This is a genomic window from Desulfatiferula olefinivorans, from assembly GCF_054657895.1.
The window spans coordinates 1-43,570 of record NZ_BAAHXV010000036.1; the positions used below are offsets into that span (position 1 = coordinate 1).

General features: G+C 59.4%; 35 protein-coding genes. 9 read left to right on the plus strand and 26 right to left on the minus strand.

Annotated elements, in window-relative coordinates; genetic code table 11:
- Window positions 1–174: 174 nt before the first annotated feature.
- Entirely contained in the window at window positions 175–1,962 is a 1,788-nt protein-coding gene (gene aspS, locus ACYQ11_RS18340) for an aspartate--tRNA ligase (protein ID WP_459925271.1), read from the minus strand.
- A 13-nt stretch (window positions 1,963–1,975) separates the two neighbouring features.
- Entirely contained in the window at window positions 1,976–3,229 is a 1,254-nt protein-coding gene (hisS, locus tag ACYQ11_RS18345) for a histidine--tRNA ligase (protein ID WP_459925272.1), read from the minus strand.
- A gap of 493 nt (window positions 3,230–3,722) precedes the next feature.
- Between hisS and ACYQ11_RS18350 the strand changes: the two genes are divergently transcribed.
- Entirely contained in the window at window positions 3,723–4,397 is a 675-nt protein-coding gene (locus tag ACYQ11_RS18350; protein WP_459925273.1) for a small multi-drug export protein, read from the plus strand.
- Window positions 4,398–4,506: 109 nt separating this feature from the next.
- Window positions 4,507–5,376 (plus strand): Rossmann-like and DUF2520 domain-containing protein, encoded by an 870-nt coding sequence (locus ACYQ11_RS18355; RefSeq protein WP_459925274.1) that lies wholly within the window; start codon window positions 4,507–4,509, stop codon window positions 5,374–5,376.
- Between the two features lie 7 nt (window positions 5,377–5,383).
- On the opposite strand, the gene ACYQ11_RS18360 is transcribed toward ACYQ11_RS18355, so the two are convergent.
- Both ACYQ11_RS18360 and ACYQ11_RS18365 read right to left on the minus strand, forming a co-directional pair.
- Window positions 5,384–8,371: an insulinase family protein gene (locus ACYQ11_RS18360; RefSeq protein WP_459925275.1), complete on the minus strand. Its 2,988-nt coding sequence runs from the start codon at window positions 8,369–8,371 to the stop codon at window positions 5,384–5,386.
- A gap of 148 nt (window positions 8,372–8,519) precedes the next feature.
- On the minus strand, window positions 8,520–8,930 hold the full coding sequence (locus ACYQ11_RS18365; protein ID WP_459925276.1) for a hypothetical protein: 411 nt from the start codon (window positions 8,928–8,930) through the stop codon (window positions 8,520–8,522).
- 539 nt (window positions 8,931–9,469) lie between these two features.
- Here ACYQ11_RS18365 and rsmA point away from each other — a divergent pair.
- The 7 genes from rsmA (at window position 9,470) to ACYQ11_RS18400 (ending at window position 17,171) form a co-directional block, all read left to right on the plus strand.
- On the plus strand, window positions 9,470–10,312 hold the full coding sequence (rsmA, locus tag ACYQ11_RS18370) for a 16S rRNA (adenine(1518)-N(6)/adenine(1519)-N(6))-dimethyltransferase RsmA (RefSeq protein WP_459925277.1): 843 nt from the start codon (window positions 9,470–9,472) through the stop codon (window positions 10,310–10,312).
- 78 nt (window positions 10,313–10,390) lie between these two features.
- The gene (locus tag ACYQ11_RS18375) at window positions 10,391–11,725 is read left to right on the plus strand and encodes an HD-GYP domain-containing protein (protein WP_459925278.1); all 1,335 of its coding nucleotides are present in this window, start codon (window positions 10,391–10,393) and stop codon (window positions 11,723–11,725) included.
- A 202-nt stretch (window positions 11,726–11,927) separates the two neighbouring features.
- Window positions 11,928–12,584 (plus strand): menaquinone reductase multiheme cytochrome c subunit QrcA, encoded by a 657-nt coding sequence (gene qrcA / locus ACYQ11_RS18380; protein ID WP_459925279.1) that lies wholly within the window; start codon window positions 11,928–11,930, stop codon window positions 12,582–12,584.
- 19 nt (window positions 12,585–12,603) lie between these two features.
- On the plus strand, window positions 12,604–14,793 hold the full coding sequence (qrcB, locus tag ACYQ11_RS18385; RefSeq protein ID WP_459925280.1) for a menaquinone reductase molybdopterin-binding-like subunit QrcB: 2,190 nt from the start codon (window positions 12,604–12,606) through the stop codon (window positions 14,791–14,793).
- Between the two features lie 75 nt (window positions 14,794–14,868).
- Complete coding sequence (gene qrcC, locus ACYQ11_RS18390) at window positions 14,869–15,681, plus strand: menaquinone reductase iron-sulfur cluster-binding subunit QrcC (RefSeq protein ID WP_459925281.1); 813 nt, start codon at window positions 14,869–14,871, stop codon at window positions 15,679–15,681.
- 39 nt (window positions 15,682–15,720) lie between these two features.
- Window positions 15,721–16,962: a menaquinone reductase integral membrane subunit QrcD gene (gene qrcD / locus ACYQ11_RS18395; RefSeq protein WP_459925282.1), complete on the plus strand. Its 1,242-nt coding sequence runs from the start codon at window positions 15,721–15,723 to the stop codon at window positions 16,960–16,962.
- Window positions 16,963–16,991: 29 nt separating this feature from the next.
- Window positions 16,992–17,171 carry a hypothetical protein gene (locus ACYQ11_RS18400; RefSeq protein ID WP_459925283.1) on the plus strand — a complete coding sequence of 60 codons (180 nt, stop codon included), beginning with the start codon at window positions 16,992–16,994 and terminating at the stop codon, window positions 17,169–17,171.
- Here the strand turns inward: ACYQ11_RS18400 and ACYQ11_RS18405 are convergent.
- The 22 genes from ACYQ11_RS18405 to ACYQ11_RS18510 all read right to left on the minus strand — a co-directional run.
- Complete coding sequence (locus ACYQ11_RS18405; protein ID WP_459925284.1) at window positions 17,165–17,791, minus strand: response regulator transcription factor; 627 nt, start codon at window positions 17,789–17,791, stop codon at window positions 17,165–17,167. The two genes, ACYQ11_RS18400 and ACYQ11_RS18405, sit on opposite strands and share 7 nt — an antisense overlap.
- 22 nt (window positions 17,792–17,813) lie before the next feature.
- Window positions 17,814–19,268, minus strand: coding sequence for a cysteine desulfurase family protein (locus tag ACYQ11_RS18410; RefSeq protein WP_459925285.1), 1,455 nt, complete (start codon window positions 19,266–19,268; stop codon window positions 17,814–17,816).
- 15 nt (window positions 19,269–19,283) lie between these two features.
- Window positions 19,284–20,165, minus strand: a complete 882-nt coding sequence (locus ACYQ11_RS18415) for a DUF169 domain-containing protein (RefSeq protein WP_459925286.1) — start codon at window positions 20,163–20,165, stop codon at window positions 19,284–19,286.
- Window positions 20,166–20,665: 500 nt separating this feature from the next.
- Entirely contained in the window at window positions 20,666–21,331 is a 666-nt protein-coding gene (locus ACYQ11_RS18420) for a V-type ATP synthase subunit D (RefSeq protein ID WP_459925287.1), read from the minus strand.
- Entirely contained in the window at window positions 21,331–22,743 is a 1,413-nt protein-coding gene (locus ACYQ11_RS18425; protein ID WP_459925288.1) for a V-type ATP synthase subunit B, read from the minus strand. Before ACYQ11_RS18425 ends, ACYQ11_RS18420 begins: the two co-directional genes overlap by 1 nt.
- Entirely contained in the window at window positions 22,740–24,515 is a 1,776-nt protein-coding gene (locus ACYQ11_RS18430; RefSeq protein ID WP_459925289.1) for a V-type ATP synthase subunit A, read from the minus strand. Before ACYQ11_RS18430 ends, ACYQ11_RS18425 begins: the two co-directional genes overlap by 4 nt.
- A 57-nt stretch (window positions 24,516–24,572) precedes the next feature.
- Window positions 24,573–24,893: a V-type ATP synthase subunit F gene (locus ACYQ11_RS18435; protein ID WP_459925290.1), complete on the minus strand. Its 321-nt coding sequence runs from the start codon at window positions 24,891–24,893 to the stop codon at window positions 24,573–24,575.
- Window positions 24,890–25,891 carry a V0D/AC39 family V-type ATPase subunit gene (locus ACYQ11_RS18440; RefSeq protein WP_459925291.1) on the minus strand — a complete coding sequence of 334 codons (1,002 nt, stop codon included), beginning with the start codon at window positions 25,889–25,891 and terminating at the stop codon, window positions 24,890–24,892. Before ACYQ11_RS18440 ends, ACYQ11_RS18435 begins: the two co-directional genes overlap by 4 nt.
- On the minus strand, window positions 25,888–26,514 hold the full coding sequence (locus ACYQ11_RS18445; protein WP_459925292.1) for a V-type ATP synthase subunit E: 627 nt from the start codon (window positions 26,512–26,514) through the stop codon (window positions 25,888–25,890). The genes ACYQ11_RS18440 and ACYQ11_RS18445 overlap by 4 nt, the downstream gene beginning before the upstream one ends.
- A 17-nt stretch (window positions 26,515–26,531) precedes the next feature.
- The gene (locus ACYQ11_RS18450) at window positions 26,532–27,020 is read right to left on the minus strand and encodes a V-type ATP synthase subunit K (protein ID WP_459925293.1); all 489 of its coding nucleotides are present in this window, start codon (window positions 27,018–27,020) and stop codon (window positions 26,532–26,534) included.
- 13 nt (window positions 27,021–27,033) lie between these two features.
- The gene (locus ACYQ11_RS18455; RefSeq protein WP_459925294.1) at window positions 27,034–29,025 is read right to left on the minus strand and encodes a V-type ATP synthase subunit I; all 1,992 of its coding nucleotides are present in this window, start codon (window positions 29,023–29,025) and stop codon (window positions 27,034–27,036) included.
- A gap of 22 nt (window positions 29,026–29,047) precedes the next feature.
- Window positions 29,048–29,359, minus strand: a complete 312-nt coding sequence (locus ACYQ11_RS18460) for a hypothetical protein (protein WP_459925295.1) — start codon at window positions 29,357–29,359, stop codon at window positions 29,048–29,050.
- Window positions 29,360–29,498: 139 nt separating this feature from the next.
- Window positions 29,499–30,584 (minus strand): hypothetical protein, encoded by a 1,086-nt coding sequence (locus ACYQ11_RS18465; RefSeq protein ID WP_459925296.1) that lies wholly within the window; start codon window positions 30,582–30,584, stop codon window positions 29,499–29,501.
- Window positions 30,571–31,590 (minus strand): DUF2169 family type VI secretion system accessory protein, encoded by a 1,020-nt coding sequence (locus ACYQ11_RS18470; RefSeq protein ID WP_459925297.1) that lies wholly within the window; start codon window positions 31,588–31,590, stop codon window positions 30,571–30,573. Before ACYQ11_RS18470 ends, ACYQ11_RS18465 begins: the two co-directional genes overlap by 14 nt.
- A gap of 103 nt (window positions 31,591–31,693) precedes the next feature.
- On the minus strand, window positions 31,694–32,677 hold the full coding sequence (locus tag ACYQ11_RS18475) for a pentapeptide repeat-containing protein (protein WP_459925298.1): 984 nt from the start codon (window positions 32,675–32,677) through the stop codon (window positions 31,694–31,696).
- 76 nt (window positions 32,678–32,753) lie between these two features.
- The gene (locus ACYQ11_RS18480; RefSeq protein WP_459925299.1) at window positions 32,754–35,717 is read right to left on the minus strand and encodes a metallophosphoesterase; all 2,964 of its coding nucleotides are present in this window, start codon (window positions 35,715–35,717) and stop codon (window positions 32,754–32,756) included.
- Between the two features lie 6 nt (window positions 35,718–35,723).
- Entirely contained in the window at window positions 35,724–36,362 is a 639-nt protein-coding gene (locus tag ACYQ11_RS18485; RefSeq protein ID WP_459925300.1) for a DUF4150 domain-containing protein, read from the minus strand.
- 36 nt (window positions 36,363–36,398) lie between these two features.
- The gene (locus ACYQ11_RS18490; protein ID WP_459925301.1) at window positions 36,399–36,908 is read right to left on the minus strand and encodes a DUF6484 domain-containing protein; all 510 of its coding nucleotides are present in this window, start codon (window positions 36,906–36,908) and stop codon (window positions 36,399–36,401) included.
- Complete coding sequence (locus ACYQ11_RS18495) at window positions 36,905–38,305, minus strand: HEAT repeat domain-containing protein (RefSeq protein ID WP_459925302.1); 1,401 nt, start codon at window positions 38,303–38,305, stop codon at window positions 36,905–36,907. Before ACYQ11_RS18495 ends, ACYQ11_RS18490 begins: the two co-directional genes overlap by 4 nt.
- Window positions 38,306–38,335: 30 nt before the next feature.
- Window positions 38,336–40,432 carry a type VI secretion system Vgr family protein gene (locus ACYQ11_RS18500; RefSeq protein WP_459925303.1) on the minus strand — a complete coding sequence of 699 codons (2,097 nt, stop codon included), beginning with the start codon at window positions 40,430–40,432 and terminating at the stop codon, window positions 38,336–38,338.
- Between the two features lie 139 nt (window positions 40,433–40,571).
- On the minus strand, window positions 40,572–43,319 hold the full coding sequence (tssH, locus tag ACYQ11_RS18505; RefSeq protein ID WP_459925304.1) for a type VI secretion system ATPase TssH: 2,748 nt from the start codon (window positions 43,317–43,319) through the stop codon (window positions 40,572–40,574).
- Between the two features lie 58 nt (window positions 43,320–43,377).
- On the minus strand, window positions 43,378–43,570 hold a 193-nt coding region (locus ACYQ11_RS18510; RefSeq protein ID WP_459925305.1), incomplete at its 5' end, for a hypothetical protein.

The following is a 43,570-nucleotide window of genomic DNA, read 5'->3' on the forward strand; positions in this document are numbered from 1 at the left end:
GACCATCAATACATGTGAGTTCAAAACACAGGGCAATCGCATGTCTGAAAACGGATGTTTGAGCATGACAACGAATAGAGGGCTTTCCGATCCGTTTGTCAACCGTTTCAAAAGACGAGCCCCCGGCAGCGGGCTGCCGGGGGCTCGTCTTTTCGATCAATGCCGGTCGTTTTCTTATTCCTCGACGGGTTTCAGGCGGAGGCTCAACTCGTCCAGCTGGGCGCGGCTGACCGGGGAGGGGGCGTCGGTCAGGAGACAGGAGGCCTTCTGGGTTTTGGGGAAGGCGATCACGTCCCGGATCGACGACTGACCGCAGAGAATCATCATCAGGCGGTCGAAGCCGAAGGCCATGCCGCCGTGGGGCGGTGCGCCGGATTCCAGGGCGGACAGGAGGAATCCGAATTTTTCTTCGTACTCCTCTTTCTCGAGGCCCAGTTTTTTGAGGATCTTGATCTGGAGATCCTTGTCGTGGATACGGATGCTGCCGCCGCCGATTTCCGTGCCGTTGAGCACCAGGTCATAGGCCCGGGATTTGACGGACAGGGGATCGGTGTCGATCTTGTCGTAGTCTTCCTCGGCCGGGGCCGTGAAGGGATGGTGGGGCGATTGCAGCCGTTTGTCCGTGTCGTCGTATTCGAACAGGGGAAAATGGGTGACCCAGAGAAAACGGAAGTCGTCCTTGTCGATCAGGCCGAGTTTTTCGGCCAGGTGATTCCGAAGGTTGCCCAAGGATTCGTTGACCACCTTGGGCTGGTCCGCAACAAAAAAGACCAGGTCGCCGGGTTTCATGTCGATCTTTTCGGCCAGGGCCTGTTTTTCCTCATCGGTGAAGAACTTGGCGATGGGGGACTGCCACTCGTCTTCCCGGACCTTGATCCAGGCCAGGCCCCGGGCCCGGTAGATGGCCACGTATTTGGTCAGGTCGTCGATGTCCTTGCGTGAAAAATCAATGCAGCCCTTGGCGTTCAGGGCCTTGACCATGCCGCCCCCCTTGACCACGTCGGCGAAGACCTTGAAGCCGGAGTCCCTGACGATGGACGAGACGTCCTTGAGTTCCATGTCGAAGCGCAAATCCGGTTTGTCCAGGCCGTAGCGGTCCATGGCGTCTTCGAACAGCAGGCGGTCGAAGGGGAGCTTGAGCTCGATGCCGAGGATCTCCTTGAACACGGCGGCCACCAGGCCTTCACCGGCGGCCATCACGTCTTCCTCGCCCACGAAGGACATCTCAAGATCCACCTGGGTGAATTCGGGCTGGCGGTCGGCCCTAAGGTCTTCGTCCCGGAAACAGCGCACGATCTGGTAGTAACGGTCGAACCCGCTCATCATCAGAAGCTGTTTGAACAGCTGGGGGGACTGGGGCAGGGCGTAGAACTGACCGGGGTTCACGCGGCTGGGCACCAGATAGTCCCGTGCCCCTTCGGGGGTGCTCTTGGTCAGGAAGGGGGTTTCGATGTCCAGGAACCCGATGCTGTTCAGGTAGTTGCGGATGGTCAGGCCGGCTTTGTGCCGGGCGATCAGGTTGCGCTGGAGATGGGGGCGCCGAAGATCGATGTGCCGGTTCTTGAGGCGGATGCTTTCGGTCACGTCCACGGTTTCCTCGATGAGGAAGGGCGGGGTGACGGCCTCGTTGAGGATTTTCAGCTCCGAAACCATGACCTCGATCTTGCCGGTTTTCATGCGATCGTTGACCATGTCCGCCGGGCGGAGCACCACCTTGCCGCGGACGCCCAGGACAAACTCGCTTCGTATCCCGTGGGCCTTGGCGTGGACGGCCTGGTTTTCCTCCGGGTTGAACACGATCTGGGCCAGGCCGGTCCGGTCCCTGAAGTCAATGAAGATCACGCCGCCGTGATCACGCCGTTTCTGCACCCAACCCATCAGGACCACCTCGCGGCCCACCAGGTCGTCTCCCAGCTCACCGCAGTGATGGGTCCGTCTCATGTTTCCAAGTATGTCAGTCAATGGTCCGACTCCTTTATCCAAGAATGTTTATCAGTTGGGGAACAAGGCCGTCCAGGGGGAGGGCCGTCTGTTCCTTGGTCGACATGTTTCGCAAGAGGGCCACGCCGTTTTCCCGTTCGTTGTCGCCCAGGATCAGGACATGGGGGGCGCGGAATTTGTCCGCCCGTTTCATGTGGCTTTTCAGGCTGCGGTCCTCGAAATCCATTTCCGTCGGGATGCCTGAAAGGGAAAGGTCACAGGCAAAAGCCCAGGCCAGTTCCCGGCAGGCATCCCCCAGGGCCGCCACATAGAGCGCGGGGGGCTGGGGAGACAGGGTTTTGGTCTGGGCCATGATTTCCGCCAGGCGGTCAAAGCCGATGGCGAACCCGATGGCGGGCTGGGGCGGGCCGTCCAGGGCGGCCACCAGGCCGTCGTAGCGCCCGCCGCCGGCCACGGCGTTCTGGGCACCCAGAGACGTGGTCAGGATTTCAAAGGCGGTGCGCGTGTAGTAGTCCAGGCCCCGGACCAGGTTCTTGTCGACGGCAAAGGGAATGTTCTGCCGGGTGAGCAGGGTCTTTACCGTCTCGAAATGGGTCTTGCACTCGTCGCAGAGAAAATCCAGGATCGAGGGCGCGTCCTTGAGGGCCTCCCGGCAGGAGGGCACCTTGCAGTCCAGAGTTCTCAAGGGGTTTTTGGTGCTGCGCCGCACGCAGTTTTCACAGAGACGGTCTTTTTGCTCTTCGAGAAGGGTGAAAAGGGCCTTCTGGAAATCGGGACGGCAGACCGGACAGCCCAGGGAGTTGATGTGGGCCGAGATGTCACTGACCTCAAGCCGGTTGAACAGGGATACCAGCATGACGATGATCTGGGCGTCCATCAGCGGCGAGGCCGTGCCGAACACCTCGGCGTCGATCTGGTAGAACTGCCGGTAGCGGCCTTTCTGGGGGCGTTCCCGGCGGAACATGGGGCCGATGGTGTACAGTTTCCGAAGGGGTTCCTCGGCAGACATCCGGTGCTGGATGTAGGACCGGACCACCGAAGCCGTGGCTTCGGGACGCAGGGTCACGTTGCCCCGTTTCCCGTCTTCGAAGGTGTACATTTCCTTTTCAACGATGTCCGTGGTGTCGCCGATGCTCCGGGCGAACAACTCTGATTTTTCAACGATGGGCAGCCGGATCTCCCGGTAGCCGAAACTTTCGAAAAGCGCCCGGGCCGTCTGTTCGATGTGCTGCCAGAGGGCGATCTCCTCGGGAAGGATGTCTTTGAATCCTTTAATGAGCTGTATCATGATTCCCGTCCTGACCCGGGTTGCCGCGGGCCGGTAAACGTGTAGTAAAAACCTTGAATTTCAGGCAAAAACCTTAACGATGGAACAACCACCTTTTGTACATGAACACCGGTCGTCAAGTCAACAGCAATATTGGAGAAGGACAGGGCAATCGCACGTCGCCTCCGTTCACGGGGATGGTCACGCTCACGAAAGGGAACGGGCCTGTCGGCGCGCGTCACAGGCGACGGCCCGTTCCGTCCGCGGCCGGGAACGTTGAAAGACCGGTTTGCCTGTGATAGGACATGAACAACAGGGGGTTAACGCATCGGCGGGGCTTATCGTTTGTCTATTTATTTCAGACAGTTATTTTTTTATGACTCCGGCGGTGTCTCTGCGTGACCGGGGCGATGGCCCATCGGGTTAAAAAACAATTGTCGATTCATCAAAAACATGGCATGGTGGGCCGACCCCTCGGATACGGGCGGGTCGTTTCGGGGCAGGTGTAAACCGTATGGATCACGATAACGGAGTGAACGGACAGGCGATGGGTGCGCAGAAATTGCATGAAACAGCGGAAGGCCGGGTGCTGATTGCCGGATTTTCCATGGCGTTTTTTCTTATTATTCTTGTCCTGGTCTTTCTGTTTATCCATCCGGACCTGGCCAAAACCCTTTCCTTGGTCTTTTTCGCCCACGCCTTCGGCGGCAGGGCCGCCGGCGTGGGACTCTGCATCATGGCGGGGATGGGGTCGGTCTGGAACGTGATGTACAACCTTTATCTGGAAATTCTGATCGTCTGCTTCACCTATTCCCTGTTTGTTTTTTCCCTGACCCAGCACATCAAATTCAAGTGGGCCATCACGTTCACGCGGAACCTGATGCTCAAGGCGGCCAAGCACAAGGACAAGATCGAACGGTACGGCTGGGCCGGTCTGTTCCTGTTCGTGATGATTCCCCTGCCGGTGACCGGTCCGGTGGTCGGTTCGATCATCGGCTACCTTCTGAAGATGAACATCTGGCGCAATCTGAGTGCCGTCTTTCTGGGAACCTTCGCCGCCATCGTCGCCTGGGTGATCAGCTTCGAATTTCTTGAAAAGCACCTGCACGCCATTCAGTACTTCATCGCCGCCATCATCATCGTGGTGGTGTTTCTGCACATCAAGACCATCCGGAAAATGTTTTCTTAGAAAAACGGCGCCAAATCCCGTCTGAAGGTTGCACAGGGCCTTTTTTTGGGCTAACCTGTCCGGTATCGTTTTTCATTCATACCGCTTAACAGCATCCAGGAGGCACAGCATGGCACCCGGTTTTTCGATTGTGGGTTGCGGCAAGGTCGGTATTACCCTGGCCCGGCATCTGGCCCAGGCGGGGTATATTCCAAAAGGATTTACCAGTCGCACCCCCGCATCGGCGCAAACAGCGATGGAAACCGCCGGGGCGGGGATCTGTACGACGGACAGGGCGGCGGTGACCGAAGGTGCCGATCTGGTCTTCATCACCACCCCGGACGGCCTGATCGGTCAGGTCTGCGCCGAGATGGCCGATCAGGGGGCGTTTGGCCCATCCCATACGGTGCTTCACTGCAGCGGTTCCCTGCCGTCAACGGTCTTGGAGCCTGCCCGGAAGGCCGGGGCGCACATCGGTTCGGTGCATCCCCTTCAGAGTTTTGCCGCCGATTTCGGAGACCACAATCCCTTTGCCGGCATTGTCATGGCGGTGGAGGGGGATGAGGCGGCCGTCGAGGCGGGGCTTGATTTGGCCGCCCGTCTGGGTTCCCGGGGCTTTTGCATCCAGACCGAGGCGAAAACCCTGTACCACGCCTCGGCGGTGGTGGCCTCAAACTGCCTGGTGACCCTGGTCGATTTCGCCTATCAGCTGCTGGCCGCGTCGGGGATCGGTCACAAGGACGCCTACACGGTGCTGGGCCCCCTGATCGAGGGGACCCTTTCGAACATCAAGCGGGTGGGACCGGTCAAAGCCCTGACCGGCCCCGTGGTTCGGGGGGATGCGGAAACGGTGTCGGCCCATCTTGGGGCCATCGCCGAGAGCCTGCCTCACCTGAGCGAGCTTTATACGATTCTCGGTCGCCACACCGTGGACATCGCCCGAAGACGCGGTACCCTGACCGACGAAGCCGAGGCGGCTCTCCGGCGTCTTCTGGGCTGAGTCACGGTCAGATCCGATAGAGGGCCAGCGGGGCGTCAGCCAGGCTGCCGTTGGCCTCCGCCAGTTTTTCCTCCCCGGAAATCACCGCCACCGACAGCGGGGTCTTGCTTTCGATGAAATATTTATCGCTGACCTCTCGGATGTCCCTGCGGGTCACCGACAAAAGCCGGGATTTGTATTCCAGACGCATGGCGTCGTCAAGGCCCACGATGTCGCGGTAAAAGGCCTTGCGGGCGGCCGGGCCCGGCGTGTCGGGCTTGTCGATAACCGAGCAGACCTGCAAAATGGCCTCGGCCACATCCTCGTCGCGAAGGGATCCCGAATTCAAAAACGCGCCGGCTTCTTCGAACACCTTGAGGGTGTTGACGATATGGGGATCCCGGTAGGATCCCATGCTGAACAGGCCGTCTTCGGGGTTGTACATGGCAAATCCGCCGTAGGCCCCGCCCTTTTCCCGGATTTCGCGATGCAGGTAAAGCGACCTTAAAATCTTGCTGATCACGGCCAGGGCCGGGGCGTCCGGATGATCCATGGTCGCCGCTTCCCGGGCAGCGGCCACGAAGGAAACCGCCGTGTTGGTACTCCAGCCTTCCCGGACCATGGGACTGCCGGCTTCGGGTGTGACCGTCAGCCGGGGCAGGTCCGCGTGGGCGGGCAGACAGAGGGGGGCGGAAAGGGGGGCGAGGCCCGGCTGGGCTCCGCGAATGGCCTCGTCGTCGCCGATCAGGGCAAATCTGAAATTGCTTCCCGCGAACAGAATACGGGCCAGATCCCTGAGCCGTCCGGACAGGGCGATGAGGGACGCCTCTTCGCTGCCGGGGTCGGTGATGGACCGGCAGAGGTCCTTGATGTGTTTCAACTGACCGATGCCGTGCCAGATCTCGTTGAGACGGGCGGTCCCTGAGAAGCGGCGTGAGGCCAAAGACATGGCCAGGGCATGACCGCTCTGGACCACGGCGGATTCAAGCCCGGCACGGTATTCGAGCATCAGGCTCTTCAGCCGCTCGAGATCGGAAAAGTCGTAATCGAAAAAACATTCCTGGATGATGTCGAAGAACGGATCAAGGTTGCGATTCAGGCATTTACCGCTGAACGAGATAAACGGAAGGCAGCCGGAAAGGGCCCCGTATCCGTTGCGGGCATGGGGCGAGAGGCCGATGCCGCCGGTGACGGCCGAGATCCGGCGCGCCAGACCGGCATAGTCCCGTTTGCGGGTCCCCATCCGGGTGAGGGCGCTGGTGAAAAAGGGCACCAGGGGCAGCAGATCATCTGAAACGCCCGTCATTCCGGCGGCGGCGGCCAGGTAGAAAATCCCCGAGGTGGGCCGGCGGTAACAGGTCCCCGGAAGAGCCTCGTATCCGGGGCTGGGACGGATGCAAACCACATCCCTCGGGATATCGTCGATCGACAGGGTGGGCAGGCTGGACAGGTCCTCCGCACTGTTCTGGAGGTCCTCGAGCATGCGGTTGTCGGCCTTGATCCGCAAAAGGTCCTCATTGGAAAGACCGGCCCGGACGGCGTCAAGTTCCTGCCGGACCCGTGCGGTTTCCCTTTCCTCCTGACCCTGGTCCGGCGACAGGGTCAGGAGGACCCGATGGGGATTGTCCAGCAGCCAGGTCCGGATCAGGGTTTCGAAAAACGGCCCCTCGTCCAGGGCCTGACGGAGGGTGTCCAGGTCGTTGTCGAGCAACAGGGCGCTGACCGCGTCGCCGCCGTGGAACCAGACGCCGGACAGGCCGAGAAGCAGCTTGATGCCGTATGGGTATGGCGTGTTGGTCCGCTCTTTTTTCCTGAATTCGATCTGGTGAACGGCCGTGTCGATCAGCTCCCGTTCCACGCCCTTATCGGCAAGGTTCCGGAGGGTGTCGAACACGACGGCTTCGATGGCCGGGGCATCCTCGGGGTCCACGTCCTTGAGGCCGCAGGCGAACAGGGTGTCGCGGTTGTCCGAATCGAAGCCCGAGGCATCGCAGAGGGCCGAGCCCAGTTTGGAATCGATCAGGGCCTTTCGAAGGGGCGAGGCCGAATTGCCCAGAAGGATATGCCCCAGAAGGGCCAGCACCAGCACGTCGAAGGACCGGTTGATGTCCGCCGTCAGCCAGGCCACGCAGACCTGGCTTTTCTTGGCCGGGCTTTCGGTTTTGTCGAGGGGATAGTGATACAGCGCCTGACGGGGAGCCTGCCATCGCGGCTCGTTTTTTACGGTGGTGCCGGGGTCGATCCGGTCGAAGCGGCAAAGGATTTTATCTTCGATTACCGACAGATGGTCGATAAGGGGAAGATTGCCGTAGGTGTAGAAAAAGGCATTGCTCGGATGGTAATGGATTTGGTGAAAATGCCGGAGCTGATCGTAGGTGAGCTTCGGAATGTCCGCAGGATCGCCGCCGGAGTTCCATCCGTAGGTGGTGGTGGGATAGAGAGTGTTGAGCAGGGACCTCCCCATGACCTGGCTGGGTGAGGACATGGCCCCTTTCATTTCGTTGTAAACCACACCTTTATATATAAGAGACCCGTCGGGTTCGATGTCCAGACGGTGGCCTTCCTGTTTGAAGCTCAGTTCACTGAGCAGGGGGTAAAACGCCGCGTCCAGATAGACATCCATCAGGTTGTAGTAGTCCTTTCGGTTCTGGGTCGAAAAGGGATACATGGTCCAGTCCGAGGAGGTAAACGCATTCATGAAGGTGTTGAGGCTGCGTTTGATCATTGAAAAAAAAGGGTCCCTGACCGGATATTTTTTTGATCCGCACAGGGCCGTATGTTCAAGGATATGGGCCACGCCGGTGGAATCGGAGGGAACGGTTTTGAAGGCCACGCTGAAGGTGTTTTCCGGATCACTGTTGCTGATGTGGATGTGACGGGAACCGGTTCTCGCGTGCTCGAGTTCGTAAAAAACGGATTCGATTTCCTCGAGTGCTTCCCTGCGGATGCACCGGTATCCGCAAATCTCGGTGCCTACGGTGATGTCCGGGTTGAACGGGTCGTTGCAGTTCGTCATAAGCGGTCTTTTTCACCCTGCCTGTTGAAAAGTGTGTTCCAGGCACCGGATTCGGCGGTCAAGCCGGAGGCCGGCGCGATGGGGAAACAAAAAGCCTTTTGCAGTGCGATCATGCAAAAGGCTTTTCTCAAACGATGGGTCAATGCGTCTATGCCTGCTGTTCCGGCTCTTGCTCCGCCGCGGCGGTAATGGTGTAGATACCGCGGGTCTTCCGTTCGATCTTTCCGATCTTGTTCAGGCGGAAAATGATGTTTCGGAGTTTCTTGTCCTCGAATCCGGTTTTGGCTTGAATGCGGGCGAAATCAGCACCCTGACGTGAATTTCGGATGACTTTCAGCACCGCACCGGACGCGGTCAGATCGTTTTTGTCGGTCACATCGCCTTCTTTACCGGCGGCAACCTTGACGACTTTCCCGGACGATTGCTTGATCATTTTTTCCAGCCGGTCAAGCTTTGCCGATAGTTTGTCGATATCCTGTCTGGTAGCAATGTCATAGGACTTGACGATTGTTTTGAGCATGGAATCGATGCTGACCTGCTTTACTTTTTTTTTGGCCATACGTGCCTCCTGAACGTGGTTTTAACCATGAAACGTTTCAAAATCATTTCAAATGAAAAATCGATTCGTCCATAAAAATAGATCGTTATAAGAATCGAAACAATGACGTTTGAACTGAACGATACAAACCAGTAAACGGTTGAGGTTCAACCTATGTCGCCATAAATTTCAAGAAAAAATGAAATTGAAAGAACTCTAGACTAAGCCTTTGCCTTAAGTAACTCATTTCTATGTGGAAAGTCAAGAGTGCAGGAAGAAAAAAAATGCACGGGTTTACTCTTTGCATGAAATCCCTGCGGGGATGGTAGCAAATAAGGCCGAAAACAGGGCGATTCGCGTCCCCGGCGTCCCTTTCATTTTTATATATTTTCATGGATATTTATGATAATCGTCATGGTCGTTCACAGGGTTTTCTACCGGCTGACCCGGCTCGGCCGCCGGAGGAACACGCGACGAGCAAAAAAACAAAAGCCGTGATGCCCCATGGCTCAGTGAGACGATGGGCCGTTACCGCCATCGGTAAAAAAGGACAGTATTTTATGACATCACCCCGGATTCTTCTGACTGCGTGGAACCTGCATGCCAAGAAACAGTTCGGTCAGAATTTCCTTGCAGACCCGTCGGTTCCCGACATGATCGTCGGTAAGTCGGACCTGAAGGGCGAGGATATCGTTCTCGAAATCGGCGCGGGATTAGGGGCGCTGACCCTGCCCATTGCCCGGACGGCAGCGCGGGTTTACGCCGTGGAGAGGGACAATCAACTGGTTCCCCTGCTGCGAAACGAACTCCTTTCCGCCGGCCTCGACCACAAGGTGACCCTGATCCACGACGATATTCTCAATGTGGACCTTGGGGCCATTTCCCAAACCCACGGCAGGCCCGTCAGGGTCATGGGAAACCTGCCCTACAACATCAGTTCCCAGATTCTGATCTGGCTGGTCCGCGGGCGGAAGCACGTGGACCGGGCCGTGTTCATGTTTCAGAAGGAGCTGGCCGATCGGATCGCCGCGAAGGTGGGGTCGAAAGACTACGGGCGGCTTTCGGCCGTCATCCAGTATTGCGCGGCCGTCCGGCCCCTGGTCCGGGTCGATGCCTCCCGGTTTTTCCCCCGTCCCAAGGTGGATTCCGAGGTGATCGAGATTCGCTTCTTCGACCGCCCCGAATGGCCCGCGCAAGACGAAACCTTTCTTTTTTCGGTGATCAAGGCGGCCTTTGGCCAGCGACGAAAAACCCTCAAAAACGCCCTGTGCAACAATCTGTCGGAGATCCCCGCAGATAGGATCACGGCCGCGCTTGATACGGCCGGCATCGATCCCCAAAGACGGGCCGAAACCCTGGCCGTTGAGGAATTCGTCCGGCTCGCCAATATCCTGACACGATGACCGATCCGATTTTTGCCGTTGTTCACCGGTTTTGTTTCATGATAGATTAGTGACCATGTGACTCAGAGGATCCGGACTATGAAAAGTGAAACGGTCAGCATCGATCATTTGATCGACATTGTGAGGAAGGGCGGTTGCGTCAAGACCGGTGTGGATGTCTACAACCGGTCGGGCGTGTTGCTGCTCGAGCAGGACGTGCTGGTCAGCACGGTGTCGGTTCTTGAGAATATCAAGCGCAGCGGGGTCTCTACCCTGCCGATTTTTCCGAAGAACCAGGGCGGATTCTGGGATGAAAACGGTCAGCCCCTGTTCGAGCCGGAGACTCCTGTTGCCGGGGCCATGCCGTCCATGGCCCCGGAGATCGAGGACAGGCTCAGGGAAATCGGCGAGCTCCGTCGGGAAGCGTCTGAGAATTATCAGAAAGCCAAAGGAAATATCCGCAAGGTGCTTGACGATATCCAGACCACCGGCGGCCAGTTCGATTACGACCTGGTCGAGGACACGGTGTCCGATCTGCTGAAATTCATGACGGAAAATGAAAACGGATTTTCCTATCTGACCAAGGAGATCTTTTCCTACGACGACTACCTGCACAACCATTCGGTGAATGTCTGCACCATCGGCACCGCCATCATCAGCCTGTTCAACAAACGGTTCAGCCAGTCCGTCAACGAGTTTCTCGCCAGCGGCGCCCATCCCGACGCCTCGTTCTGCTACTATCAGCCCGAGGAGCTGGTGGATATTTCCGCCGGATTTTTTCTTCACGATATCGGCAAGGTGCTGATTCCCGACGGCATTCTCAACAAAAAGGGACGGCTGACCCAGGGCGAGTTCGACATCGTCCGCCGCCATTCCTACGAAAAGGGGCTTGAGATTCTCGACCGGAACAGGATCGACAACCGCTTTGTCCGCAACATCGTCACGTATCACCACTCGGTTCTGTTTCACGGCGAAACCAACTGCTATCCGGAGGAAAAGAGCCCCGAAGCCCTTCCGGCCTACGTCAAGGTCTGCAAGCTGGCGGATATCTACGATGCCATGACCTCCAAACGCAGTTACAAAGAGGCCTTCAATCCCATCAACGTGGTCACGGAAATCTTCAGGAAATACGCAAGGAAGGACAACCTGCTCCAGTTTATCCTCTATTCCTTCGTCAAAAGCATCGGCATTTACCCCACGGGCAGTGTGGTGATGCTGGAAACCGGTCAGTACGCTTACATCCTGGATTCCGACGGTCCTCTGGTTCTGCCGTTCACCGACGACACGGGGCAGACCCTCACCGACCGTCAGGTGCCCCTGGATCTCACCCGGCCCGGGGCTCCCCGGGTCAACAGCGAAAAGCAGCTTCTCTCCCCCGTTGACTCCTTCGCCATGCTGCCGCCATTTCTCAAGGAACTTCTGGCTTCGGCCTGATCGTCCGGGCTCGTATTCCCGTTTCAATGTTCCCCGCGGAGCCTGACCCGGGCCCCCGGGGATTTTTTTATCTTTTCCTTGACAGAGGGTAGGGGGGCGATTATAGATTTTGCTCTGTACGTTGTCTTCAAATCCTGAAATATGACATACGCGGCCCGACAGGCGGCGATCTGTATCAACTTCAAGCATGGTGGGGTGTCTCATGACGACTTCGGACCACAAGGCAAAAGCCGATGCTGAAAACGACGTTCCCGAAACCCGGGGCGGATCGTCGTTTGCCATCGTCGTGCTGTTTTTTCTGACCGGTTTTGGATTGAGTCTGGCGGTGGGCTGGATCGGATTTCCAAAAATCCTTTATTCGGAAAAAACCCAGCCCTTTGACTTCAATCATGCCAACCACATGGACATGGTCGACAACGGCTGCGAAAGCTGTCACGTGTTTCGTGACGACGGCACCTATGCCGGAGTGCCCACCCTGGCCCAGTGCGTGGACTGCCATGAGAGCGTTCAGGGCGACAGCCCCGACGAAGAGATTTTCGTCAACGACTACGTGGCCGAGGGAAAGGAGGTGCCCTGGCTGGTCTATTCCCGTCAGCCCGATTGCGTGTTTTTTTCCCACGGCGCCCACGTGACCATGGCAGGCATGGAATGTGCCGAGTGCCATGGCGATATCGGCGAATCGACCAGTCTCAAGGTGTATCGGGAAAACAGACTCACCGGATACAGTCAGGACATCTGGGGTGAAAATATCGCGGGAATCAAGAAAAATTCCTGGGACCGGATGAAAATGGACGATTGCGGCGATTGTCATCTTGAACGCATGGGCAGCAAGGGGCCCTGTTTTCAATGTCACAAATAACGAGGATCGAGGCGAACCGATGAAAATTGACAGAAGACATTTTATGGCGTTGGGTATGGGCGTCACCGCCGGTCTGACCTTCACCCCGCTGCCCTGGAAACTGACCGACGATCTGTCGATCTGGACCCAGAACTGGCCCTGGACACCGGTGCCCGAAGACGGGGAGGCGTTTTATGATTATTCCGTCTGTACCCTCTGTCCCGGGGGCTGCGGGATTTCGGTGCGAAAAATCAACGATCGCGTCGTCAAGATCGAGGGCCTTCCCGATCATCCGGTAAATCAGGGCGGGCTTTGTCCTCTGGGCCTTTCCGGTGCCCAGTTGCTGTACGGCCCCGACCGGATCACCGAACCCCTCAAACGGACGGGTAAACGGGGCGAGGGCGCATGGCAGCCCCTGTCCTGGGACGAGGCTCTCGCCGAGGTGGTCGGCCGCCTGAAAAAACTTGACGACGAGGGACGGCCCGAGGCCCTGGCCTGCATCTGCGACACCGATCGCGGTACCGTCCCCCGTCTGTTCAAACGCCTGCTGGCCCGGTTCGGATCGCCGAATTTCATGGCCGGCCCCTCCATGCACGACGGGTTCGAGGCGGTGCTGCAGGTCATGCACGGCCTGACGGGGCCGGCGGACATGGGGTTCGATGTGGAAAACGCCGATTTCATCATGAGTTTCGGCAGCGGAATCATCGAAGGGTGGGGATCGCCGGTCCGGATGATCCGGGCCCACAGCCGGCGGCGGGAGGACAAGGCGACATGGGTTCATGTCGACCAGCGTCTTTCGAATACGGCCGCCGCTGCCGACGAACGGGTGGCCGTCAGACCGGGCACCGAGTCGGATCTGGCCCTGGGCATGATCGCGGTGATTCTCGAAGAAAAACGCTACGACAGCCGATTCGACGGGGATCAATCCTCGGGTTTTGCAGCCTTCCGGACCATGGTTCTCGCTGAGTACGGCCCAGCCCGGGCGGCGGAAAAAACCGGCATCGACAAAGCGCGGATCATCGATCTGGCCCGCCGTTTCACCGAGCCCGGCTCCGCCTCCCTGGCCCTTTGCGGAAGGGGCAAGGGACTTTCCGCCGGCAGCACGCGGGAATTTCTGGCCGTTCACAGCCTCAATGTCCTGGCGGGCCGGATCAACGCGCCCGGCGGGGTTCTGATCGTGCCGTCTGCCGACGATATCGCCTGGGCAGGCGAGGATGAGGATCAGGCGGCCCTTGCCGGGAAAGAACGTCTGGACGGCGCGGGGACATCCGCCTACCCCGGCTCCCGCTACCTGGTCGACCGTTTTTTCGACGTCCTCGCCGATGCGGCATCCTCACCGGTCGAGGTCCTTCTGGTCAGCGAGGCCAACCCCTGCTATACCCTGTCGGATTCCAACCGGGTGCGCGAGGCGATGGCCCGGATTCCCTTTGTCGTCAGTTTTTCCAGCCGCATGGACGACACCGCCGTTATGGCCGATCTGATTCTGCCCAATCATTTTTACCTGGAACGCTACCAGGATGTGCCGGTCCGGGCCGGGTTGTCCCGCCCCACCCTGGGACTGTGCCGTCCCGTGATCGAACCCCGTTACGATACCCGGCATACCGGCGACGTGATTCTTTCGATCGCCGCCGACTTGGGGCCCCGGGTGGCCGAGGCCTTTCCATGGGACAGCTACCGGGACTGCCTGGAACAAGGCCTCGGCAGCCGGTGGGCCGATCTCGATGCCGCGGGTTTTCTTGCCGATGAAGCCTGGACGCCCGACGCCTGGACGGGCACGGTGACCTTTCCGGAACCCTTTCCCGAGGCCGTGGGCCTGTCGGGTGATCCCGGCCGGTACCCCCTGATCCTGACGCCCAAAGAGTCCCTGCGTCTTTCCGCCGGGAATGCGGGGGATGCGCCCTTCACCATGAAAACGGTTCCCGACACCGACCTTTCGGGGACGCTGCCCGTCGTCGAGATCAGCCCCCGGACCGGTGCGGAACAGGGCTTGCGTGACGGACGGACGGCGGTGCTTGAAACGCCCCGAGGCCGGATGACGGTCCTGGTCCGGTTTTTCCCCGGGATCATGCCGGGACTGATCGCCATGCCCAGGGGGCTGGGCCACCAGGGGTTCAGCCCGTACGTCAAGGACAAGGGCGGAAGCTACAACGCCCTGGTGGGTGTTGTGGAAGACCCCCTTTCCGGCCGGGACGCCGCCTGGGGTATACGCGCCCGGCTTTCCCGGGCCTGACGATCGAGCAGGCGATATTCGGGCCGGGGCCTTTCCCGGCCGATATGATATGGACATACTTCAAACGAGGTTTCGATGAAACACGACAACACCCATGATCCGGCCAGAAAATACGGGATGGTCATCGATCTGGACAAATGCACCGGATGCGGCGCCTGCATGGTGGCCTGTATGGCGGAAAACAACGTGCCGTTCAAGGAAGACGAAACCAACAAGCTGGACAGCATCACCTGGCTGAGGGTCTACCGACTGACCAACAACAAGTCCTTTCCCGACACGGACATCTGCTACCTGCCCCGGCCCTGCATGCACTGCGGCGGCAAGGGAGACCACGGCCATCCGCCCTGCGTGTCCGTCTGTCCGGCCACGGCCACGGATTACGATTTCAACACGGGCATCGTCAGCCAGATCTACACCCGCTGCTTCGGCTGCCGGTACTGCATGGCCGCCTGCCCCTACCACGCCCGCTACTTCAACTGGTGGGACCCGGTCTGGCCCGCCGACATGAAGGAGTCCTTGAGTCCCAATGTGTCGGCACGCATGCGGGGGGTGGTTGAAAAATGCAGCTTCTGCTTTCACCGCTACCAGCTGGCCATGGAAAAGGCCTACAGCGAAAACCGCCGGGAACTGGAAGAGCATGAGTACCAGACGGCCTGCACCCAGGCCTGTCCGGCCGGAGCCATCACCTTCGGGGATCTGAACAACCCCGACCATGCGGTGTACACCCTGAAGAAAAGTCCCAACGCCTTCCGTCTTCTCGAACGGCTGGGGACCAACCCCAAGGTGTACTACCTGTCCGAGCGGGAATGGGTAAGGCGGGCCGGGGACAACTATCTGGAAAATGAACCAACCACTACGACCACGGCGGCCCGGGCACAGCATCCCTGACGGGGTGTTCCGGATCGTCGGTCTTGAAAGGGAGACGTCATGGATTCAGCTTTCATACCCAAGGGTGTCAAACGGTGTTCCTTCGGGACCTTCAGTCTCGGAATGCTGGTGCTTTCGGTGATCGTCGTCTGGGGGCTCTACGCGGCGGTCCTCTGCTGGGCGAAGGGCCTCAACCAGACCAACATGAACGATCATTACGGATTCGCCCTGTGGATCTGGGCCGATCTGGCCGTGATCGCCATCGGCGGCGGGGCCTTTTTCACGGGCCTTCTGCGGTACGTGATCGGGCTGGACGAGTTGAAGAACATCATCAATTTCGCCGTGATCGTGGGCTTCTGCTGCTACTGTTCGGCCATGCTGATCCTGGCCATCGACATCGGCCAGCCGCTTCGGGGCTGGTTTATCTTCTGGCATGCCAACGTGCATTCCATGCTGACCGAGGTGGCTTTCTGCCTGTCCTTGTATCTGTGCGTGCTGGCCATCGAGTTCATTCCGATCATCCTCGAGAACCGCAAGCTCGACCAGGTGCCCTTCTTCCATCATCTGGGTCACAACATGCACGGCGTCATGGCCGTGTTCGCCGCCACCGGCGCCTTTCTGTCCTGTTTCCACCAGGGTTCCTTAGGCGGCGTGAGCGGGGTGCTTTTCGGCCGTCCCTTTGTCTATCGGGAAGGGATCTTCGTCTGGCCCTGGACTTTTTTTCTGTATACCTGGTCGGCGGCGGCCTGCGGCCCCTGCTTCACCATGCTCGCCTGCAAAATCACCGAGGCCCTGACCCGGAAAAAACTGGTCCGGGACAATGTCTACGATCTTCTGGGCAAGATCTCCGGCTGGATGATCGGTACCTATATCATCGCGAAAATCGCCGACACCCTTTACTGGGCCCTTGTCACCTCGCCCGCCATGGGTTTTACCCTGATGGATTACTACACGGTGCATCCCCTGCACCACGGTATCTGGATGCTGATTCTTGAAATCGTGATCTGCGGCGTCGTTCCGGCCCTGATCCTGATCTCTCCAAAAGGCCGGGCCAACAAAACAACCTTTTCCCTGGCCATGGCGCTGGCCGTGCTCGGCGTCTGCGTGAACCGCTGGGTCATGGTGATGACGCCCATGGCCATGCCCGTGATGACCTTTGACACCTGGGCGCCCTATTTTCCGTCCTGGCAGGAAATCGCCACGACCATTCTTCCGGTGGCCGGCGGCATCATGGTGGTGGCCCTGTCCTTCCGCTACCTGCCGGTTTTTCCCCAGGAACGCGAATTGAACCCGGTGGAATAGGGTCTGTCGCCAGACGATAACGGAGGTGGATGATGTTTCCTTTTATTTTCGAATGGGTCTGGGATGCCGGGCACATCATGTTTTTCGGCGCCATGTGGTATGTGATTTTCATTCTCGGGGCGGGGCTGGGCTACTGCCTGGTGAAATCGGTCCGGGATACGCTGACCGAACCGGGCCGCGGCGGGCATGATTCAACGGATCATCACTGACCGGAATCATCCGGCGTGTTACCGGCCGCGTCCGGATAATGAAGGGCCAGGCAGTCGGGGCAGATGCCGTGGCTGAATTCCGCCGTGGAATGGCGGCTAACATAGGCTTCCACCTGGTCCCAGTATCCTTTGTCGTTCCGGATTTTCTTGCAGAACATGCAGATGGGCAGGATGCCCTGGAGCGTCCTGTTTTCATCCAGCGCCGCCTTGAGTTTTTGAATCTGGGCCGCCAGACGGTTCTGGAGGTCAATCACCTTCCGGCCCACCGCCACCCTGGCCCGGAGTTCATCCAATGAAAAGGGTTTGCTCAGGTAGTCGTCCGCACCGGCCTCGAGGCCGGTGATGATGTCGGCTGTTTCCGCCTTGGTGGTCAGCATGATCAGGTAGGGCGGCCGGTCGCTTGCGGCGGTTTTGATCCTGACCCGCCGGATCACCTCGATGCCGTCGATCTCGGGCATCATCCAGTCCACAATGGCCATGGAGGGGGGCTCGGGCCCGAGCAGATGCGCCATGGCCTCCCGTCCGCCCGAGGCCTCAACGATTTCAAACCCGCTTTTCTTCAGAATTCCCGAAAGCATCATCCGGGTGGTGGTGTCGTCGTCGGCGATCAGGATACGCATGGGCTGTAACCTTTCGAAAGCCTTACCGGTCACCGTCGCTCCGGGCGTCACGGATCTGGCTGATGATGTCCGGAAGGTACCGGAACAGGTAGTCGATGTCCTCGGTTCCGGTGTCCCGGCCAAAACTGAACCGGACCGTCCCGTATTTGACCGTGTCAAGGCCGATGGCCTTGATCACCGGTGAGGCCTCCTTGCTTCCGGCCCCGCAGGCCGAGCCCCCGGACACATAGATGCCGATTTCATTGAGGCTGATCAGAAGGGCCCCGCTGTCCACGTCGGGGAACCCGATGTTCAGGTTGGTGGGCAGACGGTGGTCCATGGACCCGTTGATCACGTAACCCGGCACGTGCCGGTCCAGCTTCTCGATGAAATAATCCCGAAGACCCCTGATCCGGGTCATTTCCGCATCCATCTCCCGGTGAGCCAGCTCGGCGGCCAGCCCGAAGGCCATGATGTGGCTGACATTTTCCGTTCCGGCCCGTTTGTGAAACTCCTGTTCCCCCCCGTGGATCAGGGGGATCAGATGGTGCTGATCGTCGATGTACAGGGCGCCGACCCCCTTGGGCCCGTAGATTTTGTGGGCCGACAGGGAAAGAAAGGTGATGCCCATCTCCTTGGGTTTGAGCGGCATTTTTCCGAAGGCCTGGACGCCGTCGACCATGAAGGGGATTTCGGCCAGGCGGCAGATCCGGCCGATGTCCGCAATGGGATTGACGGTGCCGATTTCGTTGTTCACGGCCATGACCGCCACCAGGATCGTGTCCGAGCGCAAGGCGTTCTGGACCTGGGCCGCGGTGATCAGGCCCTTGTTGTCCACATCGAGAAAGGTGATGTCGAAATTGAACATGCCGAGAAACTGGATGGCCTCGAACACCGAGGGGTGTTCGATCTGGGTGGTGATGATATGCCCCTTGGACTTGCTGAGGATGTGCTTCATGGCGACACCCTTGATGGCCATGTTGTTGGCCTCGGAACCGTTTCCGGTGAACACGATGTCCCCGGGTGCCGCATCCAGACAGCGGGCGATGCGCGTCCGGGCCCGCATCAGCTCGTCAAAGGCCCGCTTGCCCAGATAGGTGCTGCTTGACGGGTTGCCGAAGCCGATCTCGCCGCTGTTGTACCGATCGAGAAGGAGGCGGACTTCCGGACGCAGGGGGGTGGTGGCGTTGTAATCCAGGTAGACGTCTCGGGGCTCGTCGACGGTCACCCGGGCGATGGGTTTGCACATATCGTCCACCGAATGGATGGGAATGCCCACCCAGGTGTAGACCGAGTTGAGTCCGTGGGGAAACAGGGCGTCGATGTCGTCCCGGGTGGCTCCGGTGTTGCGCTCGATGTTGGTGTAAAGGGGCCCCACCCGGTTTTTTTCGTAATAGGTATAGGCGAATTCCAGAATGGCGCGGTGCCGTTCCGTCAGCGACGTGCCCGTGCGCCGTGCCATCTGGTTGATGAATGTCTTCACATAATTGTTGAGCATAGCGATACCACCCGATCAGAAAGAATGTGTGTTGTCGGCATCCGGATACAGATGAAAGGGGAAACCCGTTTTCGAATCGGCCATGCCCCGGGCGATCAGCTTGAAATGCTCGTAGGGCATGCCCATGCCCAGGCGATTGCCGTCGTATTCGGCGATCAGCCGGGCCCCCAGGCAGTAGGTGGAGACGTTGATCCGGCCTGTCAGGTAGGGCCGGACGATCAGATCGGAGTTGACCACACGGAGCCCGCCCATGCTGGATTCGACCCGTTCTCCGGTGTGAAACTGGTAGGCCTGGATCAGGCGGGTGAGTTCCACGGGCCGGACACTGAGCACCACCACATCGGGGGTCAGGCCCGGCAGCTCGAAATCGTGGGGGAAAAAGAACACGGCCTTAGTGTCGGCAGGCTGGATGGCCGCCATGCCTGACACGGCCTTCCGGGCCGTTTCCACATCCCGGTACCGGCCGGAATCCTCCGGTCCGAACAGGGCGAACCGGCTGCATCCGGCATCCTTGCAGGCATAGACCCGTCCTTCGGTGAAATCCCGGGGCGAGGGCGGGGCGAAGTGCGGTTCCCCGGCCTGGTTTTTCATCAGATCGGTGTACACCCGGGAGCCGTCCAGGGGCATGGCCCGGTTTTGATCGACCAGGCCGAAGGTGATGGCGGCGGCCACACAACCGATGTTGTCGAGGGTCAGGCAGACGGGGTCGCCCAGGGCGGCCTGGCGGTCCGCCTGGCAGCTGGTCAGGGTGATGCCTCCGGGTTTGAACGCCTCGATGTCGGGCGGGATCCGGACGTCGTCACCCCGGAAAAACGTCACGGCGGTGAGGGGGATCCGAAGACCCGGAACACCCATGTTTTCGATCATGCTCTGGTACAGTGCTTTGAGTTCGGACATGATGACCTCGATGGGGGGTTGAAACCGGAAAACGCTCACGGTTGAAGCGCGGGCGGTGAGTCGTCCCGATTGCGTCGTCGTTAATTCGCGATCACGTTTCATGATCCTAGGGGATTCATGCGATGAATGAAACGAATCTGTTGATGAACGCGTAAAACGTCATCACATGACGGCAAAGAAAAACGTTCGAGTTCAAGGCGTCGCGAATCCCGAAGAATGAGGCGTACTGAGGGTACGCCGCAGTGACGAGGGATGAAGCGCAACGCAGAAATCGGACTTTTTACGAAGCCGTCATCTGTTGATTTGTCGCATCATTATAGTCGTACGGGGCAAAGATTGCAACTGTGGAATGGCAATTGACCCGCCGGCGGCCGAAACAGCCGATCAAGGGCGATCGCATGTCCCGCCGGCGACTCAACCGGAAACGTGAAATACATTTGGTGCGACCTGTCGGGTCCTCGCCGCCGCCCGTTGATATGCAGCCGTTGACGTCAGGGGGGTCAAAAATCGGGCCGGGGGGTTCCGGGGAAGGCGGTGGTCGGTGACAGGGGGGCCCGGATCACGTCCTTGACCCGCATCAACCGGACCCGGGTGTCCCGTTCCCGTTCGTCGAGTTTCATGGCGATGCGTTTCCGGGTCGAAACGATATCGGGGATCAGGATGTATTCCAGGGCATTCACCCGCCTTCGGGTGGCGGTGATCTCCCGGGCCAGGATTCTCACGGCCGCTTCTTTCCCGGCCATATCCACCTCCCGCCGCACCCGTTCCAGAAAAAGCTCCCCGGCCCGGTCCAGGGCCGCCGAGGTCTGGGCGGAACCGTAGCCCGCGGTCGTGTCGCCCGCAATCACCCGGAATACCGGCACCGACAGATTCAAAATGCGCTTCCGGTCGGTGCCGATGCTCAGGGGTGCGGTCGGGGAGATCAGGGCCGCCGAGGCCGTCCGGGGGACCCCGGCCAGGTCGGCCAGGGCCATCATGGCCCCATGGTCCTTTCTCAGACGGCTGATATCCCGGTCATCTTCCTCGATTTGCCGGATCAGGTCGAGCATTACCCGGATCAGTTCATCGAGTTTGTCTTTGAGAAGTTTGTGACCCCGGCGGGCCACCTTTTCCCTTCGTGCAAGCCGGAGCATCTCCATGCGGGTGGCGCTGACAGGCGTGATCATTACAGGCCTCCTTTCGACGGGGGTGCGGCCGGGTGTTCTCCGCCGTCGCCCAGATACCGGGTTGTCAAAACGGGGTCGATGCGTTTGAGTTCGGACCGGGGAAAGGACGACAGAAGGGACCAGCCCAGCGACAGGGTTTCCTCGATGGGGCGGTTGTCCCGTTCGCCCTGGCTGACGTATTGGCGTTCGAAGGCGTCGGCAAAGGCGAAATACCGCCTGTCCGCGTCGGACAGGGCCGATTCGCCCAGGATCACGGCCAGTTCCTGCATCTCCTTGCCCCGGGCGTAGGCCGCGAACAACTGGTTGGACAGGTCCGTGTGGTCCTCCCGGGTCTTGCCCCGGCCGATGCCCTTGTCCTTGAGACGGGACAGGGACGGCAGCACATCCACCGGAGGCTCCACGTTTTTTCGCATCAGCGGTCGGGACAGAATGATCTGGCCTTCGGTGATGTAACCCGTGAGGTCCGGAATCGGATGGGTCTTGTCGTCGTCGGGCATGGTCAGGATGGGAATCAGGGTGATGGAACCCGGCTTGTTCCGGAGCCTGCACGCCCTCTCGAAGATTCCGGCCAGGTCCGTGTACAGGTAGCCCGGGTAGCCCCGCCGCCCCGGTACCTCCTTGCGGGCCGAGGCGATTTCACGCAGGGCCTCGCAGTAGTGGGTCAGGTCCGTGAGGATCACCAGCACGTGCATGTTCCGGACAAAGGCCAGGTATTCCGCCGTGGTCAGGGCCACCCGGGGTGTGGCGATCCGTTCGACGGCCGGATCGTCGGCCAGGTTCAGGTACAGCACGGACCGGGCGGCGGCCCCGCTTTCGGTGAAGGACTCCACGAAATAATCCGCCTCCTCGTGGGTGATGCCCATGGCCCCGAAAACCACGGCGAAGGAGCCCGTTTCGCCCAGAACCCCGGCCTGTCGGGCGATTTGGGCCGCCAGGCTGTTGTGGGGCAATCCGAAGCCCGAAAAAATCGGGAGTTTCTGGCCCCGCACCAGGGGGTTCAGGCCGTCGATGGCCGAAATCCCCGTCTGGATGAACTCGTCGGGGTAGTCCCGGGCAACGGGATTCACCGGCAGGCCGTTGATGTCCATGCGTCGGTCCGGCAGGATTTTCGGTCCCCCGTCCAGGGGACGGCCCAGGCCGTTGAAGGTCCGGCCCAGAATGTCCGGGGACAGGTCCAGGGTGAGGCCCCGGCCTTCGAAGGCCACGGCCGTGGTGGGGACGTCGATGCCGCTGGTCCCTTCGAACACCTGGACCAGGGCCGTGTCGTTTTCCAGCTCGATGACCTGGCCCCGGCGGCGTTCGCCCGAGGCGAGGATCACCTCGGCCAGTTCTCCGTAGGTGACGCCCGAAACCTCACCCACCAGGACCAGGGGGCCGGTGATGCTCCGGATGGTTCGGTATTCATGTCTCATGGCAGGGTGTTTCCTTTGTCCTTTTCAACAAGCGTCTCGATGTCCTGCCGGATCTGTCCGGCGATGGCCGAAAAGGCGGCGCGGTCCGAGGCCCCGGCGGTTCGGGCCCGGTCCATGGCCTCGTCCAGCTTGAGGCTGTCCAGGCATTCGAAGGGCAGGCCTTTGGCCAGGGCCTCGCTCTGGAGCCGGTGACCGCGGACAATCAGATCCGCCAGGAGAAACTGCTTTTCCAGCGGGGTATAGGCATCGTCCGGGTGAAAGGCGTTCTGGTGCAGGAAATCCTCCCGGATCATCCGGGCGGTCTTCATGGTCAGGCGATCGGCGGCGGACAGGGCGTCGACACCCACCAGCCGGACGATTTCCGAGAGTTCCGCCTCGCTTTCGAGGATGCCGAGAAGGGTCTGCCTGACCTGGGGAAAGGCGGGGTCCACGGTGTCGGCCATGAGCCGATTCATGGGCCCCTCGTACAGGGAATAGGACCTCAGCCAGCTGATGGCTGGAAAATGGCGCTGAAAGGCCAGGGTGTCCTCCAGGCTCCAGTAGACCTTGACCACCCGCAAGGTGGCCTGGACCACCGGATCGGACAGGTCCCCCCCGGCGGGCGATACGGCACCGATCACCGACAGGGCGCCTTCGCGCTCCGGCGCGCCCAGGCAGCTGACGCGCCCGGCCCGTTCGTAGAACGCGGCCACCTTGGTGCCCAGGTAGGCGGGATACCCTTCATCTCCGGGCATCTCCTCCAGACGTCCGGAGATTTCCCGCATGGCCTCGGCCCAGCGGGAGGTGGAGTCGGCCAGAAGGGCCACCGAAAAGCCCATGTCCCGGAAATATTCGGCCAGGGTGATGCCCGTGTAGATCGAGGCTTCCCGGGCCGCCACCGGCATGTTGGAGGTGTTGGCGATAAGGATGGTCCGGTTCATCAAAGACTGGCCCGACCGGGGGTCCGTGAGCCGGGGAAACTCCTGCAAGACGTCGGTCATTTCGTTGCCCCGTTCGCCGCAGCCGATGTACACGACGATGTCGGCGTCGGACCATTTGGCCAGCTGGTGCTGCACCACGGTCTTGCCCGAACCGAAGGGGCCGGGAATGCAGGCCGTGCCGCCCCCGGCCAGGGGAAACAGGGTGTCGATGACCCGCTGCCCCGTGGTCAGAAGGGCCTTGGGCGGGCGTTTTTTTGTGACGGGCCGGGGAATCCTGACCGGCCAGACCTGCATCAGGGTGAGGGCCGTGGTGTGACCGTCGTCGTGCCGCACGGTGCCCACCGTGTCCGTGACGGTGAACATGCCGTCTTCGATGGCCGTAAGAAGGCCGCTCACACCCGGGGGCACCATGATCCGGTGGTCGAAAAGATCGGTTTCCCGCACCGTGCCCACGATGTCGCCGGGCCCCACCCGGACGCCGGGCGACAGGGCGGGCGTGAACCGCCACCTTGTGTCACGGCAGAGAGACGCCACCTCGATACCCCGGGGGATGTAATCCCCGCTCTGTTTCATCATCACATCCAGCGGCCGCTGAATCCCGTCGAAGACGGCGCCGATCAGGCCCGGCCCCAGTTCCGCAGACAGGGGTCGCCCTGCGGGAACGACAGGCTCCCCCGTTCCAACGCCCGCCGTGTCTTCGTAGACCTGGATGGAGGCGACGTCTCCCTTGAGTTCGATGATCTCCCCCAGCAGTCGGAGGCGTCCCACCCGGACCCCGTCGTACATGCGGGCGCCGGACATGTTTGCCGCCAGAACCAGCGGCCCCGACACTTTGGTGATGATGCCGTTCATACGCTTCCTTTTCCCGAGGGCGGCCCGGACAGTCCGTACCGCCGTGATGGGCCGGGATCAGCCCGGGTTGAATCCGATGGCCCGGAACGCCAGATCCCTGAGCCGGTTTGTCGAAAAAGACCGGCCGCCGTCCGGGTCCGGAAGGGCCGTGACGGCCGCGTCCGTCCGGGCCATGATTGCCTCGGCCGTGTCCTGGACCGCCCGGAGCAGGTCGTCGGTGATCAGGATCACCCGGTGGCCTGCATCGGCCAGGTCCACAAGGGCGTGACGGGCTACTTCGGGCTCGTCGGTGATCACCGTGACGGCACCCAGGGCTCTGTAGGGGCGGACCGCCTCCCGGGGGCCGATGACGGCCAGTGGTTTTTCCGTTTCGTTCATGCCGTTTCTCCCGCAAGTACCGAAAGCCGCTCGGTCAGGGTCTCCCGGGGCAGAAAATGGGTGATCGCGGCCATGATCATTCCCAGAAGGGTCAGTTCCCGTTCCACGGCGCACACATGGACGTACACGGCCGTCACACCCGCGATATCGAAGCGGTGGGGATCGAGAAAGGCCGTCAACACACGGTCCTCCTCACGTTCCAGGGCCAGAAGGGCCCGGGGATGGGACCTGAGGGCGGCCCCCAGGGCGGCGTAGTCGGGGTCTTTCTCGATTTCCCCGATCAACGGGTCCGGATCGGAACAGGCCGACAGGAACCGCGCAGGCGGGAGGCGTCCGCCCGGCATGAACAGCCGGGACAGAAGGGCCGGATGGTCGAACCGATCGCGGCGGGCAAAGGCACGGATGTTGGCCAGATCCACCCGGCGGGTCCAGTACCCGTAAAGGACCGGCTGTTTCAGGGCGGTGCAGAACGAAAGGGCCGCCTCGTGCATGGCACGGTCCAGCACCAGATCCGGGAGAGCCGGTTGTCTGTGGGTGAAATAGTCCTCGATGGCCCGGACGGCGGCGTCGGCCAGGGGTCCGGGCAGTTCCCCGTAAGCCTCCCGTCGGACGACGTCCGAGAGCACATGGGGCGGCAGAACACCCCAGGGCACCATAAGATCGCTGTTGTCCGCGTCGAAGAGGGCGTCTTTGAGGGCGATCTTCAGGTTGTGGATGTCGTGGGGCAGGGCGATCAGACGGGGCAGGTCGTCCCAGGCGGTGTGGGCCGTGACGAACGCGTACAGGTCGCTTCGTCGACGGTCCAGGCGCGTCCGGATATCCTCGCTTCGGCCGTCGGGGTCGTCGTACATCGTGCCCGAAAGAGCACGGGCGGCCTCGTCTTCGGTCCGGGCCCGGAGAAGACGGTCCAGGATGTCCCGGGTCAGCCCCCGGGCTTCGCGGGCCCTCAACGCGGCGGTGAGGAAGATATCCCGGGTGTCGGTCCATCGAAGCATCATGGTTCACCTTCAGGCGCCGGATCGTTTCCGGCCGGGAACAATGTCGACAGAACGGTTTCCAGGTGACGGTCCAAAAGGGTCCGGAGGGCCTGGTCCAGGGTGCCGTTGAACGTCACCGCGCCGTCCGTGAGTCGCAGGCCCCCGCCCATATCCTCGGGCGACGCCGACAGGGTCAGGTGTCCGGCACGGCCGGTCTTTTCTTCGACGGCCCGGTTGAGACGGGCCAACAGATCCGGCCCAAGCCGATCGATATCCCGGGCCGACACCTGAACCTCTTCCCGGCCGGTGCGGGTGCCCCGGGCCGCCATGGCTTCGAGAAATCGACGGTAAAGATTCGGATCGTCGGTCAGCACGGCGGCGCAGCGGGCCACAATCCGGTCGAGAATCTCCCGACGCCGTGTCAGCCGGTCGTTGCGCAGGGCCACCTCGGCAAGGGCTGCGATGCGTGTGGATTCGGCCTCGATCGCCTGGTCGAGGTCCTGTTTCAGGGCCTTTCGGTGTTGCGTTGCTTCGCGGTCGTGGTCACGGCTCAGCTCCCGGGCCTGTTGGTCGGCGGCCGCCTCGATCTCCCGGACGCGACGATCCGCGTCCTCCAGAATTTTTTCCGCTACGGTGGATACCATGATCTCTCTCCGGGCCCTCAGACCAGCCGAATGCCGTTCAGCATGAAAAAAGTGGTCAAGAGGCCCAAAACGGCGTAGGTCTCCACCATGGCCGCGAAGATCACCGCTTTCATCGCCTGATCGGCGTGACGGGCCACCACATGGACCCCGGCCGTGCAGACCCGGCCCTGGTGAATGGCCGAGATCAGGCCGGTGACGGCCATGGGCAGGCAGGCAAGGAGCATTTCCAGGCCCTGGATCGTAGTGGGAGTATGGACCGTCTCCCCGATCAGCCCCAGCCGGATCATCACCAGAAAAGCCCCGATAAATCCGTAGAACCCCTGGGTTCCCGGCAACACCACCAGCAGAAAAAGGGCGCCGAATTTTTCCGGGTCTTCCCGGAGGACCCCCGCCGCCGCCTGACCGGTCATGCCGATGCCGATGATCGATCCGATGCCCGCCATGAACGCCGAAAGACCGCCTCCGGCAATGGCCAGCGAAAGCCCCAGTTGCATGCCCTGTTCCATGATTGCCTCCTTCTCAGTCCCTGATATCGATGTACTGCACGTTTTCGGACAGGGGGGCGAAGGGCTCGCCGCCCCCTTCGAAAAATTTCGAAAAGAATTCCACATACTGAAGGCGAAGGGTGTGAACGCATCCGCCCAGAAGGTTGATGGAAAGATTCAGAAGATGTCCGGCCGTCAGCACCAAAACCGTCAGGCCCAGGCCCACCACCGGGATATCCCGCATGTAAAAGGCGATGGTGTTCACCGCCATGGCGATGCCCGCGGTGACCATGCCCAGGGCCATCAGCCGGATGTACGAGAGAATGTCCCCCACATAGGAAAAAAAACCTCGCAGAACCAGAAGCTTTAAAAGGCCGATCACGACCCGGAAAAACAGGGACGATTCGTCCCGGGCCCCGAATCCCGTGATCACAAGGGCCATGGCGGCGACCACGCTCCAGGCCGGGGCGACCAGGCTTGCGGGCAGGGGCGGAACCGTTTTTTCGTATAGGCCCGTGGCGATGCAGGCGGGGGTTGCGAAAAAGAGGATCAACAGGGCGCCGAGCATCACAAGCCAGGCGGCGTGATCGAAAAGGGCGTCCGCCGGACGGTGTCGCCGCAGATCCGATACGCATCCCAGCACCAGCCCCGTGGCCACATGGACGAGGCCCAGCAGCAGCACCAGCCTGAAAAAGGTCATGGGCTCGGTCATGGGGTCGAACCACATCAGGTGGTCCCGAACGGTTTGGAGGCGTTGGGCGTTGATAAAGGGAAGCTCCGTCCGGAACAGGTCGCCGAAGATGCCGCCGGTCAAAAGTCCCGCCGGAATGGTGCACACGCCGCCCCAGAACACGATCCACCAGAGGTCCCGGCCCTTCTTGAAGCGGGACAGGCCCGCAAGGGCCAGAAGGACGAGGATCAGGCCGTAGCCCGCATCGGTTAGGGTGATGCCGAAAAAGACGGCGAAGAAGATCGACAGAACCGGACTGGGGTCCAGGCTGTCCGGGGCCGGGTGGCCGTAGAGCCGGGTGATTGCCTGGAAGGGGGCGAACACGGGGCGGTTTTCGAGGGCCACCGGGGGCGCCTCCCCGGGACCGGGACGGACGATGTCCACGGACAGGGTGTCGAAGGAGGACACCAGGGCATTCAGGTCGGCCAACCGGTCGGAGCGGACCCAGCCGGTGATCAGAAAGGCGTTGGCCGAGGTCAGCCAGGTTTCGAAGATCCGGCTTCGGCGGTTGAGGGTGCCGTAATGACGAAGCAGGGCCTTAAGGCGGGTCGCATCCTGGGCCCGCCGGGAGAGGGCGTCGTCGACGGCGGCAAGAGCACGGCCCATCGCCGTGAGACGGCGGCGGTTGCGGGCGAAGCGCAGGGCCGGGGACTCGGGGGTTTGCGTCAGAGGGCAGGGCGAAAAATCCGCCGCCGTGAGAAGGTCCCGGGCCGGGTCCCTGTCCTTGGCGTGAAAGGCGCACAAAACGATGCGCCGCCTTTGGTTTCCGCCCAGGAAGGCCACATCCAGGGGGCCGTCAGGCTGAAGGGCCTGAACCTTTGATGCGGGCACCGTGCCCAGAGCCAGGGTCCAGGATCCGTGGTCGCCCAGGGTGTTCAGAGGCACAGTCACCGTGTTCCAGAACGCCAGGGCCGCCTGGTCGGCCAGACAGGCCTCCCGCTTGGCGACAAGGGCCTCGCGTTTCGAAAAAAGGGCCCGGCAGGTGTTCACCAGGGTGTCCGGGCTGGTGCGGGTGATCAGGGTGTCGAACTCCCGCCGGCCGATCGATCGGGGCGGGGACAGGAGGCTGCGGACAAGGGAGGGTTCTCGCCGCCAGGGGGAAAGGCTTTGGTGGGCGTCCTTCAGACGGCTGAACAGTTGGGACGCCCCGAAGGTGTCCATGGGGGCGGGCGATCTGGAAAAGACGCCGGGTGCCTGGTCGGTCAGCTCGCACAGATGAATCAGGGCCCGACGTTGAAGCGCCTCGGAAAATCTCTCGCATTCCGAGAGATGCCCTGCGATCAAAACCTTCGTCATCGGGCTGATTCCCATGGCATCCTCACTCAAGAAGGGTTTGGATCATCAGGCGGATCACCTCGTTTTCATGGTCGGCACCATGTTTTTCAAGGAGTCGGACCTGCCGGTCATGGCGTTGTGTCTGTCGGTCAAGGAGGGCTTGAACCCTTTCGCGGGCCAGATCCGGAAGATGCTCGCGCCGGAGCAGGAACGAATCGTCCATCTCCCGCAGGGTGTTCAGGTGGGATTCTCCAAGGGCCCGAAGTTTTTCTTCGGCCGCGGCTTCGGCCCGGCTGATCCGCTGGGCGGCGACGGTTTCGGCATGTCGGATGCGTTCGATAAGACCGTGGGTCATGGCAGTTCCTCGGGATTCCAACACGATGACCGTCAGAATAACAGGAAGCCCCGCCTTCGTCAAACCTTTCGGTCGAAGGCGGGGACGGTTCAGTCTCAGGGATTGGTGAATCGGGATCGGCGTCGTTCGATATCGTTTTTCAATCGGCGGGCCATGGACCGGTCCCTCCGGTGCCGAGGCTCAGCGCCCCCCGCTCGCCCGTGTCCGACGAGGAGAGGATCAGGATCCGATCGTCCTTGCTCCGGCCGAACATCCCGGTCGCCAGGCAGACGGCGACACCGGGGCCGGCGGCGCCGGTGTCGCCCACGTTCCTGGCCGGGTAGAACGGTTCTTTGTGCCCCGGAACGTTGAGCAGGGCCCGGGTCTGGACCATGCTCCATTCGGCGAAACGGCAGGGTTCGCCATTGACGTCGGTGAACACGGCGGCGATGTGGGACGGGTTGTCGGAATCCAGCGCCCCTGTGACGGCCTGGGCCAGGCCGGCTCCCAGGGCCGGTTTTCCCGGGGCCAGGGGGAAGGATTCACGGGCCGTGGCCGCGGCGTGAATCAGACCGTGGATCGTGGCCTTTCGTTTGCGGGCGGCCTCTGTTTTCTCCACAAGAAAGGCCGAGGCGGCTTCTCCCGGAATCAGGCCGTCGGGGTTGAGGGCCGTTCTCAGACGTTCATGGGCATTCAGGCGGGACAGATCGTCAAAATTGATCAGGCTGTCCGCCCCGGCGATGACGGCCCGGTCGATGTCTCCCCGCGTGACGGCGTCGGACAGGGCAACGAGCATGCCGGCATGGCCCGAGACAATCAGCTGCAGGGGCGTTTCACCGGAAAAAGGCCAGGCGTCGATGGCGCGCAGGCGCTCGCGGAGGCTTTCTTCGTCAAACGGGCCGCGGCCCGGATCAGGCAGGGCCAGATAAAACCGGGTTCCGGCAAGGGTTGTGTCGTCGAGCCCGGCATCGGCTTTCAGATCCGACAGGGCCATGGCAAGAAGGGTCACGATGCGTGAGTCCCGGTCGTCGAGATCGCCGCCCAAAACCGGGTGCCCGGTGACCAGCCCGTCGTCGATATCCTCGAAGCCTGCCGGGTTCGGCACGTAAAAATTCCGAAGCTTGGTCGATCGCTTCAACCCGGCCCGGATCGAGGCGCAGGCGGTTTTGTAATCATGGCCCACGGCCGTGACCAGGCCCAGGCCGCTGACGCACCAGGGGGGCGTCGGATGCTCAGGCGTTTTCATAGACGTGAACCTGTTTGAGGCGGGTGAGCGGTTCGGGTCCCGCATAGGAGGACCGGAACACCATGATCAGCCGGTTCTCATCCGGTTCGATGATCAGCGTGTCGAAAACGGGTTGGGGTTTCCAGGTCTGGTGCTCGAAGATGTAGGCCGTCACAAGATGAAGACGCGGCAGGGAGAAACGCACGAGCTCAGCTTCGGGATGGAGGTTCTTCAGCACCACCTTTTCGTTGCCGTCGAGGAAGGGCCTTGCGATCAGATCCTCCGGTGCGGCGTTGTAAAAGCGCGGATCAAAATCTTCGGGAAGCAGGGGACGGCGGTGGCGCTCCCAGGCCGCGTCAAAGGTGCCGCAACGTCCGGCCCTGGGTTCCCAGGCGGGTGCGACAAACCCGAATCCTGCCGGTTCGGGTTTGTCGTTCCATCGTTTCATGGGCCGTCTGGGGTCTTCGATGTTGGGCAGTGTGAGACCGTCAATGGCTTTTTTCTTCCGGCTCAGCCGGAACCCTGTGCCCACGGGGTTTTTTCGGCACACGCCCCATTTCTTTTCATTGTTGTGAAACCGGTCCTCCCCCCCGAAGGCCCGCTCGTACACCAGGGGCATGGTGATAAACGGACAGGCCCGGGAGGCGCTGATCAGGCCCATGCCGACCTGCCAGAACCGATCGCCGCGCACGGACAGGGTTTTCGACACACGACCCACCGCAAGCCGCACGCCGAGCCGGGTCACCGGCCGGCCTCCCGGCGCGTAGGCCTTCCCGTTCAGCACGATATCCGTTCCCGTCTTCTCGAGCGCCAGATCCGAGGCATAACAAAGGCTGCTTGCCGTCACCTCCCCCCGGTACTCGTCCGCGAGACAAATCGGCACCTGCTCATCGGCAAGCGCAACCTCACCGTCCGCACCAAAACGAAACGTGGCCTTGACCACCGTAAGCGCCACGGGATTCCCCTCCCGGTCCTGAACCGGAAAGGTATCGGCGATGTAAGGAGTTTTGTTGTGGGTCAGGGTCATAAAATCAACGAAACAACTATTTCAACCACGTTGAAAGAGACCAAAAGCAGGCTCACATCCCCATCCGGATATCGTTTTGAATCCCCGCAAATCTGAACGTCCCTCAATGAATCGGTTTGATCGGAAGGGATTTTCCTTCGTAGATGGTGTCATTGAGTATAATTTCTGGGTTTTGAAACAGAGTGACATAATCAAATATAGCACCCTCAAGTTTTGTATCTCTTAATATTATTTTTCTAACTATTGTTGATTTTGAAAAATCAGCATTAGTCAAATCTGAATGCCCTAAATTCAAACCGTTTAAACTTGAGTCGATAAATCGTGCATTTTTTAGATTTGCATCCTGAGCATCCAGTAATTCTATATTTGATTTTGAAAAATCAGCATTTTCAAGATCAGCGTCCCCCATTGATACAAAATCAAACCGGCATCCGCTGAAATTGATGTCTTTTGCTTTGGCATCTTCAAAATCAGGATTACTCCATAATCGTCCTTTCAGAGTTGAACCTGAAAAATTTGCTCTGGTTAAAATACATTGACTAAAGCTGGATGATTCCAGGATGTCGCCCTGCATTTTCGTGTCTGTGAGATCGGAACCGATGAAATTGGAGTCGTTTACGACTATTTCAAGGAATGTGCTTTTTTGAATCCGGCAAAATTGGATTTCTGATTTATAAAACCCCGCTGATTTCATTTCAACATTATTCAGATTGGTTTTATATAGCGTTGTTTTTTCAAAATACGGCAATTCAAACGAAGAACCTTCCAGGTTGGAACTTTCCATATTGCACTCTAATGCTTTTATTCTGAAAAGTTTGGAATTCTTGATTACAATCCCTTCCATCTCGCATTCTGCAAAAACGGTTCGTTCAAATAACGAACCGGATAAGTCGGTATTTTTCAAATTGCATTTTTTAAACAGTGTTTTGGTTAAAACAGCGTTTTTTAAATTCGCACCGGTAAGTTCGGCACCGCTGATTGACACGCCGCTCAAATCCGCCCCTTCCAGGTCCACAGTCTTACCGGCATACATCTTATTAAACACAGTTGAACTCAGTTTTAGCGTTGTTAAGGCTTTATTGTCCATTTCACTTCCCTTTCTATCCGATAGACCACTGTTGCAGGCTGTTAAACAGATAACAAACCCTATACAAAAATATCGTTTAATAACCGCACACATTGGGATTTTTCCTTTTTTTAAAATCAGGCTCTGTTTTAAATTCAATGATCAAGCCTTCAAACGGGTCATATTTTGCCTTAAGAAGTTTTGGTTCATAATCTGAAAAAAATGCTTTCGTTTTTTCAATCGCATTGATGGTTCTTATTTTTCCTTCTTCATATAAATCCTTACTCTGGGCTATGACGTTCTTTGTGATTTTTATCTCGCGGTCCCAAGCATCATTGTCTGAAAACAAATATCGCATAAAGGTCATACTTTGATTGCTTTTTGCTGATATCATTAACTTTGTATATATTTTTTTAATTACCGTCTGAGATATCCTTATCCAAAATGGTTTTCCATTTTCTGGTACTTCATGAACCGTGTCAACAGAAGAGTTTTTAACTAGTTTTGCAAGGTTTCCCAACTCATAATTGGCATACTTAACTGTTGTTGGGAATTCCATATGATTGTATCGAATGAAGGGTTTTCTGCTGATGATATCAATTAAATCATACTTATCCAAATCACCAAAAATTATTTTATTATCAACCCCCTCCAACACCATATCATCCGTCATCACGCCCCATTCTTCACACAAGGGACCTTTTCGGGGCTTTGAGGGAAGGGCACGGGAATCGCTGACAACGACCGTTTGTATCCTGACCTTGCCGTCTTCGAAGGTTAAGACATTGCCCCCGGGCTTATGGCGGGCCGGAGGTTTTTTCATCATCTTACTTATTGGCATCTTGCAGTCCGGACATGTCGAACCCTTTATTTTTAACGTTTTTTTCTTGTCGTCAATGGTGAAAAGAGACCGGCCGTCGTGGTAATACCCTGTTTTATATTTTTGGTGTTTTTTGGGGTCGCAGCCACAGATTTTGGGAGCACCGGGCAGATATTTGGGGAGGGGGCCCGCGCTGCTGCTGACCATGACGATGTGCTTCGGGTCAACCGCTCCCGTATCCATGATTTCACCGGCGGACAGAAGACGCACCTTGTCGGGTCTTGAGTCTTTTACCTCCATGACAATATTTCGATGGCTGTGTCCGCTGACGATCATATTCAGACGCCCCTGTTCAACCGCTCTCAAGATGTGAATCCGGGCTTCGTCAAAACTTCCGTACTGAAGCTGACCATCATCCCATCCATAGATATTTTCCAGTTCCCACTCGGACACATCGTCCTTGGGGCAGATGGCGGTGGCGTGCATAAACAGGATTTTTATTTTTTCAAAATGGCTGTTGACCCAGGCCCAGTAAATCGAATAATTCCTGATCAGAAACGGAGCCTGAAAGAAATTCTTTTTGTATTCCCTGCCGTTTTCGGTGTCGACCATTTTCCCGAAATCCATTTTGTCCTTGAACAGGTTGGCCGCATGATGAAGCCCGCCGGAGCCTTTGAGTACAGACATTTTAATGTCTGATGTGCATCCCCAATCCACCATGAAAAGACTCTGTTTGCCAAGATCCACAACAAAATCCGCAAAGGGATTAATAAAATACGAATACCATTGAACACAGGAAATATGTTCAAATCCGTCAGCAAGAAATTCGACAGGGCTGTTGTATCCAGGCCCCAGACTGAGCCCTGATTCATTTAGAGGTTTGATTTTTTCAAGGAAATCATGGCGTCCGAACATCAGCGCGGATTCGTAACGGGTCAGATTCTGGTCATAGACGCCATTCCACAGTGTGCCTCCCAAAGGCCATGGGGACATGGCGTATTTCACGTAATCATGGTTGCCAAGTACGGTGAAGATCGGTTTTCCGATGTCGTCATATAAGGACAGGAGAACCTGATAGAACAAAAACCAGTTCCGGTCTTTTTCATGCTTATTGTAAGGAACGTTGAGGGACGACCAGGTCTTTCCGGGTTTTTCAGGGGTCTTTTTAAATGTCTGCGTTGTATGAAGGCCCCGGTTGTAATCCACCAGATCCCCGGTGACCACCAGGCAATCCGCGCCTTTTTCAAACAGGCCCCTGCATATGTCCTTGAAGTAAGCGTTGAAGTTTGCCACCTTGTTTTTAAGGGGCGCATGGAGTTCGTTATCGGCAACGATGCGCCGGTTGGCATCAAACGTTAAATGTTCACCGCAGTTCGCTTTGACTTCAATCACCGAGGCCTCGGACTGGGCGTACACATCCATGCGGGTGTCGAGATGAATATCGGTGATGTGGCCGATATTGAATTCGTTTTTGGATGATCTGTACACAGGCGCGTATATCGAAACCCTGATGTCTTCGGCTGAATCGGCCTCAGGCCCTTTACCGAAGTCCGAAAGCTTCATTTTCAAGGCGCCATAGGGCGTGCCGTCTTCCGTAAAAACAATGTCGGGCAATTTGCTTTTAAGGTAACCACGAATGACTTTCGCTATGCTGGGTCTTTGATCAATCTCAAGCATGGCCTCTTTTTCAAGCCATATGACATTATAGAGATTGTTTTCGATAAGCGGTTCATGGGCCAGATTGACTGCGATTTTAAAAATATGCTCATACCCTTTTTCTTTGTATGATTTCATCACCCAGTCAAACACATTGGACATGCACAGTTTCAATTCAAATTGTGTGTCTGAAACGTCACACCCGTCAGTTCCCAATCCGAAGGTGTCCTCAGTCCAGGTGAAACATTTTGATACTTTGACCAGATTTTCAACCGGTATCGGGAAATGATTCTTGAGAAAATAGTTTTGAAAGATTGAAAGTCTCCGGGAAGAATAATGACTGGGGATATCTTTTTGGCTCCATGACGTCAGTCTGACATGGTAAGCCACTTCGTCCGGTTCAAGACGGCTTTTTTTTGTGAGGATGATCATTTCAAGCCAGGCTGACCCGTCGGCCCTTGTCCTCACGATGGCGGGATACCCGAGGGCCGGTGTCAAAATGATCGCCTGCACGGATTTCAATTCAATACGATGTTTTTTGTTGATTGATAGTTTAACGGTATCTTTCAGACCTGCATCGCTCATGAGGTTCTACGATTCTTTTTTTTGAGTGGTTATTGATTTGTTCTCAACGGTCAGGGTCACTGAATCTTGATCCGACACATGAAACATCTGGCCCCGTGACATCACGGTTTTTCTTTCTTTTTTCCCATCAACGTCGACGTCAAGCACCATTCCCTCCATGGGTTCGCCAAAGGGGCCGATCACTTCAATCTCCACCTTCCCCTGCTCCGGGATCACCGGGGTTTCATCGACAATGGTCTGAACCAAAGGCGGCTGCATCAGGGGGGTGGGCGGGGTGTTTTTGGTGTTGTGGACCATCAGGTCGCCTGCCCGGACCACGCCCTTGCCTTCGACGCTGACGTCGAAGGAGAAGCTGACGAACTCGGCCTTGCCGGCGGTGGTGCCGGAGGAGACGCCTTTTTTGTCTCCGGCCTCGTCGCCGGTGGTTTTGCTGAAGAAGGACTGTTCGTGGCCCAGGGGTTGGCCGTCGGCTGTGACCGAGCGCGCCCCGCCTTCAAGATCGGCGGATTTGCCGATGTTGGGATAGGGGATGGGGACGACCGGCGGCCCGCACTGGGTCAGGCAGATGTCGGGCATGGCCACGGAGGTTCCTTCGCTTTTTTTGTGGACCACGGTGCGCTGGTTGACGGCGACGGTTGCGCCCATAATGCTTCTCCTTTTCCTGGTTCATGATCGCTTGTTTCAATTCAACTCCACAGAACTGCCCTTGATTTTGTTGGTGTTGGCGGCGCGGGACACGATGTCTGTGCCTTTGATGATGATTTTGCCTTTGTGGGTCAGGGTGATGCTGCCGGTACCGCACCTAAGGACAAGTTCCTCCTTCGCCTGGAAGGTGATTTTTTCCCCGTCCACCAGGACCTCGGGATTATCCTGGGGACCGGCCTCGGAGGACTCGATCGCAAGGGCCACCATGTCGTCAATCAGGTTTTCCAGAACACCGACGATGATGGGCAAGGCGGGATCACCGTTTTCGAAAACAAGCAAGACGCTTCGACCAATGCTTTCTTTTCCGGCGAGCAGGCTCCGGTCCACGCTTGCAATCAGCCGGGCGGGTACGGGCGACTGGCCCTCGCACTGAACCATGATTGTCGCCGGATTGGCTGTGGGGCAGATCTGTCCGACCTTCGGCTGCACGGCGGCCATGGGTGAGCGGTTCCGGTCGAACCGGATCTCCGGGGCGTACCGGGTCATGCGATGACCTCACGGGAGGGGCGATTTGCAGGCTCGGCGTCCCGGACCGGGTCGGGGATCGGCTTTCCCCGGTCATACCAGAGCCCTTCGACAAAACCGTCCGGGTTGCCGATCAGGCGGGCCCCCATGGCGCCGATGGCCCGCTGTTGGTCCGCAACGGGCATGCGGGTGTCAAAGGGAATGTCGATGCCGTAGCGGATCACGAGTTCCTCGCAGGCCAGATTGCGGATGAGGTCGGGGCTGTCCGGGTCGCTCAGGTTTTCCAGAAGTCGTTCCGGAGAATAAAGCCGGCCGTTCCGGTAGCGCATTTCGGGATCGAATCGAAACCGCTTGTCCCGCCACCAGCGGCCCCAGTCTTCCGGCTGCCTGGAGATGCGGCGGATGCGTTGTCCCGGCTTTTCACCCGTTGGGTACAACAGACCCTGTTCCCAATGCTTACGCTCATCGTCGAGAAGGTCGTCGGGATCGGGGACAAACACCGCCTCGTCAAGCCCGGCGCCGGTGATCAGGTTCAGAGACAGGGCGGCCATGCCGGCCAGATCGGGATGATCGAGGCAGGCCGTCAGTTCCGGGATCGCCGCCACGTTGCCCAGAAGGCCCAGGCCGAGCACATGGTCCCTGGACAGGCTGGTCCGGGTCAGGGAAAAAAGCAGGGCCTCCAGATCGGTCCGGGCCCCGCATAAGCCCAGAAACAGGCCCCGGCTTCCGGTGTCGGTCACGGCCATGGCCTCGTGAAGGGTCTTGCGTTCGCCCATGCGGACAAGGGCAAACATCGCCGCATCGACCACGTCTGCGTGGGTGCTGTGCAGAAAGGGCCGAAGGGCCGAGGCCCCGCCGGAGGGCCGGAGCCGTCCCAGGGCATGGAGGATGACCGCGGCCGTTTCCCGGTCCTCGGCATGGACGGTCAGAAGGTCAAACAGGTCTCGGGCGACATCGATCCGTCGAACGGCGATGATGCGTGCCGCCAGCCGGATGGGGCCGGGGCCGCGTTCCAGTAAAAAACGGATGCATTCGTCGTTCAAAGAATCCGGAAGATCGGCGCACAAGGCGTCACCGGCCGCCCTCAGGGTGGAGGCGTCCGTAAGATCCATGGCGTCCAGAGCGGTCCTGAGCCCGTCCATCCGGCCCAGCCTGCACATCACCCGCAGGGCGCCGTAGCGTTCTCCGTCATCTCCGGCCTTGATTTGCCGCTCGCAGATCAAAAGGGCCTCCTCTCCCCCGATGACCTGGGCGTCGATGTGGGGCTCACAGCGCTGCTCCAGGTCGGCCCGGGCGGCCCATGGCCGTCCGGGCTGATCAGGCCATGCGCAACGCCGGTCATAGAGCATGGACAGCTCTTCAAGGTGCTCCATGTACAAACTGCGGTGCAGGTCTCTGGTGTGATGCGTTGACGTCATGGCGAACCCTCTCCTTTCATCGGTCGATCATCAGTTGCCCGAAATGGCCTGGCCCCTGGTGACCAGTTTGCCGCCGGCGCTGATCGTGATATCCACTCCGGAAATCTGGATTTTACCGTCTTTTTTCATGATGATGGCGGCCTGGCCGCATTCAAAGGTGATCTGATCCTGACTGCTGATCACGGTTTTGGTCCCCACCATCAACGACAGGTCTTTGCCGATGCTGATGCCGGTTTTTTCTCCCACATCGAGGGTCAAGTTCTTGCCGATGGTTTCGGTGTGGTTTCTTCCGATATCCTCGGTCCGGTTTTCAGAGACGCTCAGCGTCAGATTCTTGCCCACGTTGAGGGTTGAGTCATCTCCGATCCGTTCCGTGCGTTTCTTGCCGACGGCAACGGTTTTGTCCTCTCCCACCCGTTCATCGGAATTCTTTCCGATGCTGTGGGTGCTGTTTTCTCCGATGGATTCGGTATGGTTCTTGGTAACCGTGATATCCTTGTTGTTACCGATGCTTTCCTTCTGGTCGTTGGCGACGGTTTTGCTGCGGTCGTTTCCGACGTCGAGTGTTTCGTCGCGGCCGACGGTCTGGGATTTGTCGTTTAAGATCTCGATTCTCCAGTCTTTTTCGCCGTGGAGGTAGATTTCCTCTTCGTCTTTTTTGTCGTCGAAGCGCAGTTCGTTGAAGCCGCCGCCGCCGGGGGTGGATTCGGTTTTGATGGTGGTTTTGGTTTTTTCATCGGGCAGGGCGTAAGGCGGCGTGTTGCGGCCGTTGTAGACCGCGCCGGTGATGAGGGGGCGGTCCGGGTCGCCGTCGATGAAGCTGACGATCACCTCCTGGCCGATGCGGGGGATGAACAGGGCGCCCCAGCCTGAGCCTGCGAAGGACTGGGCCACGCGCATCCAGCAGCTGGTCTTGTCCGTGGGGGCCTCGGTGTTGCGGTCCCAGTGGAACCTTACCTTGATGCGGCCGTAGGAGTCGGTGAAGATTTCTTCGGTATCGGGGCCGGTGACCACGGCGGTCTGGACGCCAAAGACCGAAGGCTTTTTCATGGCCGGGGGACGGTAGGTGGTCTCTGAGGGGATGCAGGTGAAGGTGTTGCCGTAGGTGTTGCCCTCGTTGGCTTCGGCCAGTTCCCGGAGTGCCTGGGGCTGTTTGCCCTGGTGATGGACCGACAGCAGGGTGTACTCGATGGCCGTGTCGGCGTTGGGGTGGTCGGTCAGGGTGAAGCGGTGGCCGGGAACGAATCGTTTGCAAACGCTTTCACCCGCCATGGTCAGCCGGGTGTGGGTGTGGCGCTCGAGCAGGACCCGGGCCAGGCGGCCGCCGGTGGTTTCATCGGCCAGATAGCCGGGGTAGTCGTAGCGGGCCAGGTCGTCGCAGCGGTCCGAGACGGCCCGGGACCGTGGCTGGTACGAGGGTTTTTCGAAATGATAGTCGGCAAGATCGATGCGTCCCGTGGTCACGGCATCCTTGACGTCAAACACCGTCACAGGCTCGTCGGCGTCGATCAGCTGGCCTTTGGGTGAAAAGTGAATCCGGGGGATGCCGGGTACGGGTCTGTGACAGAGGTAGGAATCCCCCATGATCAGAAGATGGGCCGAGTCCGTGAACTCGTAATAATAAAACATCCCTTCCTCGGCTATCAGACGCCGGATGAAGTCGAGGCCGGTTTCCCGGTACTGCACGCAGTACTCCCGGGGGGCATAGGCCTCGTGGAGCCGGAACTCGACCTGGCTGGACAGGATGCCGCCGGTTTTCAGCACCTCGGCGATGATGTCGGGTACGGTGGTGTTCTGGAAGATTCGAACGTCCTGGATCAGACCGAGACGATAAAGATAAGGCATGATTCCGATCCGGTACAGGTAATGGCGTCCGCGTTCCTCAAGCTCTTCCATGGCAGCGACCATGCCGTGAATATACCGGTTTTCCTTGCGGCCCAGGAGGGTCAGGACGGCGTCCTCGCCCAGATAGTCACGGATGGTCAGACGCCGCTGGCTGACCAGGGTGACCGTGGCCGAGAAATCCTCGAACAGGGCTTCCCGGATGTCGATGGCGTAGACGTCCATGGCCTCCCCGGCAAGGGTCAGGTCAAACTGCCGCAATGTGTTGAACAAAGATAAGTCCATGATCGCTGTCACCTCCGCGCTGGGGTTTTGGGTTGAATCGGTTTTGCCTTTCGTGACCGTATTTGTGAGCGGACGGAATCGGCTTCGGGTACTGGCTTTGTGAACGGGCACGATGGGGCCGGGGTCGTCGGGGAGTCTGTCATCGGATCTGCTCCGCATCGTCGGTCTCGGGGGTCGGCTCGGCAAGAATGATGTGGCCGTCGGGCGAAACGCCAAGGGTCAGGGCCTCGGGCCGATGGTTTCGGGCCATGGTCTCCAGGATTTTTTGGGACAACAGGGGCAGGACGCTGCCGGACAGGATATGGTCGATGTTCCGGGCCCCGGTTTCCACTTCCAGGCAGCGGGCGGCGATCCGTTCGATGACGGCCTCGTCGATCCGAAGGGTCAGGCCGTGGGCTTCGGCCGTGCGCCGGGTGGCCCGCCCGATTTTCATGCGGACGATATCGGCCATGATGGTCGAATCAAGGGGCCGGAAGGGGACGATGGTCATGCGTGCCAGAAGGGCCGGTTTGAAATGGCTGCTGAGTTCGGGCCGGATGGCGGCAACGAGATCGTCGGAACCCATGGCCGGATCGGCGGCCAGGGCCTCGGCGATGCGGTCGGCGGCCAGGTTGCTGGTCATGAAGATCACGGTGTTCTTGAAATTGATGTTCCGCCCCTCGCCGTCGGCCAGCATGCCTTTGTCAAAGACCTGGTAAAACAGGTTCATCACGTCCGGGTTGGCCTTTTCCGCCTCGTCGAGCAGGACCACGGAATAAGGCCGCCGGCGCACGGCTTCGGTCAGGAGGCCCCCTTCGCCGAACCCCACATAACCGGGGGGTGATCCGATCAGGCGGCTGACCGTGTGCTTTTCCTGGAACTCACTCATGTTTACCGTCACGGTGAACCTCTCGCCGCCGAACAGAAGCTCGGCCATGGCAAGGCCCGTTTCGGTTTTGCCCACCCCGCTGGGGCCGGTCAGAAGAAAGACGCCCGAAGGCTGACGGGGATCTTTCAAGCCCGTTTTGGAGGCCTGAATCACCCGGGCGATGTCCGACAGGGCGGCGTCCTGACCCCGGACCCGGGTTTTCAGATTGTTCGCAAGATTCATGACGGTGTGGGCCTCGTCGTCCATCATCCGGCCTACGGGGATGCCGGTCCAGTCCGACACCACCTGGGACACCCCGTCGGGGGTGACCTCGATCTGGAGGAGGGGATCGATGCCCTGGATCGTTTCAAGTTCACGGAAGATGGCGTCCCGTTCGGTGTTCAGGGCCTGGATGCGGTCCGCCCGGTCCACGGGTTCTCCATTCGGCGGATCGTCATCCGCAGGGGAACCGGCGTTGGCCCGGACCAGGGCATTCACTTCCTTTTCGATGTCCGGGTTCAGGGTCTCCCCGTCCAGCAGCACCCGTTCCTCCCGGCAGGCCAGAAGGCGTCGGGCCAGATCCTTTTCCTTGTTCCAGCGGGCCGTGAGATCGTCTCGTTCCTGCTCCAGATGGGCGATATCGTCGCTGATCCGGTCGGATCGTTCCGCGTCCGCCGGGGCCCCGTACAGATGATCCCGGACGAGGGCCACCTTTTCCCGGGTCAGGGCCTCAAGGCGCCGTTCGACGGTTTCGATGCGGGCGGGTTTGGCGGTCAGCAGCACCTTGACACGGGCGGCACTGGTGTCGAGCAGGTCGATGGCCTTGTCCGGAAGATAGCGGCCGGAAATGTAGCGGGACGCCATCTGGGCCGCGGCCGTGACCGCGTCGTCCCGGATGATCACGCCGTGGGCGCGTTCGTACTTGCTCTTGAGCCCCCGAAGAATCAGGACGGCGTCGTCCTCGGACGGTTCGTCCAGATGGACCGGCTGGAAACGCCGGGCCAGGGCCGCATCTTTCTCGAAATATTTCTTGTACTCGGACCAGGTGGTGGCGGCAATGGTCCGCAGTTCTCCCCGGGCCAGGGCGGGCTTGAGCAGGTTGGCTGCGTCGCTGCCTCCGGCGGCGGCCCCGGCTCCGATCATGGTGTGGGCTTCGTCAATGAATAAAATGATGGGGATTTCCGAGGCCTTGACCTCGGTGATGACGTTTTTCAGGCGGTTTTCGAATTCTCCCTTGACCCCGGCCCCGGCCTGAAGAAGGCCCATGTCCAGACTGAGCAGTCGGACTTCTTTAAGAAAATCGGGCACATCCCCCTCCACGATGCGCAGGGCCAGCCCTTCGACGATGGCCGTCTTGCCCACCCCGGCCTCGCCCACCACGATGGGGTTGTTTTTTCGCCTTCGGGCAAAGATATCCACCACCTGGCGGATCTCCCGGTCCCTGCCGAACACGGGGTCGATGCGGCCGTCGGCGGCCTTGCGGGTGATGTCTTCGCAGAACCGGTCGAGGGCGGTTTTTTCTCCGGACCGTGTCGGCAGGGCGGCCGCGTTTTCCGGACTCCGGTTTTCAATGGAGCCGTCGGTCAGATCGCTGAACCGTCGGATCAGGTCGTCCCGGTCGATGCCCTGGAAGCCGTCCATGACCTGGGGTTCCCCCAGCTGGGAGATCCGGTTGAGGCAGGCCAGAAGGAGAGCGCCCGAGCGTATCAGGGGCTCTTCCAACTCCACGGTCCCGGCCAGCTGGGCTTCCTGGTACCATGCGAGGAGCCGGGGAGAGAACACGGGTCTGGCGCTGTTTCCGGTGGGAAGGTCTTCGAGGCTCCGGTTGATGAGGGCCCGGAGCGTGTCGGGGCTTATGGCATAATGGGCGAAAAGCAGCGCCAGATCCGACCGGGGCTCGTCAAGCACCTGCCAGAGCACATGCTCCACGGTGATTTCGTAATGGGACCGCGCCACGCACATGCCCGCCGCCGCTTCCAGCTTCTTCCTGCAAAAATCGTTCAGTCGCCCCAAAAGGGGTTTGATACCCACTGTGATCATGCCAATCCTTTCATTTACCAGCCAATCGTCAGATGCCGTACCGGCCATGGTTTTAATTCTACGGTAACGCACCGTGTTTGTTTGACCACCCGTTCGCTGCGCTCACTGAAGAGCGCGAAGGGTCACGAAGAAAAAAACATAGTTTAAGCCTATCTTCGTGCTCTTCGTGTGCTTCGTGGTGAATATTTTTTCTGACCAGCCAATCGTCAGATGCCGTACCGGTCATGGTTTTAATTCTACGGTAACGCACC

Coding starts and splice junctions, on each gene's coding strand:
- hisS (WP_459925272.1), bottom strand. CDS start 3,229: ATGATACAGCTCATTAAAGGATTCAAAGACATCCTTCCCGAGGAGATC.
- ACYQ11_RS18350 (WP_459925273.1), top strand. CDS start 3,723: ATGGATCACGATAACGGAGTGAACGGACAGGCGATGGGTGCGCAGAAA.
- ACYQ11_RS18355 (WP_459925274.1), top strand. CDS start 4,507: ATGGCACCCGGTTTTTCGATTGTGGGTTGCGGCAAGGTCGGTATTACC.
- ACYQ11_RS18360 (WP_459925275.1), bottom strand. CDS start 8,371: ATGACGAACTGCAACGACCCGTTCAACCCGGACATCACCGTAGGCACC.
- ACYQ11_RS18365 (WP_459925276.1), bottom strand. CDS start 8,930: ATGGCCAAAAAAAAAGTAAAGCAGGTCAGCATCGATTCCATGCTCAAA.
- rsmA (WP_459925277.1), top strand. CDS start 9,470: ATGACATCACCCCGGATTCTTCTGACTGCGTGGAACCTGCATGCCAAG.
- ACYQ11_RS18375 (WP_459925278.1), top strand. CDS start 10,391: ATGAAAAGTGAAACGGTCAGCATCGATCATTTGATCGACATTGTGAGG.
- qrcA (WP_459925279.1), top strand. CDS start 11,928: ATGACGACTTCGGACCACAAGGCAAAAGCCGATGCTGAAAACGACGTT.
- qrcB (WP_459925280.1), top strand. CDS start 12,604: ATGAAAATTGACAGAAGACATTTTATGGCGTTGGGTATGGGCGTCACC.
- qrcC (WP_459925281.1), top strand. CDS start 14,869: ATGAAACACGACAACACCCATGATCCGGCCAGAAAATACGGGATGGTC.
- qrcD (WP_459925282.1), top strand. CDS start 15,721: ATGGATTCAGCTTTCATACCCAAGGGTGTCAAACGGTGTTCCTTCGGG.
- ACYQ11_RS18400 (WP_459925283.1), top strand. CDS start 16,992: ATGATGTTTCCTTTTATTTTCGAATGGGTCTGGGATGCCGGGCACATC.
- ACYQ11_RS18405 (WP_459925284.1), bottom strand. CDS start 17,791: ATGCGTATCCTGATCGCCGACGACGACACCACCACCCGGATGATGCTT.
- ACYQ11_RS18410 (WP_459925285.1), bottom strand. CDS start 19,268: ATGCTCAACAATTATGTGAAGACATTCATCAACCAGATGGCACGGCGC.
- ACYQ11_RS18415 (WP_459925286.1), bottom strand. CDS start 20,165: ATGTCCGAACTCAAAGCACTGTACCAGAGCATGATCGAAAACATGGGT.
- ACYQ11_RS18420 (WP_459925287.1), bottom strand. CDS start 21,331: ATGATCACGCCTGTCAGCGCCACCCGCATGGAGATGCTCCGGCTTGCA.
- ACYQ11_RS18425 (WP_459925288.1), bottom strand. CDS start 22,743: ATGAGACATGAATACCGAACCATCCGGAGCATCACCGGCCCCCTGGTC.
- ACYQ11_RS18430 (WP_459925289.1), bottom strand. CDS start 24,515: ATGAACGGCATCATCACCAAAGTGTCGGGGCCGCTGGTTCTGGCGGCA.
- ACYQ11_RS18435 (WP_459925290.1), bottom strand. CDS start 24,893: ATGAACGAAACGGAAAAACCACTGGCCGTCATCGGCCCCCGGGAGGCG.
- ACYQ11_RS18440 (WP_459925291.1), bottom strand. CDS start 25,891: ATGATGCTTCGATGGACCGACACCCGGGATATCTTCCTCACCGCCGCG.
- ACYQ11_RS18445 (WP_459925292.1), bottom strand. CDS start 26,514: ATGGTATCCACCGTAGCGGAAAAAATTCTGGAGGACGCGGATCGTCGC.
- ACYQ11_RS18450 (WP_459925293.1), bottom strand. CDS start 27,020: ATGGAACAGGGCATGCAACTGGGGCTTTCGCTGGCCATTGCCGGAGGC.
- ACYQ11_RS18455 (WP_459925294.1), bottom strand. CDS start 29,025: ATGACGAAGGTTTTGATCGCAGGGCATCTCTCGGAATGCGAGAGATTT.
- ACYQ11_RS18460 (WP_459925295.1), bottom strand. CDS start 29,359: ATGACCCACGGTCTTATCGAACGCATCCGACATGCCGAAACCGTCGCC.
- ACYQ11_RS18465 (WP_459925296.1), bottom strand. CDS start 30,584: ATGAAAACGCCTGAGCATCCGACGCCCCCCTGGTGCGTCAGCGGCCTG.
- ACYQ11_RS18470 (WP_459925297.1), bottom strand. CDS start 31,590: ATGACCCTGACCCACAACAAAACTCCTTACATCGCCGATACCTTTCCG.
- ACYQ11_RS18475 (WP_459925298.1), bottom strand. CDS start 32,677: ATGGACAATAAAGCCTTAACAACGCTAAAACTGAGTTCAACTGTGTTT.
- ACYQ11_RS18480 (WP_459925299.1), bottom strand. CDS start 35,717: ATGAGCGATGCAGGTCTGAAAGATACCGTTAAACTATCAATCAACAAA.
- ACYQ11_RS18485 (WP_459925300.1), bottom strand. CDS start 36,362: ATGGGCGCAACCGTCGCCGTCAACCAGCGCACCGTGGTCCACAAAAAA.
- ACYQ11_RS18490 (WP_459925301.1), bottom strand. CDS start 36,908: ATGACCCGGTACGCCCCGGAGATCCGGTTCGACCGGAACCGCTCACCC.
- ACYQ11_RS18495 (WP_459925302.1), bottom strand. CDS start 38,305: ATGACGTCAACGCATCACACCAGAGACCTGCACCGCAGTTTGTACATG.
- ACYQ11_RS18500 (WP_459925303.1), bottom strand. CDS start 40,432: ATGGACTTATCTTTGTTCAACACATTGCGGCAGTTTGACCTGACCCTT.
- tssH (WP_459925304.1), bottom strand. CDS start 43,319: ATGATCACAGTGGGTATCAAACCCCTTTTGGGGCGACTGAACGATTTT.